The organism is Streptococcus sp. 2018110, assembly GCF_019754115.1.
GTDB lineage: Bacteria > Bacillota > Bacilli > Lactobacillales > Streptococcaceae > Streptococcus > Streptococcus hashimotonensis.
The window spans coordinates 1-57,058 of sequence record NZ_JAIJZO010000015.1 but is presented as its reverse complement, the minus strand read 5'-3'; the positions used below and the strand labels follow the sequence as shown (position 1 = coordinate 57,058).

55 protein-coding genes, 2 tRNA genes, 1 rRNA gene and 1 pseudogene are annotated in these 57,058 nt (G+C 41.0%); 50 read left to right on the top strand and 9 right to left on the bottom strand.

Features of this window, described 5'->3' with window-relative positions:
* Positions 1–131 precede the first annotated feature (131 nt).
* The 4 genes from rrf to recG all read left to right on the top strand — a co-directional run bounded on the left by rrf (position 132) and on the right by recG (position 2,553).
* Positions 132–247: ribosomal RNA gene (rrf, locus tag K5Q34_RS09025) — 5S ribosomal RNA — on the top strand.
* Positions 248–251: 4 nt separating this feature from the next.
* Positions 252–324 (top strand) — tRNA-Asn (locus K5Q34_RS09020).
* Between the two features lie 22 nt (positions 325–346).
* A tRNA-Glu gene (locus tag K5Q34_RS09015) sits at positions 347–418 on the top strand.
* Positions 419–534: 116 nt separating this feature from the next.
* Positions 535–2,553: an ATP-dependent DNA helicase RecG gene (recG, locus tag K5Q34_RS09010; protein ID WP_221864867.1), complete on the top strand. Its 2,019-nt coding sequence runs from the start codon at positions 535–537 to the stop codon at positions 2,551–2,553.
* A 62-nt stretch (positions 2,554–2,615) separates the two neighbouring features.
* Here the strand turns inward: recG and K5Q34_RS09005 are convergent, their stop codons facing one another.
* On the bottom strand, positions 2,616–3,575 hold the full coding sequence (locus K5Q34_RS09005) for an asparaginase (protein ID WP_221864866.1): 960 nt from the start codon (positions 3,573–3,575) through the stop codon (positions 2,616–2,618).
* A gap of 69 nt (positions 3,576–3,644) precedes the next feature.
* On the opposite strand from K5Q34_RS09005, the pseudogene K5Q34_RS11845 reads away from it, so the two are divergent.
* Positions 3,645–5,010, top strand: a pseudogene (locus K5Q34_RS11845) (Cof-type HAD-IIB family hydrolase).
* A 15-nt stretch (positions 5,011–5,025) separates the two neighbouring features.
* Here the strand turns inward: K5Q34_RS11845 and K5Q34_RS08990 are convergent.
* Positions 5,026–5,478, bottom strand: a complete 453-nt coding sequence (locus K5Q34_RS08990; protein ID WP_004195772.1) for a universal stress protein — start codon at positions 5,476–5,478, stop codon at positions 5,026–5,028.
* A 154-nt stretch (positions 5,479–5,632) separates the two neighbouring features.
* Here K5Q34_RS08990 and K5Q34_RS08985 point away from each other — a divergent pair, with 154 nt between their 5' ends.
* The 8 genes from K5Q34_RS08985 to gatB all read left to right on the top strand — a co-directional run bounded on the left by K5Q34_RS08985 (position 5,633) and on the right by gatB (position 13,388).
* Positions 5,633–6,847: a pyridoxal phosphate-dependent aminotransferase gene (locus tag K5Q34_RS08985; RefSeq protein ID WP_105136576.1), complete on the top strand. Its 1,215-nt coding sequence runs from the start codon at positions 5,633–5,635 to the stop codon at positions 6,845–6,847.
* A 151-nt stretch (positions 6,848–6,998) separates the two neighbouring features.
* On the top strand, positions 6,999–7,787 hold the full coding sequence (gene codY, locus K5Q34_RS08980) for a GTP-sensing pleiotropic transcriptional regulator CodY (RefSeq protein ID WP_023369388.1): 789 nt from the start codon (positions 6,999–7,001) through the stop codon (positions 7,785–7,787).
* A 1-nt stretch (position 7,788) separates the two neighbouring features.
* Complete coding sequence (locus K5Q34_RS08975; RefSeq protein WP_024407237.1) at positions 7,789–8,340, top strand: cysteine hydrolase family protein; 552 nt, start codon at positions 7,789–7,791, stop codon at positions 8,338–8,340.
* Between the two features lie 415 nt (positions 8,341–8,755).
* Positions 8,756–9,103 carry a 50S ribosomal protein L19 gene (rplS, locus tag K5Q34_RS08970; protein ID WP_011921928.1) on the top strand — a complete coding sequence of 116 codons (348 nt, stop codon included), beginning with the start codon at positions 8,756–8,758 and terminating at the stop codon, positions 9,101–9,103.
* 186 nt (positions 9,104–9,289) lie between these two features.
* Positions 9,290–9,964, top strand: coding sequence for a hydrolase (locus K5Q34_RS08965; RefSeq protein ID WP_024407238.1), 675 nt, complete (start codon positions 9,290–9,292; stop codon positions 9,962–9,964).
* 216 nt (positions 9,965–10,180) lie between these two features.
* Positions 10,181–10,483 (top strand): Asp-tRNA(Asn)/Glu-tRNA(Gln) amidotransferase subunit GatC, encoded by a 303-nt coding sequence (gatC, locus tag K5Q34_RS08960; RefSeq protein ID WP_011921930.1) that lies wholly within the window; start codon positions 10,181–10,183, stop codon positions 10,481–10,483.
* A complete protein-coding gene (gatA, locus tag K5Q34_RS08955) occupies positions 10,483–11,949 on the top strand; it encodes an Asp-tRNA(Asn)/Glu-tRNA(Gln) amidotransferase subunit GatA (protein WP_221864864.1) in 1,467 nt (488 codons plus the stop codon). Before gatC ends, gatA begins: the two co-directional genes overlap by 1 nt.
* A complete protein-coding gene (gatB, locus tag K5Q34_RS08950; protein WP_221864863.1) occupies positions 11,949–13,388 on the top strand; it encodes an Asp-tRNA(Asn)/Glu-tRNA(Gln) amidotransferase subunit GatB in 1,440 nt (479 codons plus the stop codon). The genes gatA and gatB overlap by 1 nt, the downstream gene beginning before the upstream one ends.
* Positions 13,389–13,445: 57 nt before the next feature.
* On the opposite strand, the gene K5Q34_RS08945 is transcribed toward gatB, so the two are convergent.
* Positions 13,446–14,351 carry a helix-turn-helix domain-containing protein gene (locus K5Q34_RS08945; protein WP_221864862.1) on the bottom strand — a complete coding sequence of 302 codons (906 nt, stop codon included), beginning with the start codon at positions 14,349–14,351 and terminating at the stop codon, positions 13,446–13,448.
* Between the two features lie 270 nt (positions 14,352–14,621).
* On the opposite strand from K5Q34_RS08945, the gene K5Q34_RS08940 reads away from it, so the two are divergent.
* From K5Q34_RS08940 to K5Q34_RS08930, 3 genes are read left to right on the top strand one after another with little or no spacing between them, the layout of a single operon-like run.
* Positions 14,622–17,207, top strand: a complete 2,586-nt coding sequence (locus K5Q34_RS08940; protein WP_221864861.1) for an SEC10/PgrA surface exclusion domain-containing protein — start codon at positions 14,622–14,624, stop codon at positions 17,205–17,207.
* 3 nt (positions 17,208–17,210) lie between these two features.
* Entirely contained in the window at positions 17,211–17,375 is a 165-nt protein-coding gene (locus tag K5Q34_RS08935) for a hypothetical protein (RefSeq protein WP_221864860.1), read from the top strand.
* A gap of 55 nt (positions 17,376–17,430) precedes the next feature.
* A complete protein-coding gene (locus K5Q34_RS08930) occupies positions 17,431–18,474 on the top strand; it encodes a hypothetical protein (RefSeq protein ID WP_221864859.1) in 1,044 nt (347 codons plus the stop codon).
* A gap of 55 nt (positions 18,475–18,529) precedes the next feature.
* Here the strand turns inward: K5Q34_RS08930 and K5Q34_RS08925 are convergent, their stop codons facing one another.
* Positions 18,530–19,528: a LacI family DNA-binding transcriptional regulator gene (locus K5Q34_RS08925; protein WP_221864858.1), complete on the bottom strand. Its 999-nt coding sequence runs from the start codon at positions 19,526–19,528 to the stop codon at positions 18,530–18,532.
* A 132-nt stretch (positions 19,529–19,660) separates the two neighbouring features.
* On the opposite strand from K5Q34_RS08925, the gene K5Q34_RS08920 reads away from it, so the two are divergent.
* The 23 genes from K5Q34_RS08920 (at position 19,661) to glgP (ending at position 43,100) form a co-directional block, all read left to right on the top strand.
* Complete coding sequence (locus tag K5Q34_RS08920) at positions 19,661–20,824, top strand: galactokinase (protein WP_221864857.1); 1,164 nt, start codon at positions 19,661–19,663, stop codon at positions 20,822–20,824.
* A gap of 121 nt (positions 20,825–20,945) precedes the next feature.
* Positions 20,946–22,427: a UDP-glucose--hexose-1-phosphate uridylyltransferase gene (gene galT, locus K5Q34_RS08915; protein WP_221864856.1), complete on the top strand. Its 1,482-nt coding sequence runs from the start codon at positions 20,946–20,948 to the stop codon at positions 22,425–22,427.
* Positions 22,428–22,944: 517 nt separating this feature from the next.
* A complete protein-coding gene (locus tag K5Q34_RS08910; protein ID WP_172115771.1) occupies positions 22,945–23,853 on the top strand; it encodes a DMT family transporter in 909 nt (302 codons plus the stop codon).
* Positions 23,854–23,900: 47 nt separating this feature from the next.
* Positions 23,901–24,530, top strand: a complete 630-nt coding sequence (locus K5Q34_RS08905; RefSeq protein WP_024407245.1) for a copper homeostasis protein CutC — start codon at positions 23,901–23,903, stop codon at positions 24,528–24,530.
* 240 nt (positions 24,531–24,770) lie between these two features.
* A complete protein-coding gene (locus tag K5Q34_RS08900) occupies positions 24,771–25,442 on the top strand; it encodes an SEC10/PgrA surface exclusion domain-containing protein (protein WP_105150907.1) in 672 nt (223 codons plus the stop codon).
* A gap of 129 nt (positions 25,443–25,571) precedes the next feature.
* Positions 25,572–26,099 carry a YqeG family HAD IIIA-type phosphatase gene (locus K5Q34_RS08895; RefSeq protein WP_172115770.1) on the top strand — a complete coding sequence of 176 codons (528 nt, stop codon included), beginning with the start codon at positions 25,572–25,574 and terminating at the stop codon, positions 26,097–26,099.
* Entirely contained in the window at positions 26,100–27,206 is a 1,107-nt protein-coding gene (gene yqeH, locus K5Q34_RS08890; protein WP_221864855.1) for a ribosome biogenesis GTPase YqeH, read from the top strand.
* 57 nt (positions 27,207–27,263) lie between these two features.
* Positions 27,264–27,575 (top strand): ribosome assembly RNA-binding protein YhbY, encoded by a 312-nt coding sequence (gene yhbY, locus K5Q34_RS08885; protein WP_004195298.1) that lies wholly within the window; start codon positions 27,264–27,266, stop codon positions 27,573–27,575.
* A gap of 12 nt (positions 27,576–27,587) precedes the next feature.
* Positions 27,588–28,220 carry a nicotinate-nucleotide adenylyltransferase gene (locus tag K5Q34_RS08880; RefSeq protein WP_024381740.1) on the top strand — a complete coding sequence of 211 codons (633 nt, stop codon included), beginning with the start codon at positions 27,588–27,590 and terminating at the stop codon, positions 28,218–28,220.
* The gene (gene yqeK, locus K5Q34_RS08875; protein ID WP_221864854.1) at positions 28,217–28,804 is read left to right on the top strand and encodes a bis(5'-nucleosyl)-tetraphosphatase (symmetrical) YqeK; all 588 of its coding nucleotides are present in this window, start codon (positions 28,217–28,219) and stop codon (positions 28,802–28,804) included. Before K5Q34_RS08880 ends, yqeK begins: the two co-directional genes overlap by 4 nt.
* A gap of 2 nt (positions 28,805–28,806) precedes the next feature.
* A complete protein-coding gene (locus K5Q34_RS08870; RefSeq protein ID WP_221864853.1) occupies positions 28,807–29,262 on the top strand; it encodes a GNAT family N-acetyltransferase in 456 nt (151 codons plus the stop codon).
* A complete protein-coding gene (locus tag K5Q34_RS08865) occupies positions 29,259–29,768 on the top strand; it encodes a cysteine hydrolase family protein (protein WP_221864852.1) in 510 nt (169 codons plus the stop codon). Before K5Q34_RS08870 ends, K5Q34_RS08865 begins: the two co-directional genes overlap by 4 nt.
* Position 29,769: 1 nt before the next feature.
* The gene (gene rsfS, locus K5Q34_RS08860) at positions 29,770–30,129 is read left to right on the top strand and encodes a ribosome silencing factor (protein ID WP_024407250.1); all 360 of its coding nucleotides are present in this window, start codon (positions 29,770–29,772) and stop codon (positions 30,127–30,129) included.
* Between the two features lie 119 nt (positions 30,130–30,248).
* A complete protein-coding gene (locus K5Q34_RS08855; RefSeq protein WP_024384106.1) occupies positions 30,249–30,695 on the top strand; it encodes an HNH endonuclease in 447 nt (148 codons plus the stop codon).
* 11 nt (positions 30,696–30,706) lie between these two features.
* Complete coding sequence (locus tag K5Q34_RS08850) at positions 30,707–31,453, top strand: class I SAM-dependent methyltransferase (RefSeq protein WP_221864851.1); 747 nt, start codon at positions 30,707–30,709, stop codon at positions 31,451–31,453.
* Positions 31,450–32,538, top strand: coding sequence for a nucleotidyltransferase (locus K5Q34_RS08845; protein WP_221864850.1), 1,089 nt, complete (start codon positions 31,450–31,452; stop codon positions 32,536–32,538). Before K5Q34_RS08850 ends, K5Q34_RS08845 begins: the two co-directional genes overlap by 4 nt.
* 78 nt (positions 32,539–32,616) lie before the next feature.
* Positions 32,617–33,345, top strand: coding sequence for a MerR family transcriptional regulator (locus K5Q34_RS08840; protein WP_221864849.1), 729 nt, complete (start codon positions 32,617–32,619; stop codon positions 33,343–33,345).
* Positions 33,346–33,637: 292 nt separating this feature from the next.
* Positions 33,638–34,864 (top strand): peptidoglycan bridge formation glycyltransferase FemA/FemB family protein, encoded by a 1,227-nt coding sequence (locus K5Q34_RS08835; protein ID WP_208498539.1) that lies wholly within the window; start codon positions 33,638–33,640, stop codon positions 34,862–34,864.
* The gene (locus K5Q34_RS08830) at positions 34,864–36,096 is read left to right on the top strand and encodes an aminoacyltransferase (RefSeq protein WP_221864848.1); all 1,233 of its coding nucleotides are present in this window, start codon (positions 34,864–34,866) and stop codon (positions 36,094–36,096) included. Before K5Q34_RS08835 ends, K5Q34_RS08830 begins: the two co-directional genes overlap by 1 nt.
* Before the next feature lie 29 nt (positions 36,097–36,125).
* Positions 36,126–36,536, top strand: coding sequence for a peptide deformylase (locus tag K5Q34_RS08825; protein ID WP_221864847.1), 411 nt, complete (start codon positions 36,126–36,128; stop codon positions 36,534–36,536).
* Between the two features lie 516 nt (positions 36,537–37,052).
* Positions 37,053–39,152: an ATP-dependent Clp protease ATP-binding subunit gene (locus tag K5Q34_RS08820; protein WP_221864846.1), complete on the top strand. Its 2,100-nt coding sequence runs from the start codon at positions 37,053–37,055 to the stop codon at positions 39,150–39,152.
* 182 nt (positions 39,153–39,334) lie between these two features.
* Positions 39,335–40,843, top strand: a complete 1,509-nt coding sequence (gene malQ, locus K5Q34_RS08815; protein ID WP_024384099.1) for a 4-alpha-glucanotransferase — start codon at positions 39,335–39,337, stop codon at positions 40,841–40,843.
* Positions 40,836–43,100 carry a glycogen/starch/alpha-glucan family phosphorylase gene (glgP, locus tag K5Q34_RS08810; protein WP_105121089.1) on the top strand — a complete coding sequence of 755 codons (2,265 nt, stop codon included), beginning with the start codon at positions 40,836–40,838 and terminating at the stop codon, positions 43,098–43,100. Before malQ ends, glgP begins: the two co-directional genes overlap by 8 nt.
* 229 nt (positions 43,101–43,329) lie before the next feature.
* On the opposite strand, the gene K5Q34_RS08805 is transcribed toward glgP, so the two are convergent.
* Positions 43,330–44,037, bottom strand: coding sequence for a UTRA domain-containing protein (locus K5Q34_RS08805; protein WP_004194205.1), 708 nt, complete (start codon positions 44,035–44,037; stop codon positions 43,330–43,332).
* Positions 44,038–44,236: 199 nt separating this feature from the next.
* Between K5Q34_RS08805 and K5Q34_RS08800 the strand changes: the two genes are divergently transcribed.
* Positions 44,237–45,028 (top strand): endonuclease/exonuclease/phosphatase family protein, encoded by a 792-nt coding sequence (locus K5Q34_RS08800; RefSeq protein ID WP_105212096.1) that lies wholly within the window; start codon positions 44,237–44,239, stop codon positions 45,026–45,028.
* Positions 45,029–45,061: 33 nt separating this feature from the next.
* Positions 45,062–47,230: a PTS transporter subunit IIBC gene (locus K5Q34_RS08795; protein ID WP_105136597.1), complete on the top strand. Its 2,169-nt coding sequence runs from the start codon at positions 45,062–45,064 to the stop codon at positions 47,228–47,230.
* Between the two features lie 71 nt (positions 47,231–47,301).
* Here K5Q34_RS08795 and K5Q34_RS08790 read toward each other — a convergent pair whose 3' ends face one another.
* Positions 47,302–47,928, bottom strand: coding sequence for a DUF2812 domain-containing protein (locus tag K5Q34_RS08790; protein ID WP_221864845.1), 627 nt, complete (start codon positions 47,926–47,928; stop codon positions 47,302–47,304).
* A gap of 10 nt (positions 47,929–47,938) precedes the next feature.
* Positions 47,939–48,250 carry a PadR family transcriptional regulator gene (locus K5Q34_RS08785; protein WP_105212094.1) on the bottom strand — a complete coding sequence of 104 codons (312 nt, stop codon included), beginning with the start codon at positions 48,248–48,250 and terminating at the stop codon, positions 47,939–47,941.
* Positions 48,251–48,410: 160 nt separating this feature from the next.
* Here K5Q34_RS08785 and K5Q34_RS08780 point away from each other — a divergent pair, with 160 nt between their 5' ends.
* The 7 genes from K5Q34_RS08780 to K5Q34_RS08750 all read left to right on the top strand — a co-directional run bounded on the left by K5Q34_RS08780 (position 48,411) and on the right by K5Q34_RS08750 (position 54,357).
* On the top strand, positions 48,411–49,127 hold the full coding sequence (locus K5Q34_RS08780; RefSeq protein ID WP_004194195.1) for a YebC/PmpR family DNA-binding transcriptional regulator: 717 nt from the start codon (positions 48,411–48,413) through the stop codon (positions 49,125–49,127).
* 493 nt (positions 49,128–49,620) lie between these two features.
* Positions 49,621–50,469 (top strand): S-adenosyl-l-methionine hydroxide adenosyltransferase family protein, encoded by an 849-nt coding sequence (locus tag K5Q34_RS08775; protein WP_004194192.1) that lies wholly within the window; start codon positions 49,621–49,623, stop codon positions 50,467–50,469.
* A gap of 20 nt (positions 50,470–50,489) precedes the next feature.
* Entirely contained in the window at positions 50,490–51,035 is a 546-nt protein-coding gene (locus tag K5Q34_RS08770) for an ECF-type riboflavin transporter substrate-binding protein (protein ID WP_024413688.1), read from the top strand.
* A 105-nt stretch (positions 51,036–51,140) separates the two neighbouring features.
* A complete protein-coding gene (locus K5Q34_RS08765; protein WP_208546939.1) occupies positions 51,141–52,061 on the top strand; it encodes a hypothetical protein in 921 nt (306 codons plus the stop codon).
* 210 nt (positions 52,062–52,271) lie between these two features.
* Positions 52,272–53,255: a rhodanese-related sulfurtransferase gene (locus tag K5Q34_RS08760; RefSeq protein WP_023369456.1), complete on the top strand. Its 984-nt coding sequence runs from the start codon at positions 52,272–52,274 to the stop codon at positions 53,253–53,255.
* Between the two features lie 119 nt (positions 53,256–53,374).
* The gene (locus K5Q34_RS08755; RefSeq protein ID WP_172115756.1) at positions 53,375–53,539 is read left to right on the top strand and encodes a VOC family protein; all 165 of its coding nucleotides are present in this window, start codon (positions 53,375–53,377) and stop codon (positions 53,537–53,539) included.
* A gap of 458 nt (positions 53,540–53,997) precedes the next feature.
* Positions 53,998–54,357: a lipoprotein gene (locus K5Q34_RS08750; protein ID WP_024408142.1), complete on the top strand. Its 360-nt coding sequence runs from the start codon at positions 53,998–54,000 to the stop codon at positions 54,355–54,357.
* Positions 54,358–54,368: 11 nt separating this feature from the next.
* Here the strand turns inward: K5Q34_RS08750 and K5Q34_RS08745 are convergent, their stop codons facing one another.
* Both K5Q34_RS08745 and K5Q34_RS08740 read right to left on the bottom strand, forming a co-directional pair.
* Positions 54,369–54,794 carry an ImmA/IrrE family metallo-endopeptidase gene (locus K5Q34_RS08745; RefSeq protein WP_238336577.1) on the bottom strand — a complete coding sequence of 142 codons (426 nt, stop codon included), beginning with the start codon at positions 54,792–54,794 and terminating at the stop codon, positions 54,369–54,371.
* The gene (locus K5Q34_RS08740; RefSeq protein WP_024408140.1) at positions 54,794–55,138 is read right to left on the bottom strand and encodes a helix-turn-helix domain-containing protein; all 345 of its coding nucleotides are present in this window, start codon (positions 55,136–55,138) and stop codon (positions 54,794–54,796) included. Before K5Q34_RS08740 ends, K5Q34_RS08745 begins: the two co-directional genes overlap by 1 nt.
* 1,177 nt (positions 55,139–56,315) lie before the next feature.
* Between K5Q34_RS08740 and K5Q34_RS08735 the strand changes: the two genes are divergently transcribed.
* Positions 56,316–56,609 (top strand): hypothetical protein, encoded by a 294-nt coding sequence (locus tag K5Q34_RS08735; RefSeq protein WP_221864844.1) that lies wholly within the window; start codon positions 56,316–56,318, stop codon positions 56,607–56,609.
* A 21-nt stretch (positions 56,610–56,630) separates the two neighbouring features.
* Positions 56,631–57,041 (top strand): helix-turn-helix domain-containing protein, encoded by a 411-nt coding sequence (locus K5Q34_RS08730; protein WP_221864843.1) that lies wholly within the window; start codon positions 56,631–56,633, stop codon positions 57,039–57,041.
* Positions 57,042–57,058: the final 17 nt, after the last annotated feature.

Genomic DNA, 57,058 nt, shown 5'->3' with positions numbered 1-57,058 from the left:
GGAGATTTATCTAAATCACTAGCTTTTTAGTTCGAATACAATTACTTATTAAAACCGAAGTCAATATTGACAGCGTTGGTAAAACTTGTTAGAATATAGATATTCAATTTTGAGTTGACAAGACTCAGTAGTTAAGTGACGATAGCCTAGGAGATACACCTGTACCCATGCCGAACACAGCAGTTAAGCCCTAGAACGCCTGAAGTAGTTGGGGGTTGCCCCCTGTTAGATACGGTAGTCGCTTAGCATATTCCGCCATAGCTCAGTTGGTAGAGCGCATGACTGTTAATCATGATGTCACAGGTTCGAGCCCTGTTGGCGGAGTAAAGAGAAATCTTTAGTATATGGTCCGTTGGTCAAGGGGTTAAGACACCGCCTTTTCACGGCGGTAACACGGGTTCGAATCCCGTACGGACTATATTGGGAGGCTGCTTAGGTCTCTTTTTTTGTTTTTTGAGGTGAATGGGCTTTAATTTAGCTCCTTTTCTTTTCTTGTTGCTTTGTCTATTTATTGTTTGTTGATATAATAGAGACATGAAAAGATTATGTGATGAATTATCGGTTTTGCCAGGGATTGGTCCAAAATCGGCTGAAAAATTTTTAAAAATTAACATTCAGAATATTAATGATCTGCTGACTTACTATCCATTTAGATATGAAGATTTTGAGAGTAAGTCTATTTATGATTTGCAGGATGGTGAGAAGGCAGTGGTAGTTGGGGAGGTGGTATCTCCAGCTAATGTACAGTATTATGGTTACAAAAGAAATAGACTCCGTTTTTCAATGAAACAGGGTGAGGTTGTCTTAGCAGTTTCGTTTTTTAATCAGCCTTATTTAGCAGATAAGATTGTTTTGGGGCAGGATATTGCAGTTTGGGGAAAGTGGGATAAGGCTAAGGCAAGTTTGACAGGAATGAAAGTTTTGGCTCAAGTATCAGATGAGCTGCAGCCTGTCTATCATGTGGCGCAGGGGATTTCGCAAGTAAATTTGGTTAAGGCTATTAAAACAGCTATTGATCAGGGATATTTGCATTTATTAGAGGAGAATTTACCATCAGTTTTACGAGAGCGCTATCGGTTAATGAATCGCCGAGAGGCGGTTTTTGCGATGCATTTTCCGACAAATTTAGAAGAGTATAGACAAGCTTTGCGACGTATGAAGTTTGAGGAATTATTTTATTTTCAATTACAGTTGCAAATGCTTAAAGCCAACAATCGTGATATTTCGAATGGTTTGAAGATTGCTTATGATGCTGATAGATTGGCTATGCAGATAAGACAATTGCCGTTTGCCTTAACGGATGCTCAGTCTGGGGCTTTGGCTGAAATACTATCAGATATGAAGTCCTATGGGCACATGAATCGTTTGTTACAAGGGGATGTTGGTTCAGGGAAGACAGTAGTTGCTGGATTGGCTATGTTTGCTGCTGTGACTGCGGGGATGCAGGCTGCAATTATGGTGCCGACAGAAATTTTGGCGGAGCAACACTTTGAGAGTTTGCGCCAGCTTTTTCCAGAACTTTCTATTGCTCTTTTGACAGGGGGAATGAAGGTTGCGGAGCGTCGTACTGCTTTAGAGGCGATTTCTAGTGGTCAGGTAGACATCATTGTAGGAACTCATGCTCTTATCCAGGAAAGTGTGACGTACCATAAGCTTGGTTTGGTTGTGACGGATGAACAACATCGTTTTGGTGTTAAACAGCGCCGTCTGTTTCGTGAGAAGGGTGATAATCCGGATGTGCTTATGATGACTGCTACACCTATTCCTCGGACGTTAGCCATTACAGCTTTTGGAGATATGGATGTATCGATTATTAATCAGTTGCCTGCTGGTCGGAAGCCAATTATCACTCGCTGGGTCAAACATCAACAGTTGCCCACGGTCTTAGATTGGTTGGAGCGGGAGTTAGAAGTAGGTGCTCAGGTTTATTTTATCTCTCCGCTGATTGAAGAATCTGAGGCTCTGGATTTAAAAAATGCTGTAGATCTGCAATCTGATTTACAGGCGCATTTTGGAGAGCAAGTTACAGTGGATTTGTTACACGGTAAGATGAAAAATGACGAGAAAGATGCCATCATGCAGGCTTTTAAGGAGCGAAAAACGAATATTTTGGTTTCTACGACTGTTATTGAAGTCGGAGTCAATGTGCCCAATGCAACGGTGATGGTTATTATGGATGCAGATCGTTTTGGTTTAAGCCAATTACATCAGTTGAGAGGGCGTGTAGGACGTGGTCATAAGCAGTCTTATGCAGTGTTAGTTGCTAATCCTAAAACAGAGTCTGGTAAGGAACGCATGAAAATTATGACAGAGACGACAGATGGTTTTATTTTGGCTGAAGCTGACTTGAAAATGCGTGGTTCAGGTGAAATTTTTGGAACTCGTCAATCAGGTTTGCCAGAATTTCAGGTTGCAAATATTATCGAGGACTATCCAATTTTAGAGGAAGCAAGACGAGTTGCTAGTCAGATTGTTAGCGTGGAAAATTGGCAGGAGGACCCTAATTGGTCGATTTTACTTGCTAATTTGAAAGATGGAGAGGAATTGGATTAGTCATATAAAAAGGCCAACACACATGTGCTGGTCTTTTGACATATTGTATAGTGCGTCAGCGATTAACCTTGGATGTAATCTGCCAAGCTTTGCTCTTCCAAGCCTGCATTGAGAGCGATAAGGAGTTTGAGTCGGGCTTTTTGAGCATTCAATTCTTTAACAAATAGAATGCCGTCTTGTTCCAGTTGGATGCCACCTCCTTGGTAGGCATAGACAGGCTCAGCAATTCCGTTAAAACAGCGAGATACCAGAATAATGGGTATCTTTTGATCAAGGAGTTTCTTAGTGGCTGGAAGGATGGTAGGCGGAAGATTTCCGGCGCCGAGTGCTTCAATGACTAAGCCGGAAATTGAGCCTGCAGTGAGAGAATCAAGGAGGATGGAGTCCATATCTGCATAAGCTTTTATGATTGGGACCGTTCCTGTGACTCTTGACAAGTCAAATCGAACACGTGGTTCAGCAGTTTTAAAATAGAGAATCTCTCGTTTGGTGACTAAGCCCAGTGGTCCATGGGTTGGTGTTTGAAAGGTTGAGACATTGGTGGTATGCGTTTTTGTAACATATTTAGCAGCATGAATTTCATCGTTCATGACCACTAGAACACCTTTATCTGCGGATTTATCATCAGCAGCCACACGTAGGGCTGTTCGGTAGTTATAAATCCCGTCGCTACCTAGTTCATTTGAGGAACGCATAGCTCCGGTCAATACAATTGGTTTTTCTGGAATAGCCATTGTATCAAGGAAATAGGCAGTTTCTTCTAAAGTATCTGTGCCATGTGTAATGACAAAACCATCGAAGTTCATTTGTTCTTCTTTGATTTTTTGGTATAGAGCCATCATGTGTTCTAAGCGAATGTGTGGACTTGGAACATTGAGAAAATCCAAGGATGTCACTTGAATTTCTTCTAGTGGGCTATCAATTTGGGTCATTGGATTGATTTTACTCGATGCAACTTCACCCTGATGATTGGATTGCATAGAAATGGTTCCACCTGTATGCAATACTAGAATTTTTTTCATAAATTTTCAGTTTCTTTCAAAGTGTGATATACTAATTGTAACATAATTCTTAGAAAGTAGGTGAGTTGGTTGACGATAAAGGCTGTATTTTTCGATATTGATGGTACCTTATTGACCGACAATCGCATGGTTAGTAGTTCAACTATTCTCGCCATTAATGCTTTGAAAGAGAAGGGGATTTTAGTTGGTCTAGCTACAGGACGTGACCCTCGTTTTGTTTTGCAGTATATGGCTAGTTTAGGGCTAGATTTGGCCATTGCTTATAACGGTCAATATATTTTCTCAAGAGAAGAAGTTATTTATAGTCAGAGTTTAGAGCCAAAGCAAATTGAACAAATTATGGAGTATGCGCAAACTCACCATAAGGATTTGTCTTTTGGAACTGCTAAAGGCATATTTGGTAGTAAGATTATGAGTGCTGGAACAGGAAATTTTGCATATCGTGTGACGCGTATGATTCCGGAGTCCTGGGCTGGAATCATAAACTTTGTTTTCAATCGCTTGGTACGTTGGATTAGTCCTCAACAGGAAACGAATTTGAAGGTTTTTCTCTTTCAACCAATCTATCAGCTGATGTTGCTGACGACGGAAAGGGAGACACAATCATTGGAGGTACTCTTTCCGAACTTGTCTTTTACGCGTTCGAGTCCCTATGCGACGGATATTATCAGTAAGGGAAATTCAAAATTATCGGGTATTGTAAAGGTTGCGGATCGATATGGTTTTGAGTTAGATGAAGTTATGGTATTCGGAGATTCTAATAATGATTTTGAAATGTTGAATGAAATTCAGCACTCGGTAGCGATGGGAAATGGGACGAAAAAGGTGAAACAAGCAGCTTCCTTTGTTACAGATACAAATAATCGTGATGGGATTTATAAGGCATTAATTCATTTTGGTGTGATTGAGGGATAAGATGTTTCAGAGCAAGGACGATAATTTTAATAGGGTAAAGGATTTTCATTTTTTAATGGATGGTGAAACCCAAGAACTTCCCAGTGTGTATGATGGACAGACGGCTTTGCATCGCGCTGGTTTTAAAGTGGAGGAGTTGGTAGAATTTCTACATGCAGCTTCAGAATCTGAAGTTGAGTTTCATGATTTTATTCAACAACTTCATCAGGATTTAGATACTGCTGCTGTTAAGGTATCTGGCAAGAGAAGTTTCGGGGTTTCGATGCAGGATCAGGTAGATGCTTTGCTGGATATTCTTTATTTTACATATGGTTCGTTTGTTTTGATGGGGGTTGATCCAGAACCAATTTTTCAGATAGTCCATACTGCAAATATGGGGAAAATATTTCCAGATGGGAAGGCCCATTTTGATCCAATTACTCATAAAATTTTAAAACCTGATGATTGGGAAGAACGGTTTGCGCCGGAGGAAAAGATTCAGGAAGAGCTGAAAAGACAGATGAAAAGACTTGATTCGTAAATCAAGTCTTTTGGTTTATAAACTTTTTTCTCCATCGCGAACAATGAGTAAATCGATAGTTGCGTGGCGCATGATATATTCGGATGAGGATCCGATTAGGAGACGTTCAAAGGCGTTTAGACCAGTTGCTCCAAGTAACATAAGATCCGCACCGGTTTCCTTTGGAATATCGATAGCCAGTAGGGTTTTTGGGTTACCGAATTCAATGCGAATCTGTACATCGGTCAGACCAGCGTTGAGGGCTTCTTGTTTGTATTCTTCGAGGAGGAGCTCCGCCTCTCTTTCTAAAGATTCATAGACAGAGGCGTCAAATGCAACAACATTGTGGAGAGCACGGGTATCAATCACATGGGCGATAATCAGACGTGCTTGGTTACGTAGTGCGACATGAATGGCTTTATGAAGAGCTAATTCTGCACCTTTAGAGCCGTCTACAGCGACGAGTATTGTTTTGTAAGATTGTGTCATAATAATCACTCCTTTCAGAAGAGCTTTGTCCCGAAATAGGTAGAGTAGTCCCTTACATTTTTATTATAAGCCTTTTGAGAGAAAATGTAAAGGATTCTTGTGCTTTTTTAGCTTTTACAGTACAATAGAAAAGATAGAAAGTCGAGGTGACGACATGAAGCAATTTAACAAGTCAACAAAATTGGATGATGTAGCATATGATATTCGTGGGCCTGTTTTGGAAGAGGCCATGCGCATGCGTGCCAATGGAGAGCAGATTTTACGTTTGAATACGGGGAATCCTGCAGAATTTGGTTTTACTGCTCCAGATGAGGTTATTCGTGACTTGATTCATAACGCCCGTAAATCTGAGGGATACTCGAACAGTAAGGGAATTTTTTCTGCACGTAAGGCTATCATGCAGTATTGTCAGCTAAAGAAATTTCCAAATGTTGATATTGAAGATATTTATCTTGGAAACGGCGTGAGTGAGCTGATTGTTATGTCTATGCAAGGTTTGCTAGATAATGGTGATGAGGTGTTGGTGCCAATGCCAGACTATCCTCTCTGGACTGCCGCAGTTAGTTTGGCTGGTGGTAAAGCTGTTCACTATGTTTGTGATGAAGCAGCTGAATGGTATCCAGATTTGGCAGACATGGAGTCCAGGGTGACTTCTCGAACCAAGGCAATTGTCCTTATCAATCCAAATAATCCAACTGGTGCTCTCTATCCGAAAGAAATTTTAGAAGGAATCATTGATATTGCTCGTAGACACGAATTGATTATTTTCTCTGATGAGATTTATGATCGTATGGTCTTTGACGGAGCTGTTCATATCCCTATTGCGACACTGGCTCCAGATTTATTTGTTGTGACGATGAATGGACTGTCTAAATCGCATCGTATTTGTGGTTTCCGAGTAGGTTGGATGGTCTTATCTGGTCCGAAAAAGCATGTAAAAGGTTACATTGAAGGCTTGAATATGTTGTCCAATATGCGTTTGTGTTCAAACGTTTTGGCGCAACAGGTTGTTCAAACTTCTTTGGGAGGTTACCAATCGGTTGATGAACTCTTGATGCCTGGCGGACGCTTATATGAACAAAGGGAGTTTATTACTAAGGCGATTAATGATATTCCAGGGCTTTCTGCTGTAAAACCTAAGGCTGGTCTGTATGTCTTCCCAAAAATTGATCGTGAGATGTACAGAGTTGATGATGATGAACAATTTGTATTGGATTTCCTCAAGCAAGAAAAAGTACTTTTGGTCCATGGTCGAGGTTTTAACTGGAAGGATCCAGATCATTTCCGTATTGTGTATTTACCACGTGTGGATGAGTTGGCAGAAATTCAAGAAAAAATGTCACGATTCTTGCGGCAATATCGTAGATAATGGAATTTAGGGCTGAATGTTAATCAGCCTTTTCTTTTTACTTGAATGAAATTGTTTGTATTTTTCTAACAACGGTAAATATTCTGATAATTGTTGAAATTTTATGTATTTTTTGCTATACTGAAAGCAATTACAGAGTAAAGAGGAAAATATGACAACATTATTAGAGAAGACACGGAATATTACTTCTATTTTGAAGCGTTCCGAAGAGCAATTGGCAGAAGAATTGCCTTACAATGCCATTGCTGAGCATTTATCAGCTATTATTGACTGCAACTCGTGCATCATTAATAGTGAAGGTGAGGTTTTGGGATACCACATGAACTATGAGACGAACAATGATCGTGTGGAAGAATTTTTCCAAAATAAACAATTCCCAGAAGGATATGTAAAAGCAGTTGCGCAGGTTTACGATACGCAGGTTAATTTGCCTGTTGAGAGCGAGTTGACTGCCATCCCTGTCGAATCACGTTCGACCTATCCAAATGGTCTGACAACGATAGCGCCTATCCATGTGACGGGGATTCGTTTTGGTTCGCTTATTATTTGGCGGAATGATGAGCAGTTTCACGATGATGATTTGATTTTGGTGGAGATTGCGGCAACAGTAGTTGGTATTCAGTTACTTAATTTCCAACGGGAAGAAGACGAGAAGAATATCCGTCGTCGTGCGGCAGTTAATATGGCGGTAAATACGCTATCTTACTCAGAAATGAAGGCAGTTGCAGCTATTTTGGGTGAATTGGATGGCAATGAGGGGCAATTGACTGCTTCTGTGATTGCAGATCGTATCGGTATTACACGCTCGGTGATTGTGAATGCACTGCGTAAGTTGGAGAGTGCAGGGATTATTGAAAGTCGTTCTTTGGGAATGAAGGGGACTTATTTGAAAGTTCTCATCCCAGCTATTTTTGATGAAATTAAGAAACGTGACTACTAAAATGACTAAAGCATTGATTTCGATTGATTATACAATAGATTTTGTGGCAGACGAAGGAAAGTTGACTGCTGGAAAATCAGCTCAGGCTATTTCTGAACGAATTGCTCAGGTTACGCAAGAAGCTTTTGAAAATGGAGACTACATTTTCTTTGCGATTGATGGTCATGAGGAGGGGGATGAATTTCATCCTGAAGCTCAGCTTTTCCCAAGCCATAATATCATTGGGACGCAAGGGCGTGACTTGTATGGTCCTTTAGCAGATTTTTATCAAAAACATAAAGGGCATGCGCGTGTTCGTTGGATGGATAAACGTCATTATTCTACTTTTTCTGGGACGGATTTGGATGTTCGACTAAGAGAACGTGGTGTAGATACGGTTGTCTTGACGGGTGTTTTGTCTGATATTTGTGTTCTTCATACAGCTATTGATGCTTATAATAAGGGGTATCGTATTGAGGTGGTCTCATCAGCCATTGCTGCATTGACGGAGGAGAATCATCAGTTTGCTCTCAACCATTTGCGTCATGTACTTGGTGCGACAATCATTGACTAATAGTATAGTGACCAGTCTGTGGACTGGTTTTTCGTTTTTCTCCAACAGGAATCTGTATCATGAACACTCTTTGAAAATCAAACTCAGACCTTATTGACTTAGCTTGATGAACTTCAGTTCCATCTACAACTACGTCGTCAGTCTGATTCTGATATAGTCATTTCGTTTTTCTTTTATTACTTCGTTAACTCGCTTTGCCGTACTCCAGTACTGTCTGCAGCTCGTTGCCTAGTACTAAAAGTAAACTAAAAGACTATAAAAGAAGCGGTGTGATTGACCATGATAAATTTATCAAAATGCTTTACATAGGTGATTACTTGGTGTATAATATATTCTGTGTGTAATGGACGCACAAAAATACAGTTTATCCGCTGGGTTTAAAAGCACCTAAGATTGACAAAGATAGGAGAATAAAATGAATCCATTGATCCAAAGTTTGACAGAAGGTCAACTTCGTACTGACATCCCTTCATTCCGTCCTGGTGACACTGTGCGTGTTCACGCTAAGGTTGTCGAAGGTAACCGCGAACGTATCCAGATTTTCGAGGGTGTTGTTATCTCTCGTAAAGGTCAAGGCATCTCAGAAATGTACACTGTACGTAAAATCTCTGGTGGTGTAGGTGTTGAACGTACATTCCCAATCCACACTCCACGTGTTGATAAGATTGAAGTAGTACGTTACGGTAAAGTACGTCGTGCTAAATTGTACTACCTACGTGCATTGCAAGGTAAAGCAGCACGTATCAAAGAAATCCGTCGTTAAGATAGTCCTACAGACTATTTTGGTCGGAGAAATGGGAGGCAGCGAAAGCTGTCTCTTTTTTTAAAAAAATCTGTTGAAAAGTACTTTATTGTGAAAGCAGTGGCAAAATGGATTGTTTTTGTGTCTCTTCCATGAAATAATATGTTATACTATATATTATTGTAGCTAGTATAGAGGAGGTTGCGGATGAGCGAACAGTTTATTCCATCTGTTTTATCAGATTTACGGCAGGATATTGTTCAGATGCCAGAAGTTATCAAGGAATGTAGTGGAATTCGTATTTATGGTCGTCGCATTCGTTCAGTATTATTTACAACGGATGTGTCGATTATTGCCAATCACAACGCAGATGCTATTTTGGCTGTATATCCATTTACGCCCAGTCCAGCTATTATCAAAAGTATTATGTTGGTTGCGTCAGTTCCAGTCTTGGCTGGTGTTGGTGGAGGCTTGACGACAGGTATGCGTTCAGCTAATATGAGTCTATTGTCTGAGTCGGAGGGAGCATACGCTGTTGTGGTAAATGGACCAACGGATGTAAAAACAATTGAGGCAATCAATAAAGTAGTGGATATTCCTATCATTTATACAGTTGTTTCTGAAAAGTCTGATTTAACCTCACGGATTGAAGCAGGAGTAGATATTTTAAATGTTTCTTGCGGTATGGAAACGCCAAGGGTTGTGAAGAAGATTCGAGAAGCTTTCCCTGACTTTCCAATTATTGCGACTGGTGGTCCGACTGAGGACTCTATTCGTCGGGTTATCGAAGCTGGAGCCAATGCTGTCTCCTATACAGCACCAAGTAATGGAGAGCTTTTTAAGGGGAAAATGGAAAAATACCGCAAACATGCAAAGGATTAGTTCATAAAAAGATAGGCTAAGCAAACAGTAAGTTTTATTGCTAGATGAAACTTGCTGTTTTTTATCGTTTTACGGTGTGAGATTAGGAATACTTCGCAATTTAAAGAACGGATTTTTAGGAGGAAATAGGTAACATATTAGGTCATTTCTACCTTTGTCTGGGGCTGGAAATATGGTATAATGAGAAGATAGATTTCCATTAGGAGGAAAGTAAGAATGAAGATTTCTGAAGCTGAAGTCCGTCACGTTGCCAAGCTGTCTAAGCTGGAATTTTCGGATCAAGAAACAGCGGAATTTGCGACAAGTTTGAGCAAGATTGTCGATATGGTTGAATTGCTCAATGAAGTAGATACGACAGGTGTTGCGGTAACGACCACTATGGCTGACCGTAAGAATGTCTTGCGAGCAGATATTGCCCAAAAAGGTGAGAGCCGTGAGGAGCTCTTTAAAAATGTGCCTGAATCACAAGATAACTTTATCAAGGTACCAGCTATTCTAGACGGGGGAGGAGATGCCTAATGACTTTTAACAATAAAACCATTGATGAATTGCATGACCTTCTTGTCAAAAAGGAGATTTCTGCGGTTGAGTTGACCAAGGCAACTTTGGAAGACATTAAGAGCCGTGAGGGAGCAGTGGATGCTTTCTTGACTATCACAGAAGATGCGGCCTTGGCACAGGCTGCGGCCCTTGATGAAAAAGGGATTGATGCGGACAATGTTATGGCAGGGATTCCTTTGGCAGTCAAGGACAATATCTCAACCAAGGGGATTTTGACCACGGCAGCATCAAGAATGCTCTACAACTACGAGCCGATTTTCGATGCGACATCGGTTGCTCAGGCCTACGCAAAGGATATGATTGTTGTTGGGAAGACCAACATGGATGAGTTTGCAATGGGTGGTTCTAATGAGAACTCTGCCTTCAAACCGACTAAAAATGCTTGGGACCAGACAAAAGTTCCTGGTGGTTCTTCAGGTGGTTCGGCAGCTGCAGTTGCTGCTGGTCAAGTCCGTTTGTCACTCGGTTCTGACACAGGTGGTTCCATCCGCCAGCCTGCGGCCTTTAATGGTATCGTTGGTATGAAACCGACCTATGGAACGGTGTCCCGTTTTGGTTTGATTGCCTTTGGTTCATCTCTTGACCAGATTGGTCCATTTTCACAGACAGTTAAGGAAAATGCCCAGTTGCTCAATGTCATCTCTGGTCATGATGTCAAGGATGCAACATCAACGATCAATGAAATTGCTGACTTCACTAGCAAGATTGGTCAAGACATCAAGGGGATGAAGATTGCTCTGCCAAAAGAATACATGGGCGAAGGGATTGATCCGCAGGTCAAGGAAACCATTCTCAAGGCGGCTAAGCACTTGGAAAGTCTGGGGGCGATTATCGAGGAAGTCAGCCTGCCACATTCTAAGTATGGGGTTGCCGTTTACTACATCATTGCTTCATCAGAGGCTTCTTCTAACTTGCAACGTTTTGACGGTATCCGTTATGGTTTCCGTGCAGAAGATGCGACCAACTTGGATGAGATTTACGTGAAAACCCGTAGCCAAGGATTCGGTGAGGAAGTCAAACGTCGTATTATGTTAGGTACATTTAGCTTGTCATCTGGTTACTACGATGCCTACTTCAAGAAGGCTGGCCAGGTGCGGACTTTGATTATCCAGGATTTTGAAAAAGTCTTTGCGGACTATGACTTGATTTTAGGTCCGACAGCTCCGACAGTTGCCTTTGGTTTGGACACGCTCAACCATGACCCTGTGGCTATGTACTTGGCGGACTTGTTAACAATTCCTGTAAACTTGGCTGGTCTTCCTGGTCTTTCTATTCCTGCTGGTTTTGTGGAAGGCTTGCCAGTCGGTTTGCAGTTGATTGGTCCAAAATACTCAGAAGAGACCATTTACCAAGTGGCTGCTGCCTTTGAAGCGACAACAGACTACCACAAGCAACAACCAGTGATTTTTGGAGGTGCTAACTAATGAACTTTGAAACGATTATTGGTCTAGAAGTCCATGTGGAGTTGAATACCAACTCGAAAATTTTCTCACCTTCATCTGCTCATTTTGGTGAGGATCCAAATGCTAATACCAACGTGATTGACTGGTCTTTCCCAGGTGTCCTTCCTGTCCTTAACAAGGGCGTTGTGGATGCGGGGATCAAGGCTGCCTTGGCCTTGAACATGGACATTCACAAGGACATGCACTTTGACCGTAAGAACTATTTCTATCCTGATAACCCTAAGGCCTATCAGATTTCCCAGTTTGACGAGCCAATCGGCTACAATGGTTGGATTGAGATTGAGCTAGAAGACGGTACGACTAAGAAAATTCGTATCGAGCGTGCGCATTTGGAAGAGGATGCAGGTAAGAATACCCACGGGACAGATGGTTATTCTTATGTGGACCTCAACCGTCAGGGTGTTCCTTTGATTGAGATTGTGTCAGAAGCGGATATGCGTTCGCCTGAAGAGGCTTATGCCTACTTGACAGCTCTCAAGGAAATCATCCAATACACCGGCATCTCAGATGTGAAGATGGAAGAGGGTTCTATGCGCGTGGATGCCAACATCTCACTTCGTCCTTATGGTCAGGAGAAATTTGGTACCAAGACTGAGTTGAAAAACCTCAACTCCTTCAACTATGTTCGCAAGGGCTTGCAGCACGAAGTAGAACGTCAGGCGAAAATCTTGCGTTCAGGTGGTCAAATCCAGCAGGAAACTCGCCGTTATGATGAATCTACTGGTGAAACCATTCTCATGCGTGTCAAAGAAGGGTCAGCTGACTACCGTTACTTCCCAGAGCCAGATCTACCACTTTATGAGATTGATGATAGCTGGATTGAGGAAGTGCGTGCAGAATTGCCAGTCTTTCCAAAGGCTCGCCGCGCTCACTATGTGGAAAACTTGGGCTTGACCGCCTACGATGCTGGTCAGTTGACATCTACTAAGGCTCTGTCTGATTTCTTTGAAGCAGCCGTGGCAGTAGGTGGCGATGCTAAACAAGTATCTAACTGGTTGCAGGGTGAAGTGGCTCAGTTCCTCAATGTTGAAGGTAAGACTATTGAGCAAATCGCCTTAACACCTGAAAACTTGGTGGAGATGATTGCCTTGATTGCGGATGGTACTATTTCATCTAAGATTGCCAAGAAAGTCTTTGTTCACTTGGCCAAAGAAGGTGGCTCTGCTAAGGCTTACGTTGAGAAAGCTGGCTTGGTACAGATTTCTGACCCTGCGGTCTTGATTCCGATTATCCACCAAGTCTTTGCGGATAATGAAGCAGCCGTAGCCGACTTCAAGTCTGGTAAACGCAATGCAGACAAGGCCTTTACAGGCTTCTTGATGAAAGCAACCAAGGGACAAGCTAATCCACAAGTTGCTCAACAACTCTTGGCTCAGGAATTGGCTAAGTTGTTAGACTAAAATGAATAGAAGAAAACCGAGAATTCGTTGTGAACTCTCGGTTTTTTTGTGCTTATCTTAATATAAATCCTTGCCTGTTTTGTTTAGTTTGTTGCAATTATAGATAAAGGCTTTGATGAAATTCGAATAATAATTTTGGTCAATAAATTTAGCACTTTCCAAGTAATTTAACATATTTTTAGCGAGTTCGAAAGCTTCAGTCTTATTCCAGCGGAATTGATTGTAGATATGTTCTACCTCAAGGAACATGAGAGGTATCGCTAAATAACCACGTTCAAATGTTTGAAGCTTTTTCACTTCTTTAATAATGTTATCAGCCCTTAGATGATAGCCTTGCTCGGAAAAGTGTTTGGCTGTGAAGGTCAGTCCATTTAAGATACGAATATAGGTGTCCGTATCTGCACTTTGTTTGTACATAAACAGGAGCTGTTTCGTCATGTGTTCCACCAATTCCAAGGGACAGTGATTGACGATACGACAGTATAATTCCAGCTCGGAACTAGTAAAGGTCTCAAGCTTCATCAGGTGATTGATAACAGGTTGAATTTTTTCAACGGTTTCTTCTGACTTGGAAATGGTTGGATAATGTCCCAGCTTGATTATCTTTAGCAATATGACTGCCTGTGTAGGATTGTCAGTTAGGTATCGATCAAATAATTTTTCGTATTCAGGAAGATAGCGAAATATGTCTTCTTCATTTGTGACATGTTTGGAAAACTCGTAAGCAGGAAATTCGATGCAATCTCCGCCATTATCTGCAAATGCAGCTGCAAAGTCCTTCCATTCTAAGCCGAGTACAATCAATAAACGGTTAAAGTTTTCAAGGGAAATTCCCTTCTCTCCCTTTTCAAAACGACTCAGAAATTGCGGTGATACAATCGTAGAAGCAGCCTCCTTTAAGCTAAGCCCTCTTTTCTCTCGTAATTGTTTAAAGGTTGGTCCAAACGGGTATAGACTCGACATAATATTCCTTCCAATCTTTTTTTAGATTAGTATACTTAAAACTAGGATAAAAATCTACAAAAAGATGACCTATGGATTCAAAAAAAAAAAAATACATTGCTTTTCGATGATATTTTGCAATATTGAACCTATAGGTTTCTATGGAAATAATTGTAAGGAAATTTATGGTATACTTTGAAAAATATAGAGTATAAATCGCTTGATATACTACATATATCAAGGTTTGACTTTAAAGTCAAACCAATCCTAACAGCAACTCAGGAGAAAACTATGAACAAAAAATCAATCAAAACTCTTGCAACAGGTGCGGCAATCGCAACAGCAATCGGTGTTACTTCTGCACCAACATTCGCTGAGGAAGTAAAACCAGTTGCAACTGAAACACCAGCAGCAGAAACTACTGCTGTAGAAGCACCAAAAACTGCTGCTGAAGCAAAATCAGAAGTGGAGGCACAAGCACAAGTTGTCGCGGATGTCCAAGCTCAAGTAGAAACTGCAAATCATCAAGCACAGTTTGCAAATTCAGACCTGTCTAACGCACAATCTGCTGTTGATACTGCAACTCAAACTGTCAAAGACGCTGAAGCAAACGCAGCAAACGCTACACCAGACAACATCGCAGCAAACCAAGCTGACCAAACAGCTAACCTTGCTGACCAGCAAGCTAACGCTGCTGAAACAGATGGAGTCAACGCTGAAATCACAGCACAAACACAAGTTGTTGCTGATGCACAAACTGCTGTTGATACTGCACAAGCAGACAAAGACCAAGCGGATAGCACCGTAGCGTCTAAACAAGCTGATGTCAAAGCCGCACAAGAGGCCCTTTCTGGTACTGGTCTTGCAGAAGCTCAAGCAAACCTTGACCAAGCTACAGCTGATGTCAAAACAGCACAAGACAACGTTGCAACTGCTACTACAGCCGTTGATACAGCTAAAAAGGCAGACGCAGACCGCCAAACTAAGATTGACGCAGCAACAACTGACCTTGCAGTCAAAACAGACGCTGTTGATACAGCAAAAGCAAAATTGATTGCGGCACAAGATGCGGTTAAAACGACAACTGACGCAGTAACCAAAGCAACAGACGCTGTCAAATCAGCAACAGACGCTCTTGCAAATGTTGAAGTTGAAGAATTTATCATTGGAGCAGGTCAATTAGAAAATGCAGATGGTACTCTTGATGACAAAACTTTTATAGAGTGGTATAAAGATTGGAGTCAAGATAAATCAAATGCTGATGCTCTTGAATTATTACGAGGTTCTGGATTTGAAGCTATTAATAAATCGTCTGTAAAACTGAATGAAGCAGATAAAGATGAGATGGTTGTAATCGGCGAATTAACAGATGCACAAAAAATCGAGATAAACACTTTTGCTGCTAGGGTCATTACAGCAATTCGTAAAAGTTTAGATCCTGCAACATTTGATGTCTATACGACCGTAGAAGTTATTGAACATGCTGACGAGCAAACATTAAAGTATGTCCAACGTGGTGAATCTATTCAAAAGTGGGCTCTTCTCCCAGCAAGTGAACAATCAAAAGCTCATATCCCACATTCGGCAGGGCTAGATAATTTGGGGGTCTCAGCTGTATATCTTCCAACTATGACAATGTATGAATTAAAACAGCAGGTCTTTGATTCAATGTTGGCATTTACCTTTTCAGATGCTCCCTCTCTTTTTGGTCATATGAGAAACCTAGTTTATTATGGAGATAGACATGCGGTATCATTTGCAAATATTCAAAATCAATTTCATATTATTCATTTTATGCAACTTGGTTCGGAGTCTGAGATATTAGGGGTAACTAATGTTAATGACCCAGCTAAACTTCAAGCTGCTCTTGAACAAGCTAAAACAGACCTTGCTACTGCCCAAGTGGCATTTACTCAAGCTCAGAAAACATTGACTCAAGCAAGTTCAGATTACGCTACCGCACTTGAAGCTAAAACACAGGCAGAGAAAGTCCTTGCTGATGCTACTGCAACACCGCTTCAAACACAGGTAGCAGAAAATAACTTGCGTCTTGCAACAATTGCTCTTCAAAACGCTGAAACTCGCAAGGCTGACGCACAAAAGGCTGTTGACAACTTCTCAGCAGACCTTGCAACTAAGAAGGCAGCCCTTGATACTGCTAAAGCTGACCTTACTACCGCACAAGCTACTGCAAGCTCTAAGGCTGAAGCTCTTAAAACAGCTCAAGCTAACCTTGCAAGCCAACAAGCAACGCTTGATAGCTTGAACAAAGAGCGTGACGCACTCCTTGCAGAAAAAGACCGCTTAGTTGAGGAAGCAAAAGCACTTGCTGAAGAATTGAACGGTTACTTGAATGCTCCTGCAATTCTTGCTGAAGCAAAAGCAACTCTCACAGCAAAACAAGCTGCTCTTGCAGACGCACAAGCAAAAGCTGAAACAGCTCAAGCTAACCTTGAAGCACTTACTGCTAAACTTGCTGAAGAAAAAGCTAAATTGGCAGAACTTCAAGCAGAGTATGAAGTCATCAAAGACTTGGAAGACAAAGCAAAAGATAACACTATTGCTACTCTTCCAGACGGAACAGTTGTTGCAGTACCAAAAGATGCACCAACAGCAATGGACAAACCAGCTGTCGATATTGATGCCATCAAACAAGCCCTTGACAAAGGTCAAGATGTGAAGATTGTTGACGGTAAGGTTGTGGTGACGGAACTGCAACCAGGTGTAACCGTCGCACCACAAGGGATTACTTACTCACGTGTCGAACGAGCTAAGGCCTTGCCAAACACAGGGGAGCAAACAAGTCTGTTGGCGCTCACAGGTGTAGCAGTATTGTCCAGTCTTGGTTTGGCAGGTGCTAGAAGACGTAGAGGGTAAGAAATGAAAGTTGAAAACAAGCTGCTATCGTTCTTGTGGAAATTTACAAAGCTATCCTTTATAGCTATAGGAATTTTGATGGGATACATTTCTAAAGCAACAGGTAGAGTATGGAAAGAGACTGCAAAGCCAAGTCAAATAAGATACAAATGGTGGTGGGAAGAATAAAGCATTTGTTGCTTTATTTTTCCTTATATAGGAAAAAACAGAAAGAATGTAAGATATGGAAGAAAGAGCACAATTATTGAATAATCTCTATACGATACGTCAGGGGCTGACCTTTATCTATGAAAAAGAGATCGCTTTGACGAAGCTTGAAAATGCTAAAAGAAAAGCAGAGCTTATTCAAGAAGAATTAGCGGATTCATTCGGAGATGGAACAAAACCTGTATCGGAAAGACTGTTGAAGTGGTCATTCTATGCAGTGTTGATGGGAGCAATTGGAAATATTGCAAAATTCTTGTTTTTAGGTCTTTGGGGGGCAGGTAATGTTAGAGAACTGTTTTGGTATTTAGTCGCAAGTGCCGTTCTCGTTTTTCTAATCCAAAAAAAGATGCGTCAGCATAAAGGCGCATGGATAGGAATTGGAATTTTTATATCACTTTTCATTGTATTAACAACACCGTTGAATATTATACATGTAGCAGTTAAATCTTTTATGAGTGTTGATATTCTTGCAGCAATTGTATTTGGCATCATATCAGTAGTTGTAGTAGCTGTTTCTTTGATTTTAGGAAATCTTTTCTATCCAAGATGGGTTAGTTTTATTAATCAGCTGATTGATGAAGAAAATCGTAAGCGTATTGAAGACAATGAAATGAGGGTGGAAGAGTACAAGCGCCAAATTGAACGAAATGAAGAGATAGCACGGGAGAAAGAACAGTGTAAACTTGAACAAAATCAAGCTGCGCAAGTATTGTCAGTGTTTGGGCAGGGTTGGTATCCTAAAGATTATTATTTTATGGATGCTGTAGATTTCTTTATTGCATCACTTGAAAATTTCAAGGCTGATAATATCAAAGAATTGGTTAATCTCTATGATGATACACAATATAAAGCGACACAATTAGCCTATCTAGCAGAGATGCAACAACTGCAAAAAGAACAATATATCAACAGCCAGAGAATGGTCGAACTCCTTCGATATAATAACTATATGCAAGCTGTGCAGATAGGGCAATTAGAAGCTATTCGCATCAATACCGCTGAAGCAGCTTCTTACCTCAAAAATTTGAGAGTTCAAGAGGTTCATAATCATTATTATTGATAATAAAAAAATCTTCTTACTCACACACAAGTAGGAAGATTTTTCTTATACCTTTTTAATAAGAACTTTCCCGTATAACCAGCTGGGTACCCAGCTTGATTTTGCGGGGGTGGTGGGGCGTTGGGCTTGTTATGACACGGTCCAGCAGTTGCATGGCTTCCTGTCCCATTTCTTCGGTGAAGACACTGATAGAGGACAGGGCTGGATAGACTTGGCGCGTGATGGCTGTGTCGTTGAAGGTGATGAGCTGGACCCGTTCTGGCACGGCGATTTGGTGCTCTTGAAGGGCTCTAAGGGCACCGACAGCCAGAGTGTCGTTTGCCATGAAGAAGGCTGGAGGCAGTTGGTCGCCCAGGTCGGAAATGGCCTGGCTCATCAGCTCATAGCCCGACTGGGTGGAGAATTTCCCTTGGTAGATGTAGTTTTCCTTTAGAATCCCCAAGGTGTCTAGATAGGTACGAAAGGCAGTTAGGCGGGGGTCTGTTGGCAGTTGGTGTCCGTCTGTGGTTTCTTCCTGTCCGACTAGGAGGCCAATATCAGTCAGACCTTGTGAACGGAAGTGGTCGATAACTGTCTGAACAGAGTGTTCAAAATCAGTTGTGACGCAGGAGAATCCCTCGGTCAGTGTATCAGAATCTACAAAGATTAGCTTGGAAGACAAGCTGGTCAGCTCTGCTATTTGCCCAGAAGAAAATTTACCAACTGCGATGATGCCGTCCAATCCTTGAAGGAGGAGATTGGTCAAGTCGTTGAAGGAGCGGATAATTTGATAGCCGAGAAGGCTGGCGGTCTGCTCGATGCTGGCACGGATGGAATAGTAGTAGAGGTCAGCCAGCTCTTCGCTTTCGGTGTACCATTGGACAATACCGATGGTGCCTTTTTGTTGAGGTGCTTGTTTTTTGAGGTGTTTGGTGTAGCCCAGGTCCTGTGCCAAGTTGAAAATGCGGTCGCGGGTTTCTTGGCTGACGGATAGGGTCAGGTCTCCCTTTAGAACTCTGGAAATGGTGGCAGAGGATAGTTGAGCTTTTTCGGCGATTTCTTTGATAGTAACCATGTTTTTCTCCTGTTTATTTGTCTCTAGTATAGCATAAAAAACAAAATTAGTAAAAATTTAGTAAAAATATTGACTTTTAAATTGTTGAGTTGTACAATAAAAGAAAACGATTACAAAAATTAGGAGGTTCTTATGGATAAAGAACAACTCAAGCAGGCCTTTCTCGATGTTTTTGGACAAGAGGCTGATGCAACTTTTTTCTCACCAGGTCGGATTAATTTGATTGGTGAGCACACGGACTACAATGGTGGTCATGTTTTTCCTGCGGCCATTACCTTGGGAACATACGGGGCTGCTCGCAAACGTGAAGATCAACTTTTGCGTTTCTATTCTGCTAACTTCGAGGAAGTAGGTATTATTGAGGTTGATTTGAACAATCTGGTCTTTGATAAGGCGGACAACTGGACCAACTATGCCAAAGGTGTTCTTAAGTTCTTGCAAGAAGCAGGACATAGCATTGATACAGGTATGGAAGTCTTTGTTTACGGTAACATTCCAAATGGTTCAGGCTTGTCATCATCAGCTTCTCTGGAACTCTTGATTGGCATCATCGCAGAAGAATTGTATGGTCTAGAACTGACTCGCCTTGATTTGGTGAAAATTGGCAAGCAAACGGAAAATCACTTTATCGGTGTCAATTCTGGTATCATGGATCAGTTTGCTATCGGTATGGGAGCAGACCAGCGTGCCATTTATCTGGATACCAATAGCTTGGAGTATGAATTGGTGCCACTGGATTTGGGTGACCATGTGATTGTCATCATGAACACCAACAAACGCCGTGAATTGGCAGATTCTAAGTACAATGAACGCCGTGCGGAATGTGAAAAAGCAGTCGAAGAATTGAATGCAGTCTTGAATATTCAAACTCTGGGAGAATTGGATGAATGGACCTTTGATCAATATAGTTATTTGATTAAGGATGAAAATCGTATTAAGCGTGCCCGCCATGCTGTCTTAGAAAATCAACGGACCTTGCAGGCTCGTAAGGCCTTGGAAGAAGGAGATTTGGCAACCTTTGGTCGTTTGGTCAATGCTTCTCATGTCTCTTTGGAACATGATTATGAAGTGACAGGTTTGGAATTGGATACCTTGGCTCATACAGCTTGGGAGCAAGAAGGCGTTCTTGGTGCTCGGATGACAGGAGCTGGTTTCGGCGGTTGTGGTATTGCTATTGTTCATAAGGACAAGGTTGATGCCTTTACTGAAAATGTTGGTAAGACCTATACTGAGGTCGTTGGCTATGAACCAAGCTTCTATGTAGCGGAAATTGCTGGAGGTTCTCGCGTCTTATAGTCTTTCATTTTATCTTTTATTACTGCGTTAACTCACTTTGCCGTACTTCAGTACTGCCTGCAGTTCGTTGCCTTATACTAAAAGTAAACTGAAAGACTATGATTAATAATAGATTGGAGAAATGATGACAGGATTGGTGGATCGTTTTGTTGAGCAGGTCATTGCCAACAGTGGTTTTGAAGAAATGGATGCTCTTTACCTGCGCAATCGAGTCTTGGCTTTGGTGGGAGACCAGGTTCTGACTGTTCAAACAGAGTTAGAGGACTTGATTGAATTAAAAGATGAACTATTGGCTCATGGAGTTCGAACTGGTTTTGTGGGTGAATTGCTGGAAGAGCAGGACATGGTTGGGTCTTGTTTGATGGATTTGATGACACCGAGTCCGAGTCAGGTCAATCGTGATTTTTGGCAGACCTATCAGGACAGTCCAGAGCAAGCGATTGAGGACTTTTATGAATTGAGCAAGCGCAATGACTATATCAAGATGGCTGCGATTGCGAAAAATATCTATTATCCAGTTTCGACAGAGTATGGGGATTTGGAAATCACAATCAATCTGTCCAAACCTGAGAAGGATCCCAAGTCTATTGCAGCTGCTACGAAAGCTGAAGCGAGCAATTATCCCAAATGCCTACTCTGTATGGAAAATGAGGGCTATCAGGGTCGGATTAATCATCCTGCACGCGCCAACCACCGTATTATTCGCTTGGATCTTGGTCAGGAAAAGTGGGGCTTCCAGTATTCGCCCTATGCTTACTACAATGAACATGCTATTTTCCTAAATCAGGAACATGTGCCGATGGTCATTAGTCCGCGAACATTTGAGCAACTCTTGGACTTGCTGGATTTGTTGCCAGGCTATTTTGTCGGTTCCAACTCCGACCTACCAATCTCGGGTGGCTCCATCTTGACCCACAATCACTATCAGGGTGGGCGGCACAGTTTTGCCATGGAAAAGGCACCGATAGAAGGCCAGCTGGTCTTCGACGGCTTTGAGTCCGTTTCGGCAGGCATTGTCAAGTGGCCCATGTCGGTGATTCGCTTGAGTTCAGCAGATAAGCCATCGCTTCTTGGTTTAGCGACTAAGATTTTGGAAAAATGGCGGAGCTACTCAGATGATAGCGTTCAGATAAAGGCTGAGACGGATGGAACTCCCCATCATACCATCACCCCGATTGCTCGGAAACGAGGAGATTTGTACGAGCTGGATTTGGTTCTCCGCGACAATCAGACCTCGGAAGAATTTCCAGATGGCATCTATCATCCACATCCAGATGTGCAACATATCAAGAAAGAAAATATCGGCTTGATTGAGGTAATGGGCTTGGCGATTTTACCTCCACGCTTAAAGGCAGAATTGGCTGAAGTAGAAAAATTCTTACTGGGTCAAGCTAGTCAGGTAGCTGACTATCATCAGTCTTGGGCGGAAAGTCTGAAAACAGCTCATCCAGATGTGACGGAAGAAACCGTCGAACAAGTTGTTCGTGAGTCAGTGGGACAAATTTTCGCGCGTGTATTGGAAGATGCAGGGGTCTACAAACGAACTCCAGAAGGACAGGCAGCCTTTCTACGATTCGTAGAATTTGTAGGTTTAGTAGCATAAATGTAAGAAAGAGTGGGAGTGGGATAGAACTCGACCAATCTAAAGAGTTCGTCAACAATTCATCATTTCTGGTTGTTGAGCTGAAACAGTCTATCCCCAGACCTTGAATGATGAGAGCTGACTACCGCCAGCTTGTATCTCCCACTTCAAAAGGTCTCCCAGACCTTTTGAACTCCCACCCCGCATAGCTCCAAAGGTTCGGGGAATCTTTGGAGACTGGAGATAGGGCGAACAGAGTTCGCTACAAAACTGTCTGGGAGACAGTTTGAGGTTGGAGATGAAGCGAACTCTGTTCGCATCAGTCGTAGAGGTCAGATTTGGAGCGTGAAACGCGAATTGCTGAGATTTGCTCTGCAAATCCCATCTCCAACCTTTAACAGTCCCCCAGACTGTTAAAGCCAATCAACCACTGCGCTGAGATGTTGACGCAAACTTAGTGAGGTTGGACCTGTCTTTTTGCCTCCCTTCCTGCTCTTTTGGTATAATGGAAGTATTCACAGTGTGAGAAGGAGATATGATGGCGGAAAAGAGATTGGGGACACTGATTACATTAATAGCAGGTATAGCCTGGGGCTTGTCTGGAGTGAGTGGGCAGTACTTGATGTCACGTGGTGTTTCGGTGGATATGATTACCTCCCTGCGTTTGTTGGTATCGGGATTCTTTCTCGTTGGCCTGGCTTATGCTACAGCGAAAGAACAGCTGTTGATAGTGTTGAAAAATAGAAAAGCCTTGTTGGGAATTTTTGTTTTTGCGATGTTGGGTCTGGTTCTTAACCAGATGGCTTATTTACAAGCCATCTATCATACCAATGCGGGAACGGCTACGGTTTTACAATACCTTTGCCCTATCTTAGTCTTGGCTTATACCTGTTTGAAAAATAGGGAAAAACCATCAGGGATTGAGTTGATTTCAATTCTCTTAGCCGTAGCAGGAACTTTTCTGATTGCGACTCATGGCAAATTAGATGAATTGGCAGTGACTCCAATCGGTTTGTTCTGGGGAATCTTCTCAGCCTTTACTTATGCGCTATATATTATTTTGCCAGGTAAATTGATCCGTCAATACGGCAGTATAACGGTGATTGGTTTAGGGATGTTAATGGGTGGTTTTGTAGTCACGCTTGGTTTGCAAACTTGGCAGCATCGTCTTCCTATTGATGGTGGAAGTTTCCTGGGTCTGCTAGGTATTGTCGGAGTCGGGACGATTTTTGCCTATACTGCCTTTCTTAAAGGCGTCAGTATGGTTGGTCCTGTCAATGGTAGTCTTTTGGCCTCGATTGAGCCGATTGCATCTGTCTTTTTTGCAGTGTGGTTGGTCAATGAACGATTTTATGCAATTGATTTTGTTGGAATGTTGTTGATTTTACTTGCTGTTTTACTTATTTCTTTAAAAGATATATTGGTTGCCCAAAAGAGTATTGGTTAATATACTCTTTTTTGTTATACTAAAGAAAAAACTTGAAAGGAATAAAGATGATTAAAGAATTTTGTTCCGAAAATCATGTAGGTGTGATGAAGGCCCTATCCCTAGGAGCTAAACGGATTGAACTCTGTGATAATTTGGCAGTCGGAGGGACGACGCCGAGTTATGGAGTGATCAAACATGTTTGTCAACTGGCTCATGAGAATGAAGCCACAGTCATGACCATGATTCGCCCTCGAGGTGGAGATTTTTGCTACGATGAAGCTGAGGTGGAAATGATGGTTGAAGATTGTAAAGTAGCGATTGAACTAGGTTCAGATGGTCTGGTTTATGGTTTGTTAACCGAGGAAAATTGGTTGGACGAAGCGGCCTTGGAAAGACTGTTTGCTGTTTCGCAGGACTGTCAGATTGTCTTTCACATGGCTTTTGACCAAATTCCTCGCGAACGCCAATTTGAGGCTCTTGATTGGCTGGCAGAACATGGAGTGACACGGATTTTGACGCGTGGAAGTCTGACAGGGTCTGCCTTGAACAAGGTGGAATGGTTACAGGAGATTGTCGCCTATGCACAAGGTAAAATTGAAATCTTGATTGGTGGTGGATTGACTGTGGAAAATGTGCCAGTTTTACTAGAAAAACTAGCTATTGACCAAGTTCATGGGACAAGATTGTTTTGGTAGGACAGGTCTACCTCTAAACGGCTCAGCAGACTATTTACTTTTCTGGGTTTATATTAGCTTTATTTAAGGAAGAGGGAGTATACTCTTTTTATTCTTTTTTATACCCCTCCTAGAAAGCACCTAAGTGGGTGCTTTTTGTTCATATTGCACAAAGGGTTTGTGATATGAAAATATTTACAAGAATGTATAAACTTGTTACAATAATGGTATAAATAAACACGTGGGGAGGAGACTATGGGGATGGTTGGAAATCACGAAATTTCAGATAAGATTCTATTGCCAGATGGATATTATGAGAAGCTTTTAGAGTATGCACAAGCTGAGAAAACTGGTTTCGATGCGGAATTGGAAAGACTTGGCGAGCAGGGGCTGTTGCTTAATGTCTACAAGGGTCAGGAAGCAGATAGGGAAATTATCCTGTCTGATATTGAGAACTTAGACAAAGAAATTAGAGAAGAGTTGGCTCAATATGCCGTAACACTTCTGAATCCATTGCGTAAACAGTTGGGGACTGTAGCAGTGGAGATGAGTGATTTTGCTTTGGACTATGCTGTTCGTTTAGCCCAATCCTTGAATAGCACTTTGCGTTATCATAATTATGATAGTTTGATTGCCATTGCTAAAACCAAAGGAGTTGAACCCAAAGGTAAGGATTGTCAATCATTTTCAGAGTACAGACAGCGTTACAGTCTCTATGATGCTAAGAAGTTAATTTATCGCGCTCTCGCATGGCGTCTATTCGATGATAGTCATGCAAATTATGGACATGCTCTTACCATTTTGGGGTTGGATGAGGATGAGTCAGGAGTAGAGCAAATCGGTTTTGCTTTTTCAAAATTTACTCTTGATATTGATTGGTTGCTAACCCATATGATTTTCATTCCGAAAGATTGGATTTTGGAAGAAGGGTAGATTTAATTTACAACTACCATTAGATTACCTCCAGAAGGCACTCGGTTGAACCGAGTGTTTTCTGCTATCCATTCGCATTTTTCTTAGAAAAATGGTATAATTGTCTGATAAAAAACTTTGGAGACGATAGTGAGTTTAGAAAATTACATGCCAGATTTTGCCTTGGAAAAGGCTTATGACGTGACCGTCGAAAGCTTGAAAAAACATGGCATAAAAATAGTGTTTGTTGACTTGGATAATACCTTGATTGCTTGGAACAATCCCGATGGAACGCCAGAGATGCGCCAGTGGTTACATGATTTGCGAGACGCAGGCATTCCCGTTGTGGTGGTTTCAAACAATAAATACGAACGTGTCAAACGTGCGGTTGAAAAATTTGGGATTGAATTTGAAGCCTTCGCTCTCAAGCCTTTCACCTTTGGGATTAACCGTGCTTTGAAACGCTATGATGTCCAGCCACATGAAGTGGTCATGATTGGTGATCAGCTGATGACGGACATTCGGGCTGCTAAGCGAGCTGGTCTCAAGTCTGTCTTGGTCAAACCCTTGCTAAAGACGGACTCTATCAATACGCAGATTAATCGTTGGCGTGAACGACGGACCATGAAAAAAATCATCGCTAAATATGGAGCGATAAACTACAAGAGGGAGATGTAAGTGGAAGAATTATTTTGTATCGGCTGTGGTGCCCAGATTCAGACGCTAGACAAGGCAGTCGCTGGTTTTACACCTCAATCAGCCCTAGAAAAAGGCCTGGAAACAGGGCAACTCTACTGCCAACGTTGTTTCCGTTTGCGCCATTACAATGAGATTTCAGATGTCAATATCTCGGATGACGATTTCTTGAAACTTCTCCATAGCGTGGGAGAAAGCGATGCCTTGGTGGTTAATGTCATTGATATTTTTGATTTCAATGGTTCAGTCATTCCAGGTTTGCCTCGCTTTATTTCTGGAAATGACGTGCTTTTGGTCGGCAACAAGCAGGACATTTTACCCAAGTCTGTCAAGACAGGCAAGGTCACCCAGTGGTTGACCGAGCGGGCGCATGAAATCGGCATGCGACCAGTTGATGTGGTCTTGACTTCAGCCCAAAACAAGCAAGCTATCAAGGACTTGATTGAAAAGATTGAACAACACCGCAAGGGACGGGATGTCTATGTGGTCGGTGTGACCAACGTTGGCAAGTCAACCTTGATCAATGCTATTATCCAAGAAATCACAGGGGACAAGGATGTCATTACGACTTCACGTTTCCCTGGAACGACGCTGGATAAGATTGAAATTCCTTTGGATGATGGTTCATACATCTATGACACGCCAGGAATTATCCATCGTCACCAGATGGCCCATTATTTGACGGCTAAAAACCTTAAGTACATCAGCCCCCGGAAAGAAATCAAGCCAAAGACCTACCAGCTCAATCCAGAACAAACCTTGTTCTTGGCTGGTCTGGGACGATTTGACTTTGTGGCTGGTGAACGCCAAGGCTTTATGGCCTTCTTTGACAATGAATTGCAACTCCACCGCACCAAGTTAAAGGGGGCTAGTGAATTTTACCAGAAACATGCAGGTTCACTTTTAGTGCCGCCAACCAGCAAGGAATTGAAAGAATTTCCTGAATTGGTTCGTCATGAATTTACCATCAACGAAAAGACGGATGTGGTCTTCTCAGGTCTTGGTTGGATTCGTGTCAATGAAGAGGCTAAGATTGCTGCCTGGGCGCCTAAGGGTGTGGATGTGGTGATCCGCAAGGCGATTATTTAGATGTGAGTACTGGTTACATTTGTTAGCCAATAAATTATAGAAACATAGGAAAAATAGATGTCATTAACTTCAAAACAACGTGCCTTTTTGAACAGTCAGGCACACAGTCTCAAACCCATCATTCAGATTGGGAAAAATGGTCTAAATGACCAGATTAAAACCAGTGTTCGTCAGGCGCTGGACGCGCGTGAATTGATCAAGGTGACCTTGCTACAAAATACGGATGAAAACATTCACGAAGTAGCAGAAATCTTGGAAGAAGAAATCGGTGTGGATACGGTCCAAAAAATCGGTCGCATTTTGATTTTATTCAAACAATCTAGCAAGAAAGAGAACCGTAAAATTTCCAAACAGGTCAAAGAAATCTAAGAAGGAGAGCCTATGGCTATTGAACTCTTAACACCCTTTACCAAGGTTGAATTAGAGGTTGAAAAGAAAGAAACCAATCGCAAACAAGTGGGGATTCTGGGAGGGAATTTCAACCCTGTCCACAATGCTCATTTGATTGTGGCAGACCAGGTCCGTCAACAGTTGAAGCTGGATGAAGTCTTGCTCATGCCAGAATTCATTCCGCCTCATGTGGATAAGAAAGAAACCATTGACGAATACCATCGCTATTCCATGCTCAAGATGGCTATTGCAGGTATTGACGGCTTGGGGATTGAAACCATTGAACTGGAACGCCGTGGTGTCAGCTATACCTACGACACCATGAAATTGCTGAAGGAAAAAAATCCTGATACGGATTATTATTTTATCATCGGTGCAGATATGGTAGACTACCTTCCAAAATGGCACAGGATTGATGAATTGGTCCAGTTGGTGCAGTTTGTTGGTGTCCAGCGTCCTCGTTACAAGGCAGGGACTTCCTATCCTGTTATCTGGGTAGATGTGCCCTTGATGGACATTTCCTCCAGCATGGTACGGAGCTTTATCAAGCAAGGGCGGGTGCCGAATTTTATGGTGCCTCATGAAGTTCTGGACTATATCGAAGAAAAGGGACTTTACCAATGATTGCAGCAGATTTGACATTTGACCGCCAGGCTCTTTTGGAAAAAATCCGTGTAGCCATGAAGCCAGCGCGCTTCCAACATGTCTTAGGTGTGGAGCAGGCAGCGCTTGCCTTGGCAGATCAATACGGCTGTGATCCGAAAAAAGCCAGTCTGGCAGCGCTTTTGCATGATTATGCTAAGGAAGTGGATGACCAAGTCTTTCTGGACTTGATTGCCAAGTATGATTTGGACAAGGACCTGCTTAACTGGGATAATAACATCTGGCACGGTGTGGTTGGGGCTTATAAAATCGCAGAAGATTTTGGCTTGGAAGATGAGGAAATTTTTCAAGCTATTCAACGACACACCATTGGTGCGGGGCAGATGACCTTGCTGGACAAGGTGCTCTATGTGGCGGACTACATCGAACCCAATCGGGATTTTCCTGGGGTGGACGAGGCGCGTCGTATCGCAAAAGAGTCCTTGGACAAGGCGGTAGCCTATGAAACTGCCCAAACCATTTCCTACTTGGCCAAGAAGGGAATTCCCATTTATCCACAAACTTTGGAAACCTACAATGGATATGTTGTATATTTGAAGGAGTAGGGATGATTGTATTAAAACCTGTGGATGAAAGCTCCTATCAAGCTGTCTTGGACTTGACAGTAGCCGAGGCAGATAAGGGCTTCGTAGCTCCCAACGTGCGTTCCTTGGCGGATGCCTGGCTATACAGAATGAATGGTGATGTCTTTCCCTATGCTATCTGGGCAGATGAGCAGGTTGTTGGCTTTGCCTTGATTGACATTGATGAGGACATCCAGCAGTATATGCTCTGGCGGTTTATGATTGGTCAAGAATTTCAGGGGAAAGGCTATGGTCAGGCAGCTTTGGAAGCTGTTATTCAACTGGCTCAGAAGCACCCTGTCTGCAATCATTTGATTGTCTCTTATGTCAAGGGCAACCAAAAGATGGCAAGACTCTTGGAGAAAAATGGTTTTGTCTTAGATCTTGAAGAAGAAAGGGAATTGGTGTTCCGTTTGGAAACGCCTGGGGTCAAGTTTTGAAATCTGCATTGTTAGTCATTGACATTCAGCATTTGCCTGTGGAAGGCAAGCCCTATGGGATTGAAAATCGGCTTCGGCTCTGGCAAGATAGCCTTGCTCAAGCCCGTCAAGCGGGGCTAGAGGTCATCCATGTCCGCCATCATGACCAGGAATTGGTCAAGGGGACTGCTGACTGGGAGATTCCCTCAACTGTTGCACCCTTAGCTAGTGAGAAGATTTTCGATAAGACCTTTAATAGTGCCTTCAAGGAAACAGGACTTCATACTTATTTGCAGGAAAAGGGAATTGAGCAACTCATCATCATGGGCATGGCGACCAATTTTTGCATTGACACGACGATTAAAGTAGCCTTTGAACTAGGCTACAAGGTAGCTGTGATTCAGGATGGAACGACGACAGGTTATTCAGGAAAATTGGATGCCAAGGACTTGATTGACCACTACCAAAACATCTGGTCATGGAATTTTGCCCAGGTGGATACATTAGAAAATATAATTAGAGGATAAGATGAAAGAACTAGATTTAGTAAAAGTTGTGGTCCAGGCTGCTGATGACAAGCGAGCTGAGGACCTTGTTGTAATTGATGTTCAAGGCGTGACTAGCCTGACAGACTACTTTGTGATTGCCAGTTCCATGAACAGTCGTCAGTTGGAGGCTATTGCGGAAAACATCCGTGAAAAGGTAGCGGAAGTTGGGATCAAGGGGAGCCGTGTAGAAGGCGATAGTAACGGTGGCTGGGTCCTTTTGGACCTTGGAGGCGTAGTCGTTCATATCTTCTCAGAAGAAATGCGTGACCTCTACAACCTTGAAAAATTATGGCACGAAGGTAGCTTCCTGGAAGTCGCAGAACTTTTAGAAGAGGAGTAGTGAGAGCGGAGAGAACTCGACTGACAAAAAGGGTTTGTCAACAACTCAAAACTCTGACTTTTTGAACACAGTGTGAGTTAATGAAGCAGTCGATTGGCTGCTTTTTATGAAAGGAAAATATGGCAGCATCTAAAAGTAAGCGGTCACGAAGAGAATTTTTCAAAAATAATGTCGCAGTAAATGAGAAGGATTTTCCTTCTGATGAATTTGAGGTGCATCACGTTATAGAGTGGGCTGAGATTGATGAGGAAAATCACTTATCGAGACAGAAAATCGACACTTATAAAAATATGTTTCTTCTGAGTAAAGAAGTACATAAAGAAATTACAAGAAAAACAAATTCCTCTCGTGCGTCGAATAGAGGACAATATGGAGTAACACCTAGAAAATTCTATAAAGTTGAAATTTATGATGATATTGAGGAAATATTAGTGAAATTAATAAATATTATGGACTTTAAAGATTTTATAGAGTTAAAATATGGAAAAGATATCTTTTTTGATTTAAAAAATAAGGACATCATCTTGAAATATAATGAAGAAATGTTAGAAGAACATTTCGGATAATGGAGAAAAATATGGCAACTTATGAAACCTTTGCGGCGGTCTATGATGAAATCATGGATGACAGCTTGTATGATAAATGGACAGATTTTAGCTTGCGGAACTTGCCACAAGATACCAAGACAATTTTAGAATTGGCCTGTGGGACAGGGATTCAGGCTGTGCGTTTTGCTCAAAAGGGTTATGAGGTGACAGGGCTTGACCTGTCCTATGAAATGTTGGAATTGGCCCAGAAAAAAGCAGAAGCTGCTGGTGTCATGATGGAACTAGCCCAAGCAGATATGATGGCTCTGGAAGGTGTTGGAGATTTCGATGCGGTGACCTGTTACTCGGACAGTCTGTGCTATATGGCAGACCAAGAAGCCGTTTTGCGGGTCTTTGAAGGGGTTCACTCTGTTCTCAATCAAGGTGGTACTTTCCTTTTTGACGTTCACTCCATCTATCAAATGGAGGAAGTGTTTGCAGGCTATAGCTACCATGAAAACTACGAGGATTTTGCCTTTGTCTGGGACACCTATGAAGGTGAGCATGAGCATTCCATTGTTCACGAATTGACCTTCTTTGTCAAAGATGAGGACAGCCAAGAGGAGCGGTTTATTCGTCGGGATGAAGTTCATGAAGAGCGGACCTATCCGATTGAAACCTATGTGGAATGTTTGAAACAAGCTGGTTTTGCCTCTGTGGAAGTCTTTGCGGACTTTGAAGATCAAGCTCCGACAGAAACTAGCCAGCGGTGGTTTTTCAAGGCGGTCAAGGCATGATTTCAGGGATTATTGCAGAATACAATCCCTTTCACACGGGGCATAAATACCTGCTGGACCAGGCGAAAGGCTTGAAAATAGTGGTTATGTCTGGCAATTTTATGCAACGGGGTGAGCCAGCCATTGTTGATAAGTGGACACGGGCTCAGATGGCTTTGGAACATGGGGCAGATCTTGTTGTTGAGATGCCCTTTTTAGTGTCGGTCCAGTCGGCTGACCATTTTGCCAAGGGAGCCATCAGCATTTTACACAGGCTAGGTGTGGAAAAACTGGTTTTCGGCACGGAAGAAATGCTGGATTACCAGAAAATTGCGGATATTTATGTGGATAAGTCGGAAGAGATGGAAAATTTTGTGAAAAACTTGCCAGACAATCTCTCTTATCCACAGAAGACCCAGGCCATGTGGCAGGAGTTTGCTGGGCTGACCTTCACAGGTGATACACCTAATCATATTCTGGGCTTGGCTTACGCTAAGGCGGTGGCTGGAACAGGTATTCAGCTTGGCCCAGTTCAGCGGCAGGGGGCTGGTTTTCACTCGGAAGAGGTAGAAACGACCTACGCCTCGGCGACGGCTATCCGAAAGGGTGCTGACCAGTTGGACTTGGTGCGTGACTTTTTACCGTCTGCCAGTCTCTTTGAAGAGGCGACCAAGGTAAGCTGGAGAAATTATTTTCCCCTGCTCCGCTACCAGATTGCGACCCACCGAGATCTCAGTCAGGTCTTTCAGGTAAACGAAGAACTAGCCAGTCGTATCCGCTCTGCCATTGGGAGCGCAGCGACCGTGGAGGAGCTAGTGGATGCTGTTGCGACCAAGCGCTACACCAAGGCGCGGGTGCGGCGGGTGCTGACCTACATCTTGGTCAATGCGGTGGAAATTCCCTTGCCAGAAGCGGTCCATGTCCTAGGCTTTTCAGCTCGAGGCCAGGCCTATCTCAAGACCGTCAAGGAGCGAGTGGGCTTGGTGACGCGGATCGGAAAAGAGCCCTGGGACAGCCTGACCCGGCAGGCGGATGCGGTCTATCAACTGGGCGCTGACGCAATAGCAGAGCAGACCTACGGGCGCGTGCCGGTGAGGGTGGAGTGAGATGTAAAAGTTTTTTGATAAAATTCTTGACTCTCACCTTACGTTATCCTTTATACTAGTCATAGAGAGGCGGTTTCTATGAACGAAAATTGGACAGTTAAGCAGGTTAGTCAGCTGACGGGACTGACGGTGAGGACCTTGCACCACTACGACCAGATTGGTTTGCTCAAACCAGCATTTGTGGCTGAAAATGGTTATCGCTACTATAATCAGGAGAATTTGGCTCGTCTGCAAGAAATTCTCTTATTTCGTGAATTAGATTTTCCTCTCAAAGATATTCAGCAGCTTCTGGACGTGACGGAAGTCAATCGTCAGCAGGTCTTGCGGGACCATATCACCCTTTTAGAGCTCAAAAGGGAACGGCTGGATCGCATCATCAATCACGCCAGATTGCTCACAGAAAAAGGAGGAGAAGTCATGGATTTTCACGCATTTGACAGCAGTCAACTAGAAGCCTACAAGGCGGAGGCCAAGGAGCGGTGGGGACAGACCTCGGTCTATTCCGAGTTTGAAGAAGGTTACAATGCCAGTAAGGACCGGGTGTTTGCCCAAGAGATGCAGGCTATTTTTGAAATTTTTGGAAAAATGCGGAGCTTGGAAGCCGATCATCCAGATGTGCAGGCTCAGGTAGCGAACTTGCAGGCCTATATCACGGAAAATTTCTACACCTGCACCAAGGGAATCTTACAAAATCTAGGTCTTATGTATGTTGAGGACGAGCGATTTTCAGCCAACATCGACCGAGCAGGTGGACCAGGAACAGCAACATTTGTCAGTCAAGCTATTGCGATTTATTGCAAAGAATAATAAGGAAAGTCTAGTGAGAACTAGGCTTTTTTATGTTCATCTTGGCTATGTACATATCAATTTAATTATGACTTGGAGGTACATTGCTAAATTTTAAAATATTAGAAGCAAAACAAAGCAATTATATATATGCACGTTGATTTTGTGGCACAAATAAAACATTATTATTTTTTATGATTGAGTAAAAATACTTGACAAAATCGATTGCTATACTAGTATAGCAGGGCTTGACACTACGGGCAAGCCCTTCCTAATTAGCGTTAAAAGTAATTATGAACAAGGGGAATAATTAATGTTTTACACTTATAAAATAGGTATTTCTGCTGAGGAACATGATTCATTTGTAAAGCAATCGCCACAGGCTAACCTGTTGCAGAGTAGTCAGTGGGCAACCGTAAAAAGTGAGTGGCGAAATGAGAGACTAGGCTTTTTTAAAGATGGGAAATTAGTGGCAGTTGCTTCTCTTCTTATCAGAAGGTTGGTAGTACCATTTGGTTTTACGATGATTTATATACCAAGAGGTCCAGTAATGGATTATGAAGATGCTGAATTAGTGTCATTTGTATTTAAGTCCATAAAAGAATTTGCCCTCCGAGAACGCAGTGTTGTTATAAAATTCGATCCATTTATTCGACTATCTAGTAAAACTATAACAGGAGATAGGGAAGAAGAATTAAATGTACTTGCCGTCAAAGATAGGATTGTTGATTTGGGAGGTATTTGGTCTGGTCGAGTGCAGACCATGTCGGCTACAATCCAACCTACTTGTCATGCAGTATTATATAGCGAATCCTTCTCAGAGGAATCACTAAATAAACGAGTTCGACAAAATATTCGGTCGGCGCGTAATAAAGGTATTGAGATTCGAATTGGTCGTGAGGAATTGTTAAGAGATTTTTCAGAGCTATTAAAAAAGACTGAGGAGCGCAAATCTATTCGCTTGCGGGGGAGAGAGTATTATCAAAAAATATTGAATGCCTATCCAGAAAATTCTTATCTTGTAGTTGCCTATTTGGATTTAGCAGAGAGATATGAACAGTTATCTTATCTTGAAGAAAAATTAGTAAAAGAGGCCATGACCTTTACCTCCACTACAAGACAATCGAAGATTGAAAATTATAAAATGGAAATCCGAAGAATAAATACAGAATTAGAAATGATAAATTCTCTGACTCGTAACGGGAGTAAGTTAGTTCCATTGGCTGGTACTTTGACAATAAATTTTGCAGGAACATCTGAAAATATCTATGCTGGTATGGATGAAAAGTTTAAACATTATCAGCCTGCTTTACTAACATGGGTGGAGACAGCAAAGTATGCTTTCGAACGAGGTGTGAAATGGCAAAATTTAGGAGGAATAGAGCCAACTTTAGACGGAGGCCTTTATCACTTTAAATCACATTTGAATCCAGTAGTAGAAGAGTATATTGGGGAGTTCGACCTTATTGTTTCGCCAATATTATATAAGATTTTTCAAGTTTTACTGGAAATTAGAAAAAAATTAAGGAAGAAAAAATAATGACTTTTTGTCAAATAACTAAAGAAGAATTTTTAAAGCATTGTCAACAAGTAAATGAAAAATCATTTTTTCAATCCATTGAAATGGCTGGATTACTATCCAAGCGAGGATACGATGTTCGCTATGTTGGTTTTAAAAATTCACAATTAGAGATCGTTATTTCTACTTTGCTTTTCTGTAAGAAGATGGCTGGTGGTTTGTATATGGAATTGAATTCTGGACCGCTGGTTACCGATCATGCTTATTTAGAGGAATTTTATCAATCTTTAAAAAACTATGCGAAGCGTGAAGGCGTACTTGAATTGGTGGTCAAGCCTTCCCAAACCTATCAAGTCTTTGATAGTGTAGGGAATCCAATGAGTGAAGCAGATACTCAACTAATTGAGAAGCTGGTGCAAGTTGGATTTAAACATGATGGCTTACAAACAGGTTATCCAAATGGAGAGCCTGTTTGGCATTATGTGAAGGATTTGCAAGGGCTAAGTCAAGCAAGTTTAACAGATTCCTTCAGTAAAAAAGGGAAAACATTGAGTAAGAAGGCAAACAGTTTTGGTCTGAAGGTTACGCGCTTGAGCAGGAGTCAGCTTTTTCGTTTTCAAGCAATCACAGCTCTCACCTCTAAAAAAAGAGGATACGAAGACAAGACATTGGCATATTACCAAGATTTTTTTGATTCTTTTGGAGAGCAGGCGGATTTCTTGATAGCCAGTATCAATTTTTACAGCTATTTAGACCATTTGGAAGAGCAAAGTGACAGACTACAACTAAGAATTGCGGAATTGTCAGATCGTTTGCGGCCATTTCCTCAGTCCAAGAAGAAGCAAAATGAACTTCGAGAGTTAATGGCTCAGCTAACCAGTTTTGAACAACGAAAATGCCAAGCCCAACAATGGATTGAGGAATATGGAACTGAGGATGTGGATATAGCTGCCAGTCTCTTTGTTTACAGTCGTCGGGAGTTGGTTTACCTGTTCAGCGGTTCCCGCACAGAGTTTGGCAGTTTCTATGCTCCGATTCTCCTACAAGAATTTGCTATGCGGCATTCAATCAGCCTATCCCTTCCCTTTTACAATCTCCTTGGCATTCAAGGAAACTTCGATGGTTCTGATGGTGTTCTTCGATTCAAACAGAATTTCAATGGGTATATTCTACGAAAAGCAGGTACTTTTCGTTATTATCCTCATCCGATAAAGCATAAAATAATTCAAATTATCAAAAAAATAGTAAAATAATACTATATACTTTATCGAAAGAGGTTCCCATGATTCAACCTATTATGAAAGATATTTTCTTCCTACAGCAGAAATCTGAGCCTGCGACTCAGCTAGATGTGCAGGTCGGTCAGGATTTGCAGGACACTTTAGCAGCCAACGCTCACGCCTGCGTGGGCATGGCGGCTAACATGATTGGCGTCAAAAAGCGGATTATCATCGTCAACATGGGCTTCACCAACCTGGTCATGTATAATCCCGTCCTCATCAGCAAGGCCAAGCCCTATCAGACAGAGGAAGGCTGCCTATCGCTGGAAGGTACCCGCCCGACGACACGCTATCAGGAGATTGAAGTGGAGTTTTTGGATGCTTCATGGAAAAGGCAGAGCCTAAAGCTGACAGATTTCCAAGCTCAGATTGTCCAGCATGAACTGGATCATTTGGAAGGGATTATCATCTAGTAGTTACCAAATCTACCGTCAGGTAGATTTTTTTAGTCATTTGAATTAACTTTGATACACCGTCACTTTCACCTTGCCATACTTTTTAGTATAGCCTGCGCCTCATTTCCTTGTCTGAAAGCTAATTCATTCGACTATAAAAAGTCAAAAAAGGTCAAACAAAACTGTTGACTTTTACTGACCAATGGTTTATAATAAGATTCGTAAGGTAAAGGACCTTACGAATTCTTTGAACAAAAGGTCAGTTTAGGTCAAACTAAAAAGTTTGACTGACTAATTGACTAAATGATCAGTAAAAGACAAACTTCTAAGGAGGTTAGGATGAAAGACAGGATTATACCCTACTAGCGTCATTTAGTTTATCTTTTATTACTGCGTTAACTCGCTTTGCCGTACTCCAGTACTGTCTTCAGCTCGTTGCCTAGTACTAAAAGCAAACTAAAAGACTAAATCTATTTTTTCAAAAAAAGGTCAGTAAAAGTCAAAAACAAATGAATTATAAAAGAGGTAAAAACTATGAACAACAATTTCAATAATTTTAACAATATGGATGATATTTTCAATCAACTCATGGGGAACATGGGTGGCTACAGCACAGAGCGTCGCCGTTATTCTATCAATGGGCGTGAAGTGACACCGGAGGAATTTGCCATTTACCGTCAGACTGGTCGCCTGCCACAGACAGAAGAAGTGGCTCAAACACAGGCTAAAGGTCAGATAAAGTCAGATGGGATTCTTGCAAAACTTGGTCGCAATTTGACACAAGAGGCTCGCGAAGGGAAATTGGATCCTGTTATTGGGCGAAATAAAGAAATCCAAGAAACATCTGAAATTTTGGCACGTCGGACTAAGAATAATCCTGTTCTGGTCGGTGATGCGGGTGTTGGTAAAACTGCGGTAGTAGAAGGTTTGGCTCAAGCCATTGTCAACGGAGATGTGCCAGCAGCCATTAAGAACAAGGAAATTATCTCCATCGACATTTCAGGTTTGGAAGCTGGGACTCAGTACCGTGGAGCCTTTGAGGAAAATGTGCAGAATCTTGTGGATGAAGTCAAAAAAGCTGGCAATATCATTCTCTTCTTTGACGAAATTCATCAGATTTTAGGAGCTGGCAGCACTGGTGGAGACTCAGGTTCCAAGGGCTTAGCAGATATTCTCAAACCAGCTCTTTCCCGCGGAGAGTTAACTGTTATCGGTGCGACTACGCAGGACGAATACCGCAATACCATTCACAAGAATGCTGCCTTGGCTCGTCGTTTCAATGAAGTCAAGGTCAATGCTCCGTCCGCAGAAGACACCTACCAGATTTTGAAAGGGATTAAGCCGCTTTATGAAGCCCACCACAATATTGAATTGCCAGATGAGGTTTTGAGAGCTGCGGTGGATTATTCCGTCCAATATATTCCACAACGTAGCTTGCCTGATAAGGCTATTGACCTGGTCGATGTGACCGCTGCTCACTTGGCTGCACAACATCCTGTGACAGATATTCAGACCTTAGAAGCAGAAATGGCTGAGGCAAAACAGTTACAGTTGGAGGCGGCTGAAAAAGAGGATTATGAAAAAGCCTTGAATGAAAAGGTCCGTATTGATAAGCTACAAAAACAGATTGATAATCATACGGAGCAACAGAAAGTGGTAGCGACTGTTAATGATGTGGCTCAGGCGGTTGAGCGAATGACAGGAATTCCAGTTTCTCAAATGGGAGCTTCTGACATTGAACGACTCAAGGAATTGAAAAATCGTCTGGCAGCTAACGTTATCGGTCAAGACGATGCGGTGGAAGCTGTATCTCGTGCCATTCGTCGGAATCGTGCAGGTTTTGATGACGGCAACCGTCCGATTGGTTCCTTCCTCTTTGTCGGTCCGACAGGTGTGGGTAAGACAGAGTTGGCAAAACAGTTAGCGCTTGACTTGTTTGGTAACAAGGATGCCATTATTCGTTTGGATATGTCGGAATACAGCGATCGGACAGCTGTTTCCAAATTAATCGGTACCACAGCTGGATACATTGGCTATGATGACAATTCCCATACTCTTACCGAGCGTGTCCGCCGCAATCCTTACTCCATTGTCCTCTTGGATGAAATTGAAAAAGCAGATCCACAAGTGATTACCCTCCTTTTGCAAGTGCTAGATGATGGGCATTTGACTGATGGACAGGGCAACCAAGTTAACTTTAAAAATACCATTATTATCGCGACTTCTAATGCTGGTTTTGGTTATGGAATGCCAGAAGGTGAAGAAAATCAAGACATCATGGACCGCATCGCCCCATTCTTCCGTCCGGAGTTCCTTAATCGTTTTAACGCAGTTATCGAATTCAAGCACTTGGATAAAGATGATCTCAAAGCCATTGTAGAATTACTCTTGGCCCAGGTCAATAAGACCCTGGCGAAGAAAGGCATCCAATTAACGGTAACGGAAGCAGCGAAAGAATTTTTGATGGAAGAAGGCTATGACCAGGCAATGGGAGCTCGTCCTCTGCGCCGTGTGATTGAAAATCAGATTCGAGACAAGGTAACAGACTACTATTTGGATCATGTTGATGTCAAATATCTGGAAGCGGATGTGGTTGATGGAAGCATCCAAATAAAAGAGCAAAGCTTTGCTTAAAAATAGTGAAGAATTTGAAAAATCGGATAGAAATATCTGATTTTTTCTTTTTTGTTATTCGCTAACAAATGCTATAAAATAGGCTTTTTAGAACATATTAAAACTTTTTTTATAAAATCCTTGACAAGTGCAAACGTTTGCGTTAAACTATATTCGTAACCGACAGAAAGGAAAACGTTTTTATGACAAATCGTACCAGTGGAATTTTGATGCATATTACCTCACTTCCAGGTAAGTTTGGTATTGGTACTTTTGGACAGTCTGCCTATGATTTTGTAGATTTCTTGGTGGAAACCAAGCAAACCTACTGGCAGATTTTACCACTAACAACTACAAGCTATGGAGATTCTCCTTACCAGTCTTTCTCTGCTATTGCAGGAAATACACACTTGATAGACTTTGACCTCTTGGTTGAAGATGGCTTATTGGCAACAGAAGATTTCCAAGATGTAAATTTTGGAGATAATCCTGAAAAAGTAGACTATGCTCTTATCTATCAAGTTCGCCGACCAATTTTGGAGAAGGCAGTTCAAGCATTTTTACAAGATGATAAGAAAAAAGCTGCTTTTCTAGAGTTTGAAAAGGCTAACTCATCTTGGTTGACAGATTATGCGGAGTTCATGGCTATCAAGGAATACTTTGGTAATAAAGCTCTCCAAGAATGGGATGATAAAAAAGTTGTAGCTCGCAACGAGGAAGCACTTGATAAGTACCGCTTAGAATTGGCAAATCAAATCGACTACTACAAAGTCACCCAGTATTTCTTCTTCAGCCAATGGAAACAATTGAAAGAATATGCCAACAAACACCACATCAAAATCATCGGAGACATGCCAATCTATGTTTCTGCTGATAGCGTTGAAGTGTGGACAAAACCCCAACTATTCAAATTGGACAGTGAACGCAAGCCGCTTTATGTAGCAGGTGTACCAGCTGATAACTTCTCGGCAGATGGTCAATTATGGGGAAATCCTATTTACGATTGGCCAGAACATGAAAAAACAGGCTATAACTGGTGGATTTATCGTATCCATGAAAGTTTCAAACTTTATGATGTCCTTCGGATTGACCATTTCAAAGGTTTCTCAGACTTTTGGCAAGTTGATGGTAAGGCAGAGGTGGCAAAAGTTGGAACTTGGGAACCAGGTCCTGGCTACAATCTCTTCAAGGCTGTCAAAGAAACACTTGGAGACCTTCCAATCATTGCAGAAGACCTTGGAAACATTGACGCTAAAGCTCGCAAATTGCTTGCAGATTGTGGCTATCCAGGCATGAAAATCTTAGAATTTGGTTTCTTTGATGTAACAGGTAAGAGTATCGATGCTCCACACCGTTGCATTCCAAATTCAGTTGCCTACACTGGAACTCACGATAATGAGGTTGTCAACGGCTGGTACAACAATCTTGATCCAGAACAACAAGAATACGTGGACGCCTACAGCAACCGTAAGCCGATTGAAAAAGTTAGCCAAGCTATGCTCCGTATGCTGTTTGCAACAGTGAGTGATACAGCTATTGCAACCATGCAAGACGTCCTAGACTTGGGTGAAGAAAGTCGAATGAATATGCCGTCAACTATCGGTGGAAACTGGGAATGGCGCATGAAAGCTGAAGACTTGACCCAAGAACGCAAAGACTTCTTGACAAAAATGACATTACTATACCAACGAGGAAATGAAAACCATGACTAAATTTACAACATTTGCAGAAACAAACACTTCGAAAAAATTAGCTGATTTGACAAATGAAGAAATCTATCTTCAATTGTTAAACTACGTAAAAGAAGCTGCAGCTACAAAACCAAAAAACACAGGAAAACGTAAAGTTTACTATATCTCAGCTGAGTTCCTTATCGGTAAACTCTTGTCAAACAACTTGATCAACTTGGGTGTTTACAAAGACGTTCAAGCAGAATTGGCAGCAGCTGGTAAATCATTGGCTCAAGTTGAAGACGTTGAACCAGAACCATCACTTGGTAACGGTGGTTTGGGACGTCTGGCTTCATGTTTCGTTGATTCTATGTCAACACTTGCTATCAACGGTGAAGGTGTTGGTCTGAACTACCACTGTGGTCTTTTCCGCCAAGTATTTAAGAAAAATGAGCAAGAAGCAGAGCCAAACTTCTGGATTGAAAATGATTCTTGGTTGATTCCAACAACTATCAGCTATGATGTTCCATTCAAAAACTTCACTTTGAAATCAAAATTGGATCGTCTTGATATTCTTGGCTATAAAAAAGAGACTAAGAACTACCTCAATTTGTTTGATATTGAGTCAGTAAACTATGACTTGATTACAGATGGTATTTCATTTGACAAGACTGATATTAAAGAAAACTTGACACTCTTCTTGTACCCAGATGATTCTGATAAGAATGGTGAATTGCTCCGTATCTACCAACAATACTTCATGGTATCAAATGCTGCTCAACTTTTGATTGATGAAGCAATTGAGCGCGGTTCAAACTTGCATGACTTGGCTGACTACGCTTATGTGCAAATCAACGATACTCACCCATCAATGGTGATTCCTGAGTTGATCCGTCTTTTGACTGAAAAACATGGTATTGAATTTGCGGAAGCAGTTGCCATCGTTAAGAATATGACTGGTTACACAAACCACACTATCTTAGCGGAAGCGCTTGAAAAATGGCCACTTGAGTTCCTTGAAGAAGTGGTGCCGCACTTGGTTGATATTATCAAAGAATTGGATGCCCTTATTCGTGCAGAAATTAAAGACCCAGCAGTCCAAATCATTGATGAATCAGGTCGTGTACACATGGCTCACATGGATATCCACTTCTCTAACTCAGTGAACGGTGTAGCTGCGCTTCACACAGAAATCCTCAAAAACTCTGAATTGAAAGCTTTCTACGAGCTTTACCCAGAAAAATTCAACAATAAGACAAACGGTATCACTTTCCGCCGTTGGTTGGAATTTGCCAACCAAGACCTCGCTGACTACATCAAAGAATTGATTGGCGATGAATACTTGACAGATGCTACTAAACTTGAAAAATTGCTTGCCTTTGCTGATGACAAGGAAGTTCATGCTAAGTTGGCTGAAATCAAGTTCAACAATAAGTTGGCTCTCAAACGTTACCTTAAAGACAATAAAGGTATCGAGCTGGATGAAAATTCTATCATTGATACACAAATCAAACGTTTCCACGAGTACAAACGCCAACAAATGAATGCCTTGTATGTTATCCATAAATACCTTGAAATCAAGAATGGAAACCTTCCGAAACGTAAAATCACTGTTATCTTCGGTGGTAAAGCGGCACCTGCCTACATCATTGCACAAGACATCATTCACTTGATTCTTTGCTTGTCTGAGTTGATCAACAATGATCCAGAAGTAAATAAATACCTCAATGTTCACTTGGTAGAAAACTACAATGTAACCGTTGCTGAAAAACTCATCCCTGCGACAGATATTTCTGAGCAAATCTCATTGGCTTCTAAAGAAGCATCAGGTACTGGTAACATGAAATTCATGCTCAACGGTGCATTGACACTTGGTACCATGGACGGTGCCAACGTTGAGATTGCTGAGTTGGCTGGTATGGACAACATCTATACATTTGGTAAGGATTCAGATACCATTATCGACTTGTACGACAAGGCTGGATATGTATCTGCTGACTACTACAATGGCGATGCTAATATCAAACGTGCGGTTGACTTTATCGTTAGCGATGAGGTAAAAGCACTTGGTAACGAAGAACGCCTTGCACGCTTGCACCATGAATTGATTTCGAAAGACTGGTTCATGACCTTGATTGACTTGGCTGAATACATCGAAGTAAAAGAACAAGTCTTTGCAGATTACGAAGATCAAGATTCATGGAACAAGAAAGTTGTTCATAACATTGCCAAAGCTGGATTCTTCTCTTCAGACCGTACTATTGAACAGTACAACCAAGACATCTGGCACAGTAACTAATTGAATTCCAACAATTAGTAGGAAAGTTGATTGAACCACTCCAAAACTTATCAGATCAATTCTTCCTATGTGTTGAAGAATAAAAAACTATCAGTTTTTACCATTATTGGTGCTCTCCTTAGTATATAAATGCAAAGAATGTCTCTGCAAAAAAGCGGAGACATTCTTTTTATAACTATAAAATTCTAGAAGTTTTGTACACTTGGTCGAAAAAATCGAAAGTTTCCTTTTACCGTTTCGCCATAGAAACAAAGCTAACTTTGTCTGGACGGTAACTAATTGTTCCATACTGGAAAGCTTGACCATTTGAAAGATAGGTGATACTAGTGACCACGACGACCATATCATAGTCTCCTAAGTCCATCAATTGTTTTTCTTCTTCGTTTGCAAAACGGAAGGAGATTTCACGTCTGGAATGAGAAATTGTTAAATGGAGTTCTTCTTCTAAGTAGCGGTAAATAGAGCTTTCGGCAATTTCTTTGCTGAGATAAGGGACGACCCTACGGTCGAAATAGGAAATGTCATATTCCAACCGCTCACCATCAATTGTCCGTACCCGACTCACTCGATAGAAATCTACCTTATCATCAACTTCGAAAGTTGACATTAAATCTTCCTGGCCTTGAATAATATAAAGCGAAGTAAGCTGGGTCTGAATTTGGTGCTGTGATCTTTTGTTCAATTCGCCCGCTGTTTTAATTTCAGAAAGATACTGGTCCTTCATTAGACCATGTTCGATAACAATAGAAGATTTCCCCTGTTTCTTTTGAATATAACCATCCATTTCAAGAAGAGATAGTGCTTTGCGAATGGTGTCCTTGGAGTAGGAATACACTTCCATTAATTCATTTTCTGTCGGTAGGGCCTGTCCAGTTGACCAAACCTGCTCTTCGATTTTTTTCTTAATATCTTGATAAACTTTTTTATACTTACTCATAGTTTCCTGTCTTTCTACCCATTAGTGTATCATAAAAGAGCCAGAAAGGGGCAGTACATCTATTTTATTTAGTAGAATACACAACTTTTACGTAAAAGTTTAAAATATTACGGAAAAGTTATTGACTAATGCAAACGTTTACGTTATACTATTTATATAAAAAGAAAACGGTTACGCATTTTCAGAGAGAGGGGGAGCAATGAAATTACTAACAATTAATGTCCATGCCTGGTTAGAAGAAAGGCAGGATGAAAAACTAGATGTTTTAGCCCAAACAATAGCTGAAAAGGCTTATGATGTCATCGCTCTTCAAGAAGTCAATCAGCTCATAACTGCTGATTTGGTAACGAAAGACTTGAAGGCGGATAATTATGGCTTGATTTTATTAGAAAAATTAAGAGCCTTGGGACAATTTGACTATTCATATTATTGGAGCAACTCACATATCGGCTACGATAAGTACGAAGAAGGGATTGCCTTTCTTACCAAGTTGCCAGTTTATGAAATGGATCCATTTTATTGTAGTCAGAATAAATCTGTTGATTCCATCCTATCACGGAAAATTATGGGCTTGACGGTCTTCTATCAAGACCAGTTGATCGATCTTTATTCTTGTCATATCAATCTTCCAGGGAGTGAAGAGGAAGATCAGCTTGATAACATTCGTACGATTGTGGAACGGACTGGCAATAGACGTTTTAAGATTCTCATGGGAGATTTTAATACCGATGCCTTCTCAGATCGAGAGGCCTACGAAGCGATTACAGAGCTTGGACTTTATGATTCATACAATCTAGCGATGGAAAAAGACCAGGGGATTACGGTTGAAAAGGCTATCGATGGCTGGGCTGGTCACAGTCAGGAAAAACGATTGGATTACATTTTCTTAAATCAGAAAAAGGAAGTTTTATCCAGCTTAGTGATTTTCAATGGAGAGAATCGTCCGATTATTTCCGACCATTTTGGTGTGGAAGTTGAAATTAATGTATAAAATGGCACAGAGCCAAAAAATAAAGGAGAAAAAATGAAAAAATTTCTTAGTTTCGAATTTTGGCAAAAATTCGGTAAGTGTTTAATGGTCGTGATTGCAGTTATGCCTGCAGCAGGTCTTATGGTTTCTATCGGAAACTCTATTCCGTTAATCAGCCCAGAATCAGAACTCTTGATTCGTATTGGGAATATTATTGCCCAAATCGGTTGGGGGATTATCGGAAACCTTCACTTGCTCTTTGCCTTGGCTATCGGTGGTAGCTGGGCTAAGGAAAAAGCTGGCGGTGCTTTCTCGGCAGGTCTTGCTTTTATCTTGATTAACTTGATTACTGGTCACTTCTTTGGTGTGACGACTGACATGCTTGCAGATGCAGCGGCAACCGTAACCACTGTTTTTGGAACAGAGATTCCAGTTTCAGGCTACTTCGTCAATATCTTGGGTCAACCTGCTCTGAACATGGGTGTCTTCGTTGGTATCATCGCTGGTTTTGTAGGGGCGACAACCTATAACAAATACTACAATTACCGCAAATTACCTGATGTTTTGACCTTCTTTAACGGTAAACGCTTCGTACCATTTGTGGTTATCTATCGCTCAGTTCTTGTAGCGCTAGGATTAGCTATCTTTTGGCCGGTTGTTCAAACAGGAATCAACAGCTTTGGTAAATGGATTGCAAGCTCACAGGATACAGCACCAATTCTTGCTCCTTTTGTTTATGGTACCTTGGAACGTTTGCTTCTTCCATTTGGTTTGCACCACATGTTGACCATTCCAATGAACTATACGTCACTTGGTGGTACCTATGACATCTTGACAGGTGCACAAGCAGGTACACAAGTATTTGGACAAGATCCGCTCTGGTTGGCTTGGATTACAGACTTGATCAACCTCAAAGACGCTGGTGATATGGCTCAGTACAATGACCTTCTTGCAAACATTACTCCAGCCCGTTTCAAAGTTGGTCAAATGATTGGTTCATCAGGGATTTTGATGGGATTGACTTACGCTATGTACCGCAATGTGGATGAAGATAAAAAACATAAGTACAAAGGTATGTTTATTTCATCAGCACTTGCAGTATTCTTGACAGGCGTAACAGAACCAATTGAGTTTATGTTCATGTTTGCAGCAATGCCACTCTATGTCGTTTATGCTTTTGTACAAGGTGCGGCTTTTGCCATGGCTGACGTTGTCAACTTGCGTATGCACTCATTTGGTAATATCGAATTCCTTACACGTACACCGATGGCGATTAAAGCTGGTATCGGTATGGATGTTATTAACTTTATCTGGGTAACAGCCCTCTTTGCGGTTGGTATGTACTTCATTGCCAACTTTATGATTAAGAAATTCAACCTAGCAACAGCTGGACGCAATGGCAACTATGATACAGAAACAACGGATGTGGTTTCAAACTCAAACGTAGATACTGCGGATGCCAATTCACAAGTAGTTCAAATCATCAACTTGCTTGGTGGTCGTGATAATATCGCAGATGTGGATGCTTGTATGACTCGCCTTCGCGTTAGTGTTAAAGATGTGGCACAGGTTGGAGATGAAAATGCTTGGAAACAGGCTGGTGCTATGGGCTTGATTATCAAAGACTCAGGTGTTCAAGCAGTCTATGGACCAAAAGCAGATGTTCTCAAATCAGACATTCAAGACTTGCTAGAATCAGGCGTTGCTATTCCTCATACAGAAATTGTTGCGACAGAAGAAGTTGCTCCTGAGACTCAGTTCAAAGGTGTGACGGAGACAGTTTACTCTGTCGCTGAAGGGCAAGCTATTGCCATTACAGAAGTAAAAGACCCAGTCTTCTCACAAAAAATGATGGGCGACGGTTATGCAGTTGAACCTAGCTCCGGCAATGTTTACGCACCGGTTTCAGGGATTGTAACCAGTGTCTTCCCAACCAAACACGCTGTCGGTATTTTGTCTGACAAGGGTGTAGAAGTCTTGGTGCACGTCGGCCTAGATACGGTTGCGCTAAACGGTGCTCCATTCTCAGCTAAGGTAACAGATGGCCAACGTGTTGAAGCAGGTGACTTGCTCCTTGTTGCAGATCTTGAAGCTATTCGCTCAGCAGGACGCGAAACAACCATCGTCGTTGCCTTCACAAACACAGCTGAAATCAAATCTGTCAGCCTTGAAAATCTTGGACAGGTCAGTCAAGATAGCCAAGTTGCTAAAGTAGAGTTGTAAAAAGTAAAAAAAGATTGAAAAGATGATTGCAGTCAATTCTTTTCAATCTTTTTCTTTTGGATAGTATGCCATCAGTATTTTTCTAATTTCTTCGCTTCTTTTTTACCTTTTTTAGCGATATGGAGGAAATAAATAGACCAAGCAAGGAAAAATAACGGAATGATGCCACTTCTAAACAATGCGAATGGGGTTTCAAAGAGAAAACCAAACCAAAAACTGGTGCCAGTCCGTTCCCATAGTCCTGGAGTTAGGTACCAGGATTTAGGATTCCAAAGTGTGTATCCATTTTGGAGTCCAACTTGGTAATGGATAAAAAATAAGGTCAGAAATAATCCGAAATAGGAGTAGGCATAATTTTGGTAGCGTGAATAGAATGCTTTTTTCGATTCGGTATCAGAAAAAATTTCTGTGCTTGAAGCTTCAATTGTTTGTTGAAAATAATGGATGCCACATCTACGACTACCTTGTATAGGTTGCCAACCACAGTCTTCAAATAGAGAGAGGTAATTTGAATATTCTCCTTTTGCAATATGTTCATGAAAATCAAGGCGTACGGGATGAGAGGGTCGACTACATTTTTCAAAATGATAGGCTGCTGTCCACGGAGTTACTTTGACAAGCTGATAACCTTCGGATTGAATCGAATTAATCCAATGTTCTTCCTCTTGTAAACTGGTGAATAATTTGTGTCTTATCATGGCTTCCTCCTTAAAAACCTAATTCTTTGGCAATATGATGTAGTTTTTGAATACGCTGTGTTTCCAGTTTAATAATCTCTTGTCCCTTTGCTGTTACTTGATAGACTTTTCTTCTTTTATCGGAACTTGGAACGGAACAAATCCATTTTAGTTTCAAAAGATTCTCAATCGCTCCATACATGGTTCCTGCAGCAATTTTCACATCACCATCACTCATATCCTCTACTTTTTGCATGATATGGTAGCCATGGGCAGGTTCCAAGAGGGCTAATAGAATATAGTAGGTTGTCTCCGTTAAGGGGAGGTGCTTATTCCTTTTCATTTGGCTTCTCCTATGTAGTTCAAATGTACAGTTGTACTATATATTGTATATCGGAAAACTATATATGTCAACTGTATAGTGAAGAAGATTTTAAAAATCTTCTCAATCCTTGCCATTTATGGTATAATAAAGCGATTTTATAAAATGTAGGAGGTTCCCCATGGGACGTAAATGGGCCAATATTGTAGCCAAGAAAACCGCAAAAGACGGTGCTAACTCAAAAGTTTACGCCAAATTTGGTGTTGAAATCTATGTAGCAGCGAAAAAGGGTGACCCAGATCCAGAAACAAACTCAGCGCTGAAATTTGTTATCGACCGTGCTAAGCAAGCGCAGGTTCCAAAACACATCATTGATAAAGCCATTGACAAGGCAAAAGGAAATACAGACGAAACCTTCGTGGAAGGTCGTTACGAAGGCTTTGGACCAAATGGTTCTATGATTATCGTTGATACTTTGACATCAAACGTCAACCGTACCGCAGCCAATGTTCGCTCTGCCTTTGGTAAAAACGGTGGAAACATGGGTGCATCTGGTTCAGTATCATTCATGTTTGATAAAAAAGGTGTGGTTGTATTTGCAGGTGATGATGCAGATGCCATCTTCGAATTGCTCCTTGAAGCAGATGTCGAAGTCGATGATGTAGAAGCAGAAGACGGCACAATCACTGTCTATACAGCCCCAACTGATCTGCACAAGGCCATCGTGGCACTCAAAGAATCAGGAATCCAAGAGTTCAACGTCACTGAACTTGAAATGATCCCGCAATCAGAAGTATCACTTGAAGGCGATGACCTCGCAACATTTGAAAAACTCTACGACGCCCTCGAAGACGACGAAGACGTCCAAAAAATCTACACGAATGTAGATGGGTTCTAATAAAATTGGCAGTCCAGTGGACTGCCAATTTTATTAGAAGGCTGGAAATAGAAATCGTCGGCAGATGATTCTCATTGCACGTAGGATGTCTTAAAAGGTTGGAGATTGGAACTGCCGGCAGGCAGTTTTCTTTGTATCTAACTGTCCGTGGGACAGTCATTTTTATTAGAAGGTTGGAAATAGAAATCGTCGGCAGACGATTCTCATTGCACGTAGGATGTCTTAAAAGGTTGGAGATTGGAACTGCTGCTAGGCAGTTTTCTTTGTATCCAATTGCTCAAAGACGATAGTTGGTTGGAACTAGAGAGTGGAGGATTTTATCTTAAGTTCGAAGAAGGTACGATGGGAAAATTTGCGGAGTTTTCGGTGGCTGATAGTAGAGTGCTTGACAGATGAGGTATAAGGAAAAACTATAGCCAGGCTTTGGAAATATCTATTTGAATGGTCACGGGTTTTCTGTTATCATAGAACGGTAATAAGATTAGGAGAATGTATGTCAAATAATTTACTTGTTTTACAATCAGATTTTGGTTTAGTTGATGGTGCAGTTTCAGCGATGATTGGTGTTGCTCTCCAAGAATCGAGAGATTTAGTTGTTCACCATCTAACTCATGATATTACTCCGTACAATATCTTTGAGGGTTCATATCGCCTCTTTCAAACGGTCGAATACTGGCCGGAGGGGACAACATTTGTTTCGGTTGTTGACCCAGGAGTTGGTTCAAAACGTAAGAGTGTAGTGGCTTTGACCGAACAAAATCACTATATTGTAACGCCAGATAATGGGACGCTATCCTTCATCAAAAAATATGTGGGGATAAAGGCGGTTCGAGAAATTTCAGAGGTGGCCAATCGCCGTGCCAATACAGAACATTCGTACACCTTCCATGGTCGAGATGTTTATGCCTATACGGGAGCTAAATTGGCTTCTGGACACATTAGCTTTGAAGAAGTTGGTCCAGAATTAAGCGTGGATAAGATTGTGGAAATTCCAACAGTCCCAACGGAAGTTGGTTCAGATTATGTAAAAGGTGCAATTGATATTCTAGATGTTCGATTCGGCTCGCTTTGGACCTCGATTACGAGGGAAGAATTTTACACCTTGCAACCGCAGTTTGAAGATCGCTTTGAAGTGACCATATACAATAACGACATGCTTGTGTATCAAAACCAAGTAACCTATGGCAAGTCTTTTGCGGATGTACGTATCGGACAGCCATTGATTTATATCAATTCCCTCTATCGTGTAGGTGTTGCGATTAATCAGGGCTCATTTGCCAAGGCTTATAATGTCGGTGTAGGTCAAAACTGGCATATTGAAATCAAACGTATTAGTAATTAAAGAAATTTTAGGAGATAGTTATGAAAAATAATTCAATCAAAACAGTCGTTGCTACTGGTATCGGCGCAGCCCTCTTTGTGGTTATTGGTCATTTAATCAATATCCCAACCTTTGTCCCAAATACTTCTATCCAGCTTCAATACGCTGTTCAATCGCTATTGGCAGTTGTATTTGGTCCTGTGGTTGGCTTCTTGGTCGGTTTCATTGGTCACACGCTTAAGGATTCGTTGACTTACGGTCCATGGTGGTCATGGATTTTGGCATCAGGGGTCTTTGGTTTGGTTGTTGGTCTTACCAAAAAACGTCTGCGTATTCAAGAAGGGATTTTTGAAGGGAAAGATATTCTTTTCTTTAACCTTGTTCAGATTGCGGCGAATGTGCTTGCTTGGGGAGTCATTGCCCCAGTTTTAGATATTCTTATCTACAGTGAGGCGGCGAATAAGGTCTTTGCACAGGGACTTGTAGCAGGTATTGTAAACAGTATTACGGTTGCTATTGCAGGGACACTCCTTTTGGCTGTTTACGCAAAATCTCAAACGAAGACAGGTAGCTTGTCTAAAGATTAAGTTTTTATTTTCCCTAGAAAAAATTCTAGGGTTTTTTAATACAAAAAATACATATATGATATAATAATATAAAACAAACAAAAACATGTGTTCAAGGGGAGAAGTATGGTCTGGACAGAAGAAAAGTTGGGACCGATTATTCATTCTATACTCAATCCTGACGAGGAAGTTTTAAGTCTTTATCAATCGAAAACGACGAAATCAATTTATGGATGCATTCTTTGGAATAGTTATTATTATAAGGTTTTCCGAGTTAGTAACCACCCATCACAATCTACATATAAACAGCCAACTTTTTATGATTTCCATGGCGAATTTTATATGAAAGGAGCGATTCGGACCTATCTTTACCACACGAACAGTTGGTATGAACTTAGTAAGCAAGGCTACTACCTTCTTCTCTTTTTTCAAAAGTTATGGGATGAAAAGCAAGAGGTGGAGGCGAGTTGGCAAAATGGTAGGATGCAGATTCGCTTAGTGGTTGAAGAAGAGGAGGGGCAAGTCCATTACCGTTTTCCAGATCATCAGGCAAGGGAGGTTGAACGCCTATTGGCCTCAGGCATGCTGGTAGCCATTCGCTCCTCCAGAAATTTTATCAAGATACGGACGAGTCGTTTTGTTGCACCGTATATAGCTCTAATCAAACAGCGTCAACTTTATCGAAAAAAGCCGAGTAAAGCTATGCTCCAGTGGGAAAAATATCAAAGTCAACTTATTGAAATCCAAAGGACCTATCGGCTAGTGGAGGAAAGTGCTCCGCAAACTTTTTTTGGACACTGGTTGAATAAGGTCCAACTCTATCTCTGCTCTGCCATTGCCAGCTATTGGGAAGAAGTTATTAAAGGAGTGGAGTGGCAGGAGGCAAGAGCAATCAAAGAGCAAAGGAAAATCGAGAAGCCACATAATCCTATTGAAGATAAATGGAAGGAAAATATTGCTAGACGCCATAAGCGAAAAGTGGACCAACTTATCGGACATGATACCTTGGAAAAACTCCGACAGCTGAAAATAGAATTAGACGACTAAGAAGTTATAGCGAACCTTCAATAAATGCGGTAGCATGTCATCCATGTTACCGTATTTTTTACATATAAGCACTGAACCTGCGAATAGAGGTTCTAAATTTTCAGTTCAGATTTTTGTCTTTTGAGGGGCTAAACGATATAATCGTAAGGTATCATTTATTAGAAATGACAGAGTTTTATCATCTATTGCAAAGATTGAGAAGGAGAAATCATGTCAAAAGACATTCGTGTATTACTTTATTATAAATATGTCCCAATTGAAAATGCGGAAGCCTATGCTGCTGAGCATCTAGCTTTCTGTAAGTCTATCGGACTCAAAGGACGTATTTTGATTGCTGATGAGGGAATCAACGGTACTGTTTCTGGTGACTATGAAACAACTCAAAAGTACATGGACTACGTTCATGCAAACCCATTGTTCAGCGATTTGTGGTTTAAGATTGATGAAGAAAATGAGCAAGCTTTCAAGAAAATGTTTGTTCGTTATAAAAAAGAAATTGTCCACCTTGGTTTGGAAGACAATGACTTTGACAACGATATTGACCCACTTGTAACAACAGGTGCCTACTTGTCACCAAAAGAGTTCAAAGAAGCTCTCTTGGACGAAGATACAGTTGTTTTGGATACACGTAATGACTACGAGTACGACCTTGGGCATTTCCGTGGTGCTATCCGTCCAGACATCCGCAACTTCCGTGAATTGCCACAATGGGTCCGTGATAACAAAGAGAAATTCATGGACAAGCGCGTGGTTGTTTACTGTACTGGTGGTGTTCGCTGTGAGAAATTCTCAGGCTGGATGGTTCGTGAAGGCTACAAGGATGTCGGTCAGCTCCACGGTGGTATCGCAACCTATGGTAAAGACCCAGAAGTTCGTGGCGAATTGTGGGATGGTAAGATGTACGTCTTTGACGAGCGTATCGCGGTCGATGTTAACCATGTTAACCCAGTTGTCGTTGGTAAGGACTGGTTCGATGGCACACCATGTGAGCGCTATGTCAACTGTGGCAATCCATTCTGTAACCGTCGTATTTTGACATCAGAAGAGAATGAGCACAAGTATGTTCGCGGCTGTTCAGCTGAATGCCGTGCTCATGAGCGCAACCGTTACATTTCTGAAAACGGCTTGACTCGTCAAGAATGGGCAGAACGCTTGGAAGCGATTGGGGAAACTCTGACTCCAGCAAATGCTTAGTAATACCAAAATTGCATTGAAAAATCAGTGCAATTTTTTTGTGCAATCAGAATTCTTTATATTTTTTCAGTCCACTCTATACGAAGCCTATCAATTAGAAAAGAGAAGGAGATGAAGTCTTGATTTCGCTTAATGTGGCGAGTAGGGAAGAAGTGGATAGGCTTATCGAGCGTATTGAAGTAAATGGTGGACCAATTGCAGATCGCTCGACAGATGCCCACGGCTTTTATGGAGCAAGTTTTACGGACCTTGATGGGGATCATTTTAATGTGATTGTGAGGTAAGAAGGTAGAATTCATCTGCTCTAGAATCATGGATGAAGGTATTTGAAAAGGGAGAAACTGATGATTCTTCCTTTTTTTCAGAGTCAATTTACGCTATAATAGTCCTATAGCAAGTTTATCTATTTAAGCTTGTGTCAATGGGGATTTTAATAATGATGTATTAAAACTAACCAAAAAACTAACCAAGCAGGTGTTACTAATTTGAATATAAAGTAAAGGGTATTATTGTTGATAATATTTTTTATTTTGTATTTGAAAATATTACAGATTTCAAAGTTATATTAATGATTAAATTACAAATAAAAAATGGTTTTATTTTTTGAGTTTTTTGTTAGATTATGATACAATTTGGATAGTTGCAATACGGTATTATAATATTCAAACTTATTAGTAAGTTGGTAAATAAAGATATTGACCGCTTTAAGGTGTTTATGCGGGAAAGATTACGAGGTTAAGATATGAAAAAGATTATTGGTTTGTTGGTTTTGGTTTTATCCGTGTTTACGTTGGTTGCATGTGGTGGAGCTAATGAATTAGACGGTGAATATTATTGGGTATATGAAGGGAAACCGGAGTTTTTACGTTTTGAAATAAAAGGGGATGAGGGGTATTATTACCCAGACGGAAGTAAGACGGCAATGACTATTGATAAAGAGCGTAATACGTTTACTTATACTTCTTACGGGATTGTTTATGAATTAACCTATGAGTATAATGAAGATGGTACTTTAAGTTATAATGGGACATTTGGTGGAGATGTAGTCTATAAAAAGGGGAGTAAGGCTTATAATGAAGAATTAGAGTCTACTAAAGAATAAAAGATAAAAGACTAGAGCAATCTAGTCTTTTTGATATTCTCTTGATACAGTTTAGTAGCTAATTCTTTGACAAAGTTTTCATACTTTGTAGGAATACGGGCATTTTGCATATACTCTAGATAGTTGAAATTCTCATTTATGGGATACTCAGTATTTATAAGGTTCATAAAATCAATGATTCGGTCTTTTTCAGCTTGGTGTTCAATTCTATGAGAATAAGTTGGAATTTGAGAAAGGCTATTGTTGCAATCGTCATTAATAAAATGAGAGCGTTCATGTAGTAAAACATTGATTGCTTCCGTATCATTTAGATTTTTATCAAGGTAGATGATTTTTAAATTATTAATGCAAAGATGCCTTCCCTTGCTTTCGGGAAGATCTGTATAAAGTATGATAATGTCTAATTCTTTTGTTTCAGTGATTAGACGCTCGAGCATTATTGTTCATTTAGACTTTCTAAGTAGATACGAAGGGCTTCTTTCATGTTTTCTCGTTCCTGCTCAGTAGCAGGTTTACCATTGAAGCCTAATGATTCATCAATAGCTCTATCCAGTTTTTCTTCATCTATTTCTGATGAATTTTTAATATCGGTTTTTCCTAGTAAATAGTCAACGGATACATCGAAAAAATCGGCAAATTTTTCGAGTGTCTCTTTTCCAGGATTTTTTTTTCCGCTTTCCCACTGTTGATATGCAGGTTGAGAAAATTTGAAATGTTGAGCAATATCTTTTTGTGTAAGCCCTGCTTCTTTTCGTAAGGCTTTTAAGCGTTCTGTGAACATATAACTAATCTTTCTAAATTTATTAAAAAAAGTGTTGACAATAAAAGCTAAAGGTTATATAATATAAATATAAGCTAAGGCTTATAAAATGAAAATTATAACAAATCAAAAGAGGTAAATAAAAACTTTTCAATTTACCGAAATTGATTTGATTGAACATTGAAAATAATAAATAAAAAGTGCGTCAGACAACCTGTACAAGACTGGCTGAACCAACACACGCATAATAAATGTGACAATTTAATTATACGTGTAAAAGTTCAAAAAGTCAAGTACGGTTGAAGTGATTGTAGGTTTTACTGACTTCTTTCAAGCCTACAATCTGCGTACTAAGTGTTTATGCTTCTTTCCCTGTGTAGAGCGAAAAAGGAGAACTGCTACCGAAGTTAGTAGGTGGAGGCGAGGTCGAATTTTCTATCTTTATTCGGAAAAGGAGACAAAGCGGGCGGTGTGTGAGTTACGGATGTGACTTGCTAAAGGATAAGGTGTTGAGGACGAGGTGCTGATACCGCTAGAAATCTGTGACTTATCCGAGGTAAAGAAGGGAAGTTGTTGTGAAACAACCTGAAACTTTACCAAGTTAAGAATAGGACTTAGTGTGCGAAGATATGAGCATGCAACATTTCTTATCCAGACGATTTGTAAACACAAGTCGTCTTTTTTAATTTAACAACAGGAAAGTCATTGTTTACTAACTAGGTTTCGTCCTGTAGATAATGACTTTATTTAAAAAGGGTAACAAGGAGACTTGCTACTCTTTTTAAGTGAAAAAATCATGAGGTAAAACAAAATGCTTATGGAAATATTAAAATATTTATTAGTTTATTTAGGGACAAAGCTATTTATGGTACTATCTTTGTATTTAGCATGTGTATATTATGATGACGAAGATTTATTCAAAGAGTGTCTTCCAGCAATCTATTTTGAGTTCATAGCTGTATACAAGCTATTGAAAAGGCTAGTAAATAAATTCAAAAAAGGAACATAATGATAAAGCCATGAACAGACATCATGGCTTTTATTCATTTACATAGGGCAGTAAGTTACAAAAACATCTTTTTAAACTAATATATAAAATTTTCTCCAAATTAGAATATCCCACTAATACACTTACTGCTCTATTTAAGTGAATAATCACTTCAAAAACTACAGAAAGGAATTAGGAACGAATGTGGAAATGAAAGTTACTGATAAAAGTATTTATAATTTCGCAGGTCAGGTAATTGGAAAAAATTGGGGACTAGAAATCATCCCAACTGATCCAACAGAAAAATCTTTTAAACCAGTCTATCCGTATTCAAACGATAAAGAAGCTCTAGAAGAATTTATTTCAATGTATAAAGAAGAGCTAGAGTCATTCTTTGAGTCAGGAGAATGTTTATACTTCTGCCGTCATGTTTGGGAAAACAATACAGAATGTCGGGAACAAATGAAAGAAATTTGGTATCGTAAAGGTGTGATTATCAATTAAAAGAAAGTGAGACATGAGAATATGTTAGGAACTAGACTACAAACCCTACGCATCGATAATGAAAAAAACAAAGAAGAGTTATCCATCTATTTAAACATGACGGTAGATGGCTATAGTAGATATGAAACAGGCAAACGTCAACCAAGTGTAGACAATCTAGTAAAATTAGCCATTTTCTATGGAGTTAGTTTAGATTATCTCTTAGGTCGTGATGATATTGAAATGCCTATCTTTGAACGTGAAAATGTTGTATCTTATAGAGATTTGGTTGAATTAGGAGTGAATCCTAAGTTAGCTCATGGAATTGTTGCACAGATTGATAGTTCAAAACCATTTGAGGAACGTATTCGTCGCTCTGTAGATGATAAGACAAAGTTTGTTACCAGGGATGAGGTGAAGGCCTTATTAAAAGGTCTATTCAATTTACTATAGCTATTATAAGAAAGTTG

Coding starts and splice junctions, on each gene's coding strand:
- recG (WP_221864867.1), top strand. CDS start 535: ATGAAAAGATTATGTGATGAATTATCGGTTTTGCCAGGGATTGGTCCA.
- K5Q34_RS09005 (WP_221864866.1), bottom strand. CDS start 3,575: ATGAAAAAAATTCTAGTATTGCATACAGGTGGAACCATTTCTATGCAA.
- K5Q34_RS08990 (WP_004195772.1), bottom strand. CDS start 5,478: ATGACACAATCTTACAAAACAATACTCGTCGCTGTAGACGGCTCTAAA.
- K5Q34_RS08985 (WP_105136576.1), top strand. CDS start 5,633: ATGAAGCAATTTAACAAGTCAACAAAATTGGATGATGTAGCATATGAT.
- codY (WP_023369388.1), top strand. CDS start 6,999: ATGACAACATTATTAGAGAAGACACGGAATATTACTTCTATTTTGAAG.
- K5Q34_RS08975 (WP_024407237.1), top strand. CDS start 7,789: ATGACTAAAGCATTGATTTCGATTGATTATACAATAGATTTTGTGGCA.
- rplS (WP_011921928.1), top strand. CDS start 8,756: ATGAATCCATTGATCCAAAGTTTGACAGAAGGTCAACTTCGTACTGAC.
- K5Q34_RS08965 (WP_024407238.1), top strand. CDS start 9,290: ATGAGCGAACAGTTTATTCCATCTGTTTTATCAGATTTACGGCAGGAT.
- gatC (WP_011921930.1), top strand. CDS start 10,181: ATGAAGATTTCTGAAGCTGAAGTCCGTCACGTTGCCAAGCTGTCTAAG.
- gatA (WP_221864864.1), top strand. CDS start 10,483: ATGACTTTTAACAATAAAACCATTGATGAATTGCATGACCTTCTTGTC.
- gatB (WP_221864863.1), top strand. CDS start 11,949: ATGAACTTTGAAACGATTATTGGTCTAGAAGTCCATGTGGAGTTGAAT.
- K5Q34_RS08945 (WP_221864862.1), bottom strand. CDS start 14,351: ATGTCGAGTCTATACCCGTTTGGACCAACCTTTAAACAATTACGAGAG.
- K5Q34_RS08940 (WP_221864861.1), top strand. CDS start 14,622: ATGAACAAAAAATCAATCAAAACTCTTGCAACAGGTGCGGCAATCGCA.
- K5Q34_RS08935 (WP_221864860.1), top strand. CDS start 17,211: ATGAAAGTTGAAAACAAGCTGCTATCGTTCTTGTGGAAATTTACAAAG.
- K5Q34_RS08930 (WP_221864859.1), top strand. CDS start 17,431: ATGGAAGAAAGAGCACAATTATTGAATAATCTCTATACGATACGTCAG.
- K5Q34_RS08925 (WP_221864858.1), bottom strand. CDS start 19,528: ATGGTTACTATCAAAGAAATCGCCGAAAAAGCTCAACTATCCTCTGCC.
- K5Q34_RS08920 (WP_221864857.1), top strand. CDS start 19,661: ATGGATAAAGAACAACTCAAGCAGGCCTTTCTCGATGTTTTTGGACAA.
- galT (WP_221864856.1), top strand. CDS start 20,946: ATGATGACAGGATTGGTGGATCGTTTTGTTGAGCAGGTCATTGCCAAC.
- K5Q34_RS08910 (WP_172115771.1), top strand. CDS start 22,945: ATGGCGGAAAAGAGATTGGGGACACTGATTACATTAATAGCAGGTATA.
- K5Q34_RS08905 (WP_024407245.1), top strand. CDS start 23,901: ATGATTAAAGAATTTTGTTCCGAAAATCATGTAGGTGTGATGAAGGCC.
- K5Q34_RS08900 (WP_105150907.1), top strand. CDS start 24,771: ATGGTTGGAAATCACGAAATTTCAGATAAGATTCTATTGCCAGATGGA.
- yhbY (WP_004195298.1), top strand. CDS start 27,264: ATGTCATTAACTTCAAAACAACGTGCCTTTTTGAACAGTCAGGCACAC.
- K5Q34_RS08880 (WP_024381740.1), top strand. CDS start 27,588: ATGGCTATTGAACTCTTAACACCCTTTACCAAGGTTGAATTAGAGGTT.
- yqeK (WP_221864854.1), top strand. CDS start 28,217: ATGATTGCAGCAGATTTGACATTTGACCGCCAGGCTCTTTTGGAAAAA.
- K5Q34_RS08870 (WP_221864853.1), top strand. CDS start 28,807: ATGATTGTATTAAAACCTGTGGATGAAAGCTCCTATCAAGCTGTCTTG.
- rsfS (WP_024407250.1), top strand. CDS start 29,770: ATGAAAGAACTAGATTTAGTAAAAGTTGTGGTCCAGGCTGCTGATGAC.
- K5Q34_RS08855 (WP_024384106.1), top strand. CDS start 30,249: ATGGCAGCATCTAAAAGTAAGCGGTCACGAAGAGAATTTTTCAAAAAT.
- K5Q34_RS08850 (WP_221864851.1), top strand. CDS start 30,707: ATGGCAACTTATGAAACCTTTGCGGCGGTCTATGATGAAATCATGGAT.
- K5Q34_RS08845 (WP_221864850.1), top strand. CDS start 31,450: ATGATTTCAGGGATTATTGCAGAATACAATCCCTTTCACACGGGGCAT.
- K5Q34_RS08840 (WP_221864849.1), top strand. CDS start 32,617: ATGAACGAAAATTGGACAGTTAAGCAGGTTAGTCAGCTGACGGGACTG.
- K5Q34_RS08835 (WP_208498539.1), top strand. CDS start 33,638: ATGTTTTACACTTATAAAATAGGTATTTCTGCTGAGGAACATGATTCA.
- K5Q34_RS08830 (WP_221864848.1), top strand. CDS start 34,864: ATGACTTTTTGTCAAATAACTAAAGAAGAATTTTTAAAGCATTGTCAA.
- K5Q34_RS08825 (WP_221864847.1), top strand. CDS start 36,126: ATGATTCAACCTATTATGAAAGATATTTTCTTCCTACAGCAGAAATCT.
- K5Q34_RS08820 (WP_221864846.1), top strand. CDS start 37,053: ATGAACAACAATTTCAATAATTTTAACAATATGGATGATATTTTCAAT.
- malQ (WP_024384099.1), top strand. CDS start 39,335: ATGACAAATCGTACCAGTGGAATTTTGATGCATATTACCTCACTTCCA.
- glgP (WP_105121089.1), top strand. CDS start 40,836: ATGACTAAATTTACAACATTTGCAGAAACAAACACTTCGAAAAAATTA.
- K5Q34_RS08805 (WP_004194205.1), bottom strand. CDS start 44,037: ATGAGTAAGTATAAAAAAGTTTATCAAGATATTAAGAAAAAAATCGAA.
- K5Q34_RS08800 (WP_105212096.1), top strand. CDS start 44,237: ATGAAATTACTAACAATTAATGTCCATGCCTGGTTAGAAGAAAGGCAG.
- K5Q34_RS08795 (WP_105136597.1), top strand. CDS start 45,062: ATGAAAAAATTTCTTAGTTTCGAATTTTGGCAAAAATTCGGTAAGTGT.
- K5Q34_RS08790 (WP_221864845.1), bottom strand. CDS start 47,928: ATGATAAGACACAAATTATTCACCAGTTTACAAGAGGAAGAACATTGG.
- K5Q34_RS08785 (WP_105212094.1), bottom strand. CDS start 48,250: ATGAAAAGGAATAAGCACCTCCCCTTAACGGAGACAACCTACTATATT.
- K5Q34_RS08780 (WP_004194195.1), top strand. CDS start 48,411: ATGGGACGTAAATGGGCCAATATTGTAGCCAAGAAAACCGCAAAAGAC.
- K5Q34_RS08775 (WP_004194192.1), top strand. CDS start 49,621: ATGTCAAATAATTTACTTGTTTTACAATCAGATTTTGGTTTAGTTGAT.
- K5Q34_RS08770 (WP_024413688.1), top strand. CDS start 50,490: ATGAAAAATAATTCAATCAAAACAGTCGTTGCTACTGGTATCGGCGCA.
- K5Q34_RS08765 (WP_208546939.1), top strand. CDS start 51,141: ATGGTCTGGACAGAAGAAAAGTTGGGACCGATTATTCATTCTATACTC.
- K5Q34_RS08760 (WP_023369456.1), top strand. CDS start 52,272: ATGTCAAAAGACATTCGTGTATTACTTTATTATAAATATGTCCCAATT.
- K5Q34_RS08750 (WP_024408142.1), top strand. CDS start 53,998: ATGAAAAAGATTATTGGTTTGTTGGTTTTGGTTTTATCCGTGTTTACG.
- K5Q34_RS08745 (WP_238336577.1), bottom strand. CDS start 54,794: ATGCTCGAGCGTCTAATCACTGAAACAAAAGAATTAGACATTATCATA.
- K5Q34_RS08740 (WP_024408140.1), bottom strand. CDS start 55,138: ATGTTCACAGAACGCTTAAAAGCCTTACGAAAAGAAGCAGGGCTTACA.
- K5Q34_RS08735 (WP_221864844.1), top strand. CDS start 56,316: ATGAAAGTTACTGATAAAAGTATTTATAATTTCGCAGGTCAGGTAATT.
- K5Q34_RS08730 (WP_221864843.1), top strand. CDS start 56,631: ATGTTAGGAACTAGACTACAAACCCTACGCATCGATAATGAAAAAAAC.